The sequence below is a fragment of the Pseudomonas sp. MF08875 genome, assembly GCF_059862525.1.
In genome coordinates this window covers 1-49,232 of sequence record NZ_JCBCUW010000043.1, presented here as the reverse complement: position 1 = coordinate 49,232, position 49,232 = coordinate 1, and the positions used below count along the sequence as shown (strand labels likewise).

Here is a 49,232-nt window from a genome sequence, read left to right as displayed (position 1 = left end):
CAAACGCTTCGACTTCAAATGCCCGATCGAGGTGATGGGCGAAGTGATGCAAGAAGCCGTGGTGATGCGGCATGATGCTCCCGCTTCAATTCAATAACCGTGTTGCACTCAGATCCTGCAACCGCCACCCCTGTGGGAGCAACTGGCTTACCTCTACCATTCGTCACCGCGACTCAGTGCCGCCATCGCGAGCAGGCTCGCTCCCCCAGAGGAAAATGAAAATCCAGCCCACACCACAATTCACTTGTGGGAGCGGGCCTTGCCCGCGATGACGGCGGTACAGACAACCTCTGTGTACCGCCGTCAGCGTGAGGCTCAGTGCGGCGAGCGGAAGATCACGTCATCCGGATTGAAGTGACCCACCACTTGCTGCACGCCGCTGCCCGGCAGCGGCAGGTCGAGGATGTGGCCCTTGATCTTGCCCATCACGTGCATTTCGCAGGGTTTGCAGTCGAACTTCAGGGTCAGCACTTCATCGCCGTGCACCAACTGCATCGGCGCCACTTTGGTGCGCACCCCGGTGACACCCTTGGCCTGTTTGGGGCACAGGTTGAAGGAGAAACGCAGGCAGTGTTTGGTAATCATCACCGGCACTTCGCCGGTTTCCTCATGGGCCTCGAACGCCGCGTCGATCAACTTGACCCCGTGGCGGTGGTAGAACTCACGGGCCTTGTGGTTGTAGACGTTGGCCAGGAACGACAGGTGCGATTCCGGGTAAACCGGCGCCGGCGTGCTCTCGGCCTTGCGGCCACCGCGCGGGTGGGCCTGGACGCGTGCGGCGCTCAGGGCCTCGATCGCTTCGCGGCGCAAGGCCTTGAGCTGGGAGTTGGGGATGAAGAACGCCTGTGGCGCGTCGAGGCGGATGGCGGTGGCGTGGTATTCGGTGGTGCCCAGTTGGCCCAGCAGGTCGTGGAGTTGCTCCAGGGCCTGTTCCGGCTTGTTGGCCACGCCGAAGGGGCCATGCAGGGCGGCGCTGGCGCTGATGCCCTCCTCGCTGGTGGCAATCAGCTGCAGGCTGTCCTCGCGCAAACGGGCACTCCAGGCTATACCGATGCGGCGCTCGGCGGAGGTCTTGAGCAAGGCCTGCTGCCAGTTGTGGTCCAGGTTGCGGTTAAGCGGGTGGCTGGGCCGCAAGCGGTGCAGGCCCTCGGGCATTTCGTTGGGCTCGACGCGGTAGCGATAGCGCTTCTGGCCTTCTTCCTCGAACTCGCCTTTAGGTTCGGCGATATTGGCGCGAAAACCCACGACTTCACGCTTGACCAGCACATTCAGGCCGTCGCCGTTGGACAGAGGCTCAGAGGTCACCACCTGCATATCACGCTTGCCGACCTTCTCCACCACACCCACCGGCAGCCCGGTGAACGTGGGCGAATCGAAGGCGCCAATGTCGATCTTGCGCTCGCTGACGAAGTAATCGGTGCTGCCACGGTGGAAGGTCTTTTCCGGGTCCGGCAGGAAAAAGTGCACGGTGCGGCCGCTGGACGCCCGCGCCAGGTCCGGGCGGTCTTCGAGAATGCCGTCCAGGCGTTGGCGGTAGTAGGCGGTGATGTTTTTCACATAGCCCATGTCCTTGTAGCGCCCCTCGATCTTGAACGAGCGCACGCCAGCCTCCACCAACTCGCGCAGGTTGGCGCTCTGGTTGTTGTCTTTCATCGACAACAGGTGCTTTTCAAACGCCACCACCCGGCCCTGGTCGTCCTTGAGGGTGTAGGGCAAGCGGCAGGCCTGGGAGCAGTCGCCACGGTTGGCGCTGCGGCCATTCTGTGCGTGGGAAATATTGCACTGCCCGGAAAACGCCACGCACAGCGCGCCGTGGATGAAGAACTCGATCGCCGCGTCAGTCTCTTCGGCGATGGCGCGGATCTCTTGCAAATTGAGCTCGCGGGCCAGCACCAATTGGGAGAAGCCGGCCTGATCGAGGAACTTCGCCCGCTCCAGGGTGCGGATGTCGGTCTGGGTACTGGCATGCAGCTCGATGGGCGGGATATCCAGCTCCATCACCCCCAGGTCCTGAACGATCAACGCATCCACCCCCGCGTCGTACAACTGGTGGATCAGCTTGCGCGCTGGTTCCAATTCGTTGTCATGCAGGATGGTGTTGAGGGTGGTGAACACCCGGGCGTGGTAGCGCCGGGCGAACTCCACCAGGGCAGCGATATCGCTCACCTCGTTGCAGGCGTTGTGGCGGGCGCCAAAACTGGGGCCCCCAAGGTACACCGCGTCGGCGCCATGGAGGATGGCTTCGCGGGCGATCGCCACGTCACGGGCGGGGCTGAGCAGTTCCAGATGATGTTTGGGCAGGGACATATTTTTTTAGTCAGGCTTGTCACGGTCGAGGCGCGCATTGTAGCGGCGAAACGCCAGGGCGGCACGGTCTACCCATAGGGCAACACAATCAACCTTGGACGACCTCGAAAAACGACGACGTCAGGCGACTGGCACGACGCTCGGCCAGGCAATAGAGGTAAGTCTCGGTGTACACCGGGTCGCCCTCGAGGCGGACCATGCGGATGCGCGGGTCGGCGATAAACTCCGCCTCCGACACCGTGCCCAGGCCCATGCCTCGCACCACCGCTTCACGCAGGGCCTCACGGCTGCCGATTTCCATAGCCACCCGCGGCACCACCCCGGCAGCGGCCAAGGCCTGCTCCATCACCGCACGGGTGGTTGAACCGCGCTCGCGTTGCAGCAGGGGCTGGCCTTCCAGTTCCTGCAACGACACCTGGCCGCGCCGGGCCAGAGGGTGTTCGTGATGGACAAACAGCACCACAGCGTGGCGCGCGTAGAGCACCGAACTCAGCGCCGGATCATCATGGCGGCCGGCCAGCACCGCGATGTCGGTGGCGTAGTTTTTGAGATCCGCCAACACCTGGGCCGAGTTACCCACCCGGATCGACACCTCGATACGCGGGTAGCGCTGGCGGTAGCCATCGACCATCTCGATCACGTGGAACGGCCCCACGGCCCCCAACTTGAGCTGGCCACTGTCCAGGCGCCCCGAGTCGCGCAGCAGGTGCTGGGCCTCTAGGTCCAGCGCTTCCAGGGCCTGGGCAATGGGTAGCAACTGGCGCCCCACATCAGACAACTCGATACGCCGCCCACGACGGTGGAACAACTCCACGCCGTGCTGGTGCTCCAGGTGTTGCACCTGAGTGGTCAGCGTCGGCTGGCTCAGGCCCAGGGCACGCGCCCCGGCACTGAAACTGCCGTGACGCGCCACAGCGAGGAAGGCACGCAGCTTGGCGTTCGACATCCATAGACTCCATCAATAGTTAACCCAGCAAACCCATATTGAATTGATCCTATGACTGTCACGTGACACTCCTAGCCTGTGGTCACTGCCCACAACCTCCTGGAATGCCATGAAACCTGTCTCCCGTTTTTTGCGTGTCGTCAGCCTCGCCCTGTTGTCTCTGGGTGCGGCCAGCGTGGCGACTGCCAAGGATCAACTGACCATCGGCCTGATTCCCTCCGAGGATTCCCAGGCGATGATCGAATCCAGCAAGCAAGTGCTCAGTAGCCTGGAACAGCAACTGGGCATGCCGGTGGTGCCCTTTGTCGCCACGGATTACAACGGCATCATCGAAGCCTTACGCGCCGGCAAGCTCGACGTCGCCTACCTAGGCCCTTTCTCCTACGTGCTGGCGACCTCAGTGGCCGAGGTCGAGGCGTTCGCCGTGGCCGTGACCAAGAAAACCGGGCAAAGCGCCTACAAGAGCGTGATCCTGGCGCGCAAGGACAGTGGCATCCGTGAACTGGCCGACCTCAAGGGCCGAACCTTTGCCTTTGTGGACCCTAGCTCCGCGTCCGGGCACCTGTTTCCCAAGGCCGGGTTGGAGCAGGCCGGTTTTGTCCCTGCCGAACTGTTTTCCCGGGTGATTTTCTCTGGCTCCCATGACGCCAGCATCCTCGCCGTGGAGAACCGCAAGGTAGACGCCGCCGCCGTGGCCGACCGGATTTTCGCCAGCGCCGTGGCCAAAGGCGTGGTCAAGCAGGACGACTTCCAACAGGTGTGGAGTTCGCGGGCAATTCCCGAGTCGCCCATGGTCTGGCGCAAGGACCTGGACCCGGCCCTCAAACTCAAGGTCGCTGCTGCACTGGCAGCGATCAAGGACGTGCCGTGGGGCGACCAGGGTGTGCTCGACGGTTTCCAGCCCACCCACGATGGTGCCTATGACGTGGTTCGCGACACCGCCAAGGTGCTCGATCTCGATTTGCGGAGGATGAAATGATCCGCATCGGCCAACTGACCAAGCACTTCGGCAGCAACCCGGTGTTGCGCGGCATCGACCTGCAGGTGGATGCCGGCGAATTCGTGGTAGTGCTGGGCCAGTCCGGCGCCGGTAAGTCCACCTTGCTGCGCTGTATCAATCGCCTGGCCCGGGCCGACTCCGGCACCTTGCAGGTGGCGGGCATCGATGCGTTGGCCTGCGCCGACCCGCGCCTGCTGCGCCAACAGGTGGCAATGATCTTCCAGCACCACAACGTGGTGCCGCGCCTGAGCGTGTTGAAAAACGTACTGACCGGGCGCCTTGGCGCAGTCTCGACCCTGGCCTCGGTGCTGCATCTGTTTCGCCGCGAGGATATCGAGCTGGCCATGCAATGCCTGGCCCGGGTCGAACTGGACCACAAGGCCCACCAACGCACCGATGCGCTGTCCGGCGGGCAGATGCAGCGCGTGGGCATCGCCCGCGCCCTGGCCCAACGACCGAAGGTGATCCTCGCCGACGAACCGGTGGCCAGCCTGGACCCCAAGACGGCGCGCCTGGTGTTGCAGTACCTGCGCGATGCCAGTCGCGAACTGGGCATCACCGTGGTGTGTAACCTGCACCAGGTCGAATACGCCCGGGAGTTCGGCGACCGGATTGTCGGCCTGGCCCACGGCAGCCTGGTGTACGACGGCAGCCCCCAAGGCCTGGGCGAAGCCGATTTGCAACGCATCTATCCAGGCCAGCCTATGCAGCCTGCGGCGCCACTGCCTGCCATGACCTACTGCGCGAACTGAGGGGCTGAATATGAAACCGCACAACTATCTCTGGACCGTTGCGCTGCCCCAGGGCGCACGTGGCTGGCTGGGCACCGGCGCACTGGTGCTCGCGGTGGTGATGATCCTGCACTGGAGTGCCCGGGGCGCGCAGCTCAGCGTCGGGGAACTGGCTTCGGGCCTGCCGCAGATCGGTGACTTTCTCGCGCGCACCGTGCCACCGGACCTGAGCATCCTGCCCAGGTTGCTGGCCCCGGCGGTGGAAACCCTGCAAATCGCGATCTGGGGCACCTTGCTCGGCGTGTTGCTGGCCATTCCGCTGTCGTTCCTGGCGGCACGCAACCTGAGCCGTAATCGCCTGGTGTTCCATGCCACGCGGCAGTTTCTCAACTTCACCCGCAGCATCAACGAGTTGATCCTGGCGCTGATTTTCGTCTCCGCCGTCGGTCTTGGGCCTTTTCCCGGCGTATTGGCCCTGGCGTTGCACGGCCTGGGCATGCTCGGCAAATTTTTTGCCGAGAGCATCGAGGAAATCGACCAGGGCCCCATCGAGGCGCTCCAGGCCACCGGCGCGCGGCCCCTGCAAGTGATCGTGTTCGGCGTCTTGCCGCAAGTCATCACGGCGTGGATCGCCGTGGTGCTCTACCGTTTCGAGGTCAACCTGCGGTCGGCCACCGTGCTGGGCATGGTCGGTGCCGGCGGGCTGGGGTTTGAGCTGGTCAGCAGCCTCAAGTTGTTCAAATACCAGGAGACCGCCACCTGCATCCTCGTCATAACCGTAATGGTGATCCTCGCCGACGCGCTCTCTAGCCGGCTGCGTAACGCCATCCAGCGCGGTGGCAGCCATTGAACCGGCGTGCGCCGTTTCGGCCGGGCCGATTCAAGACTGCCAATGATCGATGTGAGCTGTTGTCGTCGGCCCCCGGCGATGGGGCCACTTGCACCAACAACAATAAAGGACCCGCCATGACCGCTCGATTCCACAACCCGGTTGATACCCGTTTCGGCTGGGGTAGCCTGCTGGAACTGGCCGACATCACCGCCCATCAACGCGTGGCCCTGGTGACCTTCCCCGAAGCCCGCGCCCTGGGCCTGGTGCAGCGCCTTGCGCAACTGCTGGGCGAACGCCTGGTGTACGTGATCGACGATGTGCAACCCAACCCGGACGTGGCGCAGTTGCGCGCCACCTATGAACGGTTCTGGCAGCAGGCGGGCGACTGCGACGTGGTCGTCGCCGTGGGCGGTGGCAGCGCCATCGATACCGCCAAAGCGCTGATTGTGGGTACCGAATCCGGTCATTTCGATGAACTGCTGGCCCTGTTGGCCAGCGGCCAGCCTTTTGTGCCGGCCCGTTGCAAAACCCTGATCGCGGTGCCCACCACCGCCGGCACCGGTAGCGAAGTAACACCCTGGGCGACCATTTGGGACGCCCGGAGCCAGAAAAAATACTCGCTGCACCTAGAGTGCACCTGGCCCCGCATCGCCATCATCGACCCGCAGTTGATGCTCACGGTGCCGGCCTCGGTCACAGTCTCCACCGGGCTCGACGCACTGTCCCACGCCCTGGAGTCGATCTGGAACGTCAACGCCAACCCAATCTCCGACACTTTTGCCGTGGCGGCCATCGAGGACATCCTCCAATGCCTGCCGTTACTACGCCATGACCTGGCCAACCAGGAACTGCGTTCGCGCATGGCCCTGGCGGCGCTCAAGGCCGGGCTGGCGTTCTCCAACACCAAAACCGCCCTGGCCCATTCCATTTCCTATGAAATGACCCTGCGCCATGGCCTGCCCCATGGCATCGCCTGTTCGTTCACCCTACCGCTGGTGCTCGGCCTGGCCTGGGGCCATGACGCGACCCGGGACCGCACCCTGCAACGGGTGTTCGGCCCGGACCTGGACCAGGCCCAGCGCCAGTTGCGTGAGTTTCTCCATGAACTGGGGGTCAAGACCGAATTCGCCGACTACGGCGTGACGGCCGCCGATTCCCAAGCCATGGTCACGTTCGCCCTACAAGGCGCGCGCGGCAAAAACTTCATCGGGCGCCTGGCCCGCAGCGAAACACCCCGGGGTGCGTGAGTTTGCGCTAGTTCGACACGGGCTCAAGGAAGATCAGTTGCAGCGGCACAGCCAGCAAGTCCTCTGCCAGGGCGGCAAAACGCTGGAAGTGGGGCATCGTAAAGTGCGCATCAAGGGCAGCCTGATTTTCGAACGCCTCACGCATATAGAAGGTGCCACGCTCATCGCGCAGCTCGAACAACACGTAGTCAAGGTTTCCCGGTTCAGCCCGTGTTGGCTCAACCAGTGCCAACAACGCCTCTCTAAGCGCCTCCTGCCGACCGGCCCTGGCCTTGAGCACGGCCAGGGATACCAGCGATTTATTGGATGAACTCATGAACACACCTCCCGCGAATCAACATTATTTGAACGATCACACGGGCATCATCCTCGTCTTCTTGCCAGGCAATAAAAACCCGCAGAATGCACCAACACTTTCAATCAAAAAATGAAAATGCTTCAGCCCATCCCAAACCGACGCTTTTAGGGCCACACAAAGATTTCGCCGCCTTGGAGCGACGTAAAGCTGGAGGAGGGAATTGCAGGGCAACGCCTGTTGCGGGAGGGAAAACCAAAAGGGCTTGCATGAGGTTTCTCATGCAAGCCCTTGATATTCATGGTGCCCGAAGCCGGAATCTAATTAAGGAACAAAACACCATTCTTTATTGACAAAAAGGCCAATTCTTAGATAAGGATGTACTAGTCGCTGTACTATTTTATTGGTGCTGGGATTATCCAATACAGAATCCGTCCTGAAATTTTACCACTTCCTCCCGGTGTCCTGCCGAACGAACACAATCCCCAAATGACACTCAAAAAACGTGACTACCCGTTCGCCCTGCCCTGCTGCAGGCAATTCGCAGTCACTTACACGAAACAGCCCAAAGCTGGTCAAGCTTCGTGGTGTAACTCTGGCTCATCATTTCCCGCCGCATCCCCCAATCAGGGTTACCCGGCACACTCGCGGATCGAAGCGTTCCCCTGCCCCAACGTTCATTGATCTGATCCAGCACGGCCATGACCCGCGTCGATTCTGCCGGCTGCGATATCGCAAACAGATCGTCGGTGTACTCTCCTGGCTGTCGAAGATCCATTAGCATCACCTCGGCTTTGCTGTAGTTGAAGCCCGGCCTAAAGATGCGATCAAGCGCACCCACTGCCGCCTTCGTCAGCAGGCGAACGTCATCAGTCGGGTAAGGCAGCTCTACCACTACCCCGTTCGCATACTTCGCCTCCTCCGGGTTGAACATCCCGGTACGGATGCAGATTCGAATCTTTTTACAAAGCGAACTCTGAGCCCTGAGCTTTTCCGATGCGCGCATCATGTAGGTGGCCACCGCCTCCTGGATTGGCGGCAGCTCTTTCAATCGCCTGCCGAACATCCGGCTACAGCAGATCTCCTGTTTCGGCGGATCGGGCTCATCCAGTTCCAGGCATGGCGTGCCAGCCAACTCTCGAGCAGTCTTCTCTATCACCACGCTGAATTTCTTACGCAGCATCCATGGGTCAGCCTTGGCCAAGTCCATCGCTGACTTGATGCCCAGGACATCGAGGTGCTGTTTCATCTTCCGACCGACACCCCATACTTCCGCAACGTCCGTATTACGCAACACCCAATCCCGCTTTGCCAGGTCGCAGATGTTGACCACGCCACCGGTTTGCGCCTGTAAACGTTTGGCCGTGTGGTTGGCTAGCTTGGCCAGGGTCTTGGTGTGGGCAATGCCGACGCCGACTGGAATGCCGGTACAGCGCAGTACCTGGGAGCGGATCTGCCTACCGAGGCCGTCCAGACCATCGATGCCAGTTAGATCGGCGAAGGCTTCATCGATGCTGTACACCTCAACAGCGGGCACCATCGCCTCGATCAGGGACATAACCCGTTCACTCATGTCGCCGTAAAGGGCATAGTTCGACGAGAACGGAACAATGCCGTGCTGCTTGAGTTTGTGTTTGATCTGGAAATACGGCTCGCCCATCTTGATGAATGGCTTCGCATCGTAGCTACGGGCGATGACACAGCCATCGTTGTTGCTCAGTACCACAATTGGTACCTTCGCCAGGTCGGGGCGAAAGACCCGCTCGCAACTGGCATAGAAGCTGTTGCAGTCGATCAACGCAAAGACCGGCTGCGGCTTAGACATGGCTGCGCACAGTACTGGTGATGACACCCCAAATTGACAGCTCATCACCCTCCATGACGTAACGTGCGGGATAGGCCGGGTTTTCCGAAAGCAGGATCACCTCGGCGCCCCTTTTGCATAGGCGCTTACAGATGGGTTCGTTGTTCAGCAGGGCGACAACAATATGCCCATGCGCCGGCTCGATGGCTCGATCAACAACCGCCAAGTCGCCCTCAAAAATACCGGCCCCCTGCATGCTGTCGCCTACTATCGAGACCAGGTAGACGTGCGGCGCTCGGATGTTCAAAACCTCGTCCAGTGAGATGTGCTGCTCAATGTGATCCGCTGCCGGCGACGGAAACCCCGCCGGAACGCGGAACGAACAAAGCGGCAGCTTGACGCCACCTTCCGCAATTGGACCTAGAATTGAATAGCTCATGACTCTGCCTTCTACAGATACTGTATTTATGTACAGTTAATTTGAAAGCGGGCTTGCGGTCAAATTTCTTGTAGGAAATTTCGACAGGCGGATTCGTTATGTGCGGACGTATTTCTCAGTACAGCGGTATTCATGACTTTGTCGCGGCACTCAGCATGCCCAATGCCCTGGCGAACTCAGTGGGTGAGTTGCCCCTGGAGCGATACAATGTGGCACCGTCCACTCAGGTAGCCCTGCTCCACGTGCAGGACGCATGCCTGCAAGCGGACATGGTGCGCTGGGGTTGGCGACCGCACTGGGCCAAAGACCGAGCCGCGCCTATCAACGCTCGCGCTGAGAAAGTTGCTCACGGGCCGTTCTTTCGGGCGGTCTGGCCACACCGCGCCATTACTCCCATCAACAACTGGTTTGAGTGGGTTGATGATGACAGCCCCAAGAAACAGCCCTATCTGATTCGTCGCCGCGATAGAGCCCCGGCCCTGTGTGCGACTATCGGTCAGTTCCCTGACGCCGACGAAGGCGCAGGTGAGCACGATGGGTTTGTCATCATTACCGCCGACAGCGCTGGGGGAATGGTCGACATACACGATCGGCGCCCGGTCGTGCTGTCGCCCGAGCTTGCCCGGGAATGGTTAGACCCGGCCACGACCAAAGAGCGTGCTGAACAGATCGTGTTGCACCAGGGCGAACCGACGGCGGCATTCGAGTGGTATCCGGTGGCCCACGCCATCGGGAATGTTCGCAACCAAGGCTCCCAACTGATCCTTCCCACGGGCAAGATCACTGGCGGCGATTACAAAGGCAACGGTTAAGGTATCAGGCCGCTGAGCGCTGCTCATGGAGGCGGGTTGCCTCTTGGAAGCCTACCCACTTGGCCTGCTGGTCCAGCCCCCGGCCGGCCAACACAATGCTGGCCAGCGCGTTCAGATCAACTTCCCCACGCGCCACTGCGGCAAGTACTTCAGAGGGGAAAACACTCATGTATTGGTCAGCCGTTTCCATCGATTTTGTCCTTCGTTTGCGTGACCACAGTAACGCTCTACCAAAATCACATAGCAAGCAGATCAGACCGGTATCCAGGATCATCAGAACAACCCTCCCAACGCCGCCGGCTCCCAGTTCATTATCACCAACTCACCACTGACCTCAGCCTTGCCCTGCCGCTGGTTGGTGCTGCTGTAGCGGATATCCACCGTCTCAAAATGAAACCCCGCAAACACCCGCCGAATGTCCGGGTGGTCGTTGATGCTGACCATCACCTTGCCTTTGCAGCGCCGCATGAAGTCGGCCATGCGTTCGTAGTTCTCGAACGGAAAGTCCACGCCATAGCCGGCCGTCTGCCAGTAAGGCGGGTCCATGTAGTGGAAGGTGTGGGGGCGGTCGTAGCGTTCGGCGCAGTCGAGCCAGGGCAGGTTTTCGACGTAGGTGCCGGACAGTCGCTGCCACGCGGCCGAGAGGTTTTCTTCGATGCGCAGCAGGTTGATGGCGGGGCCGGTGGTGGCGGTGCCGAAGGTCTGCCCGGTGACCTTGCCGGCGAAGGCATGGTGCTGCAGGTAGAAGAATCGGGCAGCGCGCTGGATGTCGGTGAGGGTTTCGGGGCGGGTCATCTTCTGCCACTCAAACACCTGGCGCGAGCTGAGCGCCCATTTGAATTGGCGCACGAACTCTTCGAGGTGGTTTTGCACGACGCGGTACAAGGTCACCAAGTCGCCGTTGATGTCGTTGAGGACTTCGACGGGCGCTGCCTGGGGCCGCATGAAGTAGAGCGCGGCACCGCCGGCAAAGACTTCGACGTAGCATTCGTGGGGTGGGAAGAGCGGAATGAGGCGGTCGGCCAGGCGGCGTTTGCCGCCCATCCAAGGGATGATAGGTGAAGACATGATAGGCAAGACCTTTACTGTATAAATAAACAGGTGCTAGGCTCGCGTCGCTTTGTGCACGAAGCGAGAGCCTTGGCTGGACTTGCAGGGACTATCTGCGGGGACGGCGGCCGGGCCGGATGTTGACGCATCCGTACCGGCCGCTCTTTTTTATTTCGCGGTTGAGACTGCTTTGGCGTAGGCCTGGCAGGCCGCCAGGGCGATCAGTCCTTGGTCGCCGTCGCCGGTGATGGCGACAATTCGTTGAGCATGCGCTGGGTCAAGTTGGGCTCGCGTTCTTCCATGAACCACGCTGCCGGTGCCGGCGGTGGCAGGCACCCCACAGCCACTAGCCTCGGCGGGGCTGTCGAGAAGGACTGACAACCTGAGATCTGCAGTAGCAAGGCGATCCCGCAGGCGCGACATATCTTTCTGTGCATGGCTGGACTCTCTGTAATGGGCGTCATCTTGAATACGAAGGCTTTCCTCAAGCGCTCGGCGCCTCCCCTGCTCGGCTTCCTGCCAATCGATCACAGACACGGCGGCCTGCTCGCGATCACGACCATAAGCCTCGGCCTGTTTAGCCAGCGCCTTGTTGTAGCTGTTGGCTTGCCAGGCCCAAGCCGCCCAGGCGCCGAGGCCGAGCCCAAGAACCAGGGCGACAGTCAAGCCGCGCAGGTTCAGGACGTTCAAAGCAGCACCTTCAACGCACGCTCATACAACGCTTCGCGGTCAGCCAAGCCGTTGGTGCCACCGTTGATGCGGCGGGTGATGGTGAGAAAGTCGCCCTTATCGGCCAGGGCATTGAGGGTCGCTCGATGCCAGAACCAACCTGCCGACATTGCCGCATACACCGGATGCTCGAGCAGCTCGGGGGTGTTAATCAGCCGGGCATCACCGAACAAGGCTTCGCTGCAGGCTTCATAGTTGGCCCGGCCGGTGATTTGAATCAGCCCCCTGCCCCGGTATTTTTGCCCGTCACCATCTACCTCGGGCGTATTGCCCAGCGCCTTGGCCAGCTTGCCGGTGTCGTACTTGGCCAGGTAAGTGTTGCCACCCAGCTCGCGCACCCACTGGAATTGCCCGGACTCATGGCCGATCTGGGCGATGAAGGCCGCGATACGCAGCCGGGTGACAATGCCGTACTTGGCCATGGCGGCGTTCAGAGCAGGAACAAAAACGCCGGCTTTAGCGCCGGCGTTGGGGAGTATCTGCAGCAGCTGCTGCGCAGTGATCGTCATGCGGGGTACCTCCAGTGATGGTGGGCTAGAGCTGCTCGATCCTGAGCGGCTTGGTCTCTTTCTTTTTCTTCTTGCCGGCGGCCTTCGCCTTGCCTTTTTTGCCGCCGTTACACTCAACCGAGGTCGTCCAGCCCGATTGGGTAAACGTCTGCTCGACCGATTCCGCCAGGTAGTCGCCATCGAGGCCGACCTTGAAGCCCTGGGCGATGATCGGGCGTTCGGCGAAAATGTCGGTGCGGCCAACCATTTCCAGCCGAACCCCAGCCGTTGAGCGGTTGAACGCGCTCAAGCGAGCCTTGGCGGCCTGTTCGGCAGCGGACTTGTTCGGGTAGATATGCCGGTCGGTGTGCACCGCTGGCAGCCCATCCGGGGCTTCGTCGTTGTCCAGGCTGACCACGGCCAACTTGCCGGTCTTCTTGTCCTGGTGCTTGGTGGCCACGGCCTTGTGGGTGTTGCGGTCGCCGAGGCGGAATTGCCAACGGCTGACGTCCTGGCGCGTGAGGGTGATAGCGCCAAACACCTTGCCGCTCGCGCTCTGGCCACCCTGGCGCGGCATGACGATCAACTTGCCGTCACCCACCTTGGCAGTGCAGTCATGTTGCTTGGCCAGGCGGGTGATGAAGTTGAAGTCGGATTCGTTGAGCTGGTCGGCCCGGGGCACTTTGGTGGACACCTGGCACACCGGCACCCAGCCGTTGCGCGTGGCCACATCGGCGACGATCTTGGACAGCGGCACGTTTTCCCAACTGCCGCTACGGGTGGTCTTGCCGCTGCCGCGCACGTCGCTGGCCTTGCCCCGGATCACGATGCTGTCCGGCGGGCCGGAGACTTCGACCTCATCCACCACATAGCGACCCATGCGCACCAGGGCGGCACCGTGGTAGCCGAGGAAGATCTCGATGCCGGCACCGCGCCGAGGCAGCCCGACAGCGCCGTCCCGGTCATCGATACGCAGCTCGAACTCGTCCGACTCCATGCCCGGTTTGTCGCGGGTTTGCAGCAGCAGGAGCCGATCATTGATAAGTGCAGTGATGTCCGCGCCATCGGCGACGATGCGAAAAGTGGGGGTCATGTTTTTCCCAAAAAGAAGGCCCGCACAGGGCGGGCCAAATACAGGTTGAAGCCACGCCCCGGATTAATCCCAGAGCATGACCCCCTCTTCCACCGGCGCCGGCAGATCCGGCAGGTGGATCAGCACGCCGGCACGGAACGGTTGCGCTTCATCGGCCAGCCCCGGGTTGGCGGCCAGTACGTTTTCGACCGTGCCGTTCAAGTGGCCGTAAAAGCCGTAGCACAGGGTGTCGAGCAGATCCCCGTCAGACGTTCTGCAGGTCATCGCCATAGCGCACAAACTCCAAGGTAAAGGCCTGTTTGCGGGGGATGCCGCCTTGCAGCAGCGCGCTCTGTTCTTCCTCGACGCTGGTCAGGCACCAACTGCCCAGCACCACGCCATAGCCGGTGGTCAGGCTCAGGGGCAGCAATTTGGCACCGAGGCTGCGCAGGGTGTCCGGCTGTTGCAGGCCGCCCTTGAAGCTGGGGAAGATCACGCCCTTGAGGGAAAGCTTTTCCTCGCCCAGGCCAATCGCCTGCTGCGCCGGCCGGCGCGACAGACGCTCCTGGGAGGCCCAGCGAAAGGCCGTTGAGCGGCGCAGTTCGTCGAAGGCTGCCGTGTCCAGGTTGAAGTAGAACGGCTGTGCCTTGGGGTCTTGCGGCTGGATAATCATCAAGTGCGGGAACGCCTTCACTGCCTCCGGTTGTGGCGTTGCCGGCGCGGCAAAGGAAGCGGTCGGGACGATGTTGGCCAGGGATGGACTGAGCTTGCCGGCGATCTTGTTGATCGCCGTCCCGGCCCGGGCAGCCTGCTCCTTGAGGACACCGATGCGCTCATCGATCTGCGCTACCGCCCGCGTGGCTTTGTTGTACGTCGCCACCACCTGGCCTACCTTGGCCTGGGCGGCATTCACCCCGCGCATCACCCGCTGGAGCTTTTCCCCCACGGCCGGCCCCACGAACGGAATCCCTTCCAGTTCGGAGGCGGCCCCTGTGATTTCGCTGATCGCGCCGTTGACCGGCCCCATCATCCCGTCCAGGTTGCGGCGCCCCGCTTCGCCGGCCGAGGCCAGGTATTTCAACCCGGACTGCAGTTGTTCCATATAGGCCATAGGCCCTCCTGTTTACGCATGGGGTTCGTCGTAGAGTTGACGGCTCGCTAGTTGCTGGGCGATGGCCCGTTGTTGCTGCTCGATGTAGGGCTGTAGCTCCCGAGCTAACTGCGCCGGGTCTTTCACATCGCCTTGCACGGTGACCTGCAACGGCGCGTGGATCTGCACACGCTGCTCGATCTTCGGTGCCTGCGGTTTCACCGGCGCAGTCAGCACCGGCCCAGCGCCCGGCGCCGGCCGGGGCTCAGGCGGTAACGCCATGGAGCGCACCACATCCCCCGGCCGGTGTTCGGCCTCGGGCAGCATGGCCTTGGCTGGGTCGAAGGCCGGGGCCAGCAGTTTGGGCACGACCGGCGGCGTCGGCACCCGGGCCAGGGATTTCTGCAACTGGGCCTGAACGTCGGCCGGCAGCATGCCTTTGGGCAGTGCCGGCACACCCGGCGGCGAGGTGGCCACCGGCGCCTGCACCACCACGGCCGGCGCGGCGATCCGTGGCGCGGCCACCGCGTTACCGGCGGGCGGCGCCACGGCCGAGGGCAAGGCCATCATCAACGGTGCAGGCGTACCAGCCTTGGACGGGTTCTTGAACGATTGCGCGATATCCCCCAGCACCGGCGGGATGTCCTTGCCGGCGTCGCGCATCATCAGCGGGCCAGCCACCGGGAGCGCCTTCGACGGCTCATCGCCGCCGAACATCGACTTACCCAGATAACCGCCCAAGGCATCGCCACCCATATTGCCGAGGTAAGCACCGATCATGCCGCCAACAATCGTGCCGATCACCGGTACCGCCGAACCAATGGCAGCCCCGGCCGCCGCACCGGCCAGGGTGCCCGCCAGGCCACCCGCCGCTTCGCCGTAGCCTTCGGCTTTCTCATCCCGGGTGGTGGCGTTGTCGTAGGTGTCTTTGGCCTTGATGCCGGCATCGATCACCGCGAACACCGCCGCGCCCTTGACGGCGTTTTTAGCCGACAGTGCCTGGCTGCTTACGCGGGCACCTTTGCCGCCCTTACCCACCTTTCCTGACTTGCCGCCGGCATCCATGCCGCCCTCCAAACCACCGCTGCCGCCCGCCGGCATATTGGTGACGATGACCCGTTGGGGAATGTTGGGGTTGCCCATCAACGTACCGCGACCGATGTTCAGCAAACCCTTGGCGATTTTCACGCTGCTGACCACCGTCTGAAACGCCACCACTGCCGCACCGGCAGCGGCCAAGCCCATCACCAGCCCCGGCGCCTTGTCCGACACCGAGCTGATGCCCCGGGCCACATAGGCCAATCCATCGGCCACCGCATCCGTCACCGGGCGCATGGCGTCGCCGATGGCGCGCATGGCTTCGTCCATGCCCTGGGCCATTTCGGCCCACTTCTGCGACGAGGTGTCCCGGCGCTCTGCCAAGTTCTTATCCAAGATTCCTGTAGCGCTGGCCGAGTCCTTTTTCAGCTTGTCGTACAGATCTTTGTTTTGCATGTACGCCGTCAAAGCTGCTTTAACCTGCATGTCTGCAAACAAATCACCCGTGCGCAGCGCCTCCTCCAAGGCGGTGATCATTTGTTTGGCTTTTTCCGGGTCGGTCTCCTTGCTGATCTTGGCCGTGGCGTCAGCCATGAGCTTGGCTTTTTTCGGATCGGTTGCCGAAATGTACCTCTGGGCCAAATCAAAGCTGGATTCCAGGGTGGATTTCTTGTTCTGCAGGCCCGTCTGCATGGATGCTTGATAGTCGATACCGACCTTTTTGTAGGCTTCGACCGTTTCGCTGGAGCCGATTTTGCCCATCCAGTTTTTCAGGTTATTGGCCGCTTCATCAGCACCACCCGCCGTCTTCATCTGCACCTGAAGCATCGAGCCCAACTGCGTCACCGCGTCCATACCGGTGATTTTCAGGCTGCCCATACTCGAGAGCAATTCGGGGAACCAACGCGCCATGTCGGCCGCTTCAAAACTACCGGCCTGCCCCTGATAAGCGATGGCTTCCAGGGCTTTTTGCATCACCGCCGGGTCGGAAATTTTCGCGTTCTGCCCGAGGGCGTTAATCATCTTGGCGGTTTCGCCGCCGTTGGCGCCCTGCCCGACCACAAACTTGGCCGCTGTCGGTGCGTATTCCAGCGCCTTGCTCAAGTCCATACCGGCACCGACCAGGGCGTTGACCACTTCGGCCACCTCGTTGCGCGCCATGCCAGAGTCTTTCGAGGTCTGGATGATGGTGCGCGACATCTGGGTTTCTTGGGGGGTGTTGGCAATCCCAGCCTTGATCGAGATGTCACGGACGATCGCGCCAAATTCGGCGCTGACCTTGGTCGGAATCGCCATCAGTGCCACACCGCCGGCAGCCTGGCCCAGGCTGCTTTTCAGGCCCTTGCGGCCTTCGTCGATTTGCTGGTGGCCCTTGACCTGCAGGTCGATGCCCCGTGCCGTTTGCCCCAGCTTTTGGTATTCCTTGTTGAGCTGGCTGATCTGCACGCCCTGTTTCTTCAGGCTGGTCAGGTTGTTTTCCAGCTTGGCCAGCAGGCCCGTGGCGCTGGCAGAGCCCGTGTCGTAGGCCTTCTGCCATTCCTTGCGCAGGCGGATGGTTTCGCCGATGGTGTTTTGCAGCACCTTGGCCCGGGTGCCGGTGGCACTGAGCTTTTGAATGCGGCTCTCGACATCCTTGAACGCCGCGCCCACGGTCGAGCTGACCGCGCCGCCGATCACCAGGCCAAGGGCTATTTTGTTGGCCATGTGCATGCCCCTCAATCATGTGGTTCAAGGGCGGCTCATTCCGTGAGCCACCACACCATTTCCGAAAACGGCATGGCCATGATCTCGGCGGCCGAGAAATTCAGCTCGACCGCCAAGCGTTTGGCCAGGGTTTTCATCAGCGAGGGACTACAGCCCGTCATCCTTAACCAGGCGAAAATAACCGGCCTGCAAGCGGTCGTAATCGAGCATCTTGATCGCCGAAAAATCCCGCTCACCGACCGACGTCAACGAGCAGAACATCGCCATCTCGCGATCTTCAGGATCACCATTGGCCGAGGCGCTCGCGGCGCGCATGTCACGCAGACACGGCGGGCGCATAAACAGCTTGTCGGTTTTCACGCCGTCCACTTCCAACGGGTACTTGAGCGTGACGGTGACGCCTTCGTCGGTGATTGCCATCCACTTGGGCACGGGCTTGGTTTGGGGTGCTTGGGTCATGGGTAGTGCTCCTTAAAGGCCCAGGTCGCGGCGGACCGAGGCGAGTTGATCGACACCGTTGATGACACGGACGCAGTTCACCGGATCGATTTCGTACATCAGGCTGCCAGCCACTTCGAGCTTGTAGTAACTGACGGCAATGGCGTACTTGAACTCGGCCGGCTCACCGGGTTTCCAGTCGCCAAAATCCAGTTCCTTGAGCATGCCGCGCAAGGTGGCGACCACACTGGTGGTGCGCGCCTTGTGCTCCTTGAAGGAGCCCCGGAACACCGCGTTGAAAGCAGATCCATCGGCCAGGCCGAAGTACTTCATGGCATCGCGGCGCACGCCCTTGGTGCTGAAGGACGCCTCCATCTTTTCCATGCCCTGGTCCATCTCGATGGCCATGTCCATGCCACCGGCGCGGTACTCATCGGTCTTGATCGCCAGTTTGGGCAGGGACAGGGTCGGCACATCGCCGGAGAAACTGACGCCATCGATGAACAGGTTCATCAGGTAGAGCGTTTGTGGAACCATGGGGTTGTCTCCTTAGACGGCTTCAATCACTTCGCCGAGGAAGTCATCAGTGACCTCGACGCGAAAGTTCGGGTTTTCAGCAGGCGGTACATCGGTAAAGCGAATGTTCCAGAACACCCGGCCCTGGGCCAGTTGGCTGGCGACGTTCAGCTCGTCGTCCGGGAACACCTCGAAATTAATCACGGCACCGAGGTTCTTCAGGTCACGCATGAAGGCGGCCAAGCCATTGGTCACGTCCGAGACATAGGTGCGGGTGATCGAGCGGTCGACCGCCCACTTGTGCCCGGCCAGGATCGCGTCCATCACCATGTCCTGCGTGCGCACCCGGGTGACGAATGCCCATTTGGGGTCGGCCGAACAGGTGCGGTTGCCCCACAGGCGGAAACCGTCATCGCGAATGATGGTGGTGATGCCCGCCTTGTTCAGCAGGTTGGCGCGGCAGGTGGGGTCGCCGTCGAGAAACTCCACGGGGCGGCCGGTACCGGTGATGCCGACGAACTCCTTGTTCGAGGGCGAGGCCCAGAAGCCGTATTCCGCATCCGTCCAGGCAAACAGCCCCGCGACCCAGGCCGAGGCCGGGGCGTCCACTGTCTCGCTAAGGCGGGTGTCCCAGGTCTTGACCCCGGGATCGGCCATGAACACGCGCTTGCTGCCAAAGTTTTCGCGGTACTCCAGGGCCGCTTCGTCGGTGGTGTTGGGGCCGTCGATAATCGCCATGGCCCGCAGCTTGCCGGCCAGGCCATCAAGCGCAGTACCGACCGCCAGGGTTGCGGAATGCTTCGGCGCGATCAGCAATCGTGGCTGGGCGTTGAACCGGCTCTTACCGTCCAGCAGCGCTTGCAGGCCGGTGCGGGTGCCATCGGCCAGCACACCGCCGATGATGGACGAGGTTTGCTGGGCGGGGTCGGCGACCTTGGCGACACCGCACGCCACGATCACCGCTTTGGCCCGAGCAAAGATCGCCTTGCAGGCGTGGGTGATGGGCGCGCCTTCGCCCCAGGCCGCCACCGCTTCGCTTTCGCGGGTAATCAGGCGCAGGTCGTTGGGCTTGGCAGTGGCCTCGCCTCCCACGTCAAAGGTGTCGCACAGGCCGATGATAGAAGACGAGGGCAGCGCGATGGGCCGCGCTCCGGTGTCGACGTTCGTCACCGTGACGCCGTGGAAAAAATCAGTTGCAGACATTTATCGATCTCCAGAAACGACAAAGCCCCGCATAAGCGAGGCCGTGGGTGGTGCGTGTGACTGAGGGAAACGCTACTACTCGGCGACCACGTCGTCTGAAGGGGCGACCTTGGCTGCCGCCTTCAGGGCCGCTAGCTCGGCCTCCTTGGCGGCTTTCTCGGCGGCCATGGCAGCGGCGATGCTGGTCAGGCTGAAGGCCTCGCCCCGCTTGTGCAGGTGCAGCACGCGGTACAGCTTCAACAGCAGCAGAAAGCCCGGCCATTGCAGCGCGTCCAGTTGCGCGAGGATCTGCGCATCCATGTGCTGACGGATAAAGCCAACCCGGTACCAGGCGTTTTCGGTGGCGATGGTTTCGTCGTATTCCGCCAGATCGCGGCCCTGATCGACCAGCGTATCGCCATCGATCACAACGCCATCAGCCTTGCCTTGGTAGAACTTCAGCGCCTTGACGCCCTCATGCACCGCCGCCATGCGCTCCAGATCAATGGGATAGGAAAGCCCCCCGGTAGCAATTGCACGCTCGATCAACGCCCGCTCTGCAGGTGTCAGGGCCAGTTCAGGCGGCGCCTGAAGTTCTTGCCCTTCCTCAGGCTCGGGCGCCACTTGCGCGGCGTTGTAGGCAGCCAGCAGCGCGTCGACGCTGGCATAACGGCCCCACAGGCCACTGATAAAAGTAAACAGGATCTGTACAACGATCATAAAGTTGCTCCCAGCGAAGTGGATTAAACGGGTTAAACCGGTTGTTCCGGCCATTCAACGCGGGCCGGAAAGCCCGCCTGTGTCTCGACCTGGCTCAACCGCACGCGGTAGATGCACCAGGCGTCATAGGCCGCTTGCTTGGCCGGCAGCGCGGCGAGCTGCTGCGCCGTCGCCAAGCTGTACGTGACCGCATCATTGAGCGTGGCCAACTCGGCCTGTAGCTCGCCGATGCGCACCGTGGCAGCGGCCGAGGCCTGCCCCACCTTGGCCTCGACCAGGGCATGCAGCATGGCGGCGGTGGGCTCCAGCACGTCGCCGAACTCACCCGCAACCGCCCGTTGGAACAGCTCGCGGCCGTGGGCCTCTGCATCGGCCGGCGAGGCGGTAAAGGGCACCTCACCAAACGTGGCCGAACCATCGTCAAACACCGCGAGCAGGTTCAGCGAGGTATGTTCCGGGTCGTTCCAGCGCGGCAGACGGGCGCTCAACACGGTCATTTGATTAAGCGGTGCGTCGCTGTAGAGGATGTCGGGCACAGCCGTTTCGACGGCTTCATTCACTTCGCCGTCAACTTCTAGTTCATTCATAGGGGTTACTCGCTACTTGTTGCGTTAGTTCACTCGCACATACAGCGTGCCGTTGGTTTTATAACCCCAACCCATGCACCGCCAGGTGCCCGTGGCAAAGCCACCACCCGATCCGGCGCTGGTATCGGCGTAGGTCAGCTGCGACCCCGCCAGCAGTTCGCCAGGGCCGACGCTGATCCCGGTGTTTTTCATAAAGGCATACGTGCCGACACCGCCCGCCGCCGCATTGGCCTGGGCGGTGATGGACTTGGCCCCGGCGTTGATATCCGACCACACCGTGCCCATGTCCACATTGTTGACCCAGGCGCGCATACCGGCCACGTCCCAGCCCAACACAATGTTGTGGCCGTTCTGAGTGACTTTGGTGCTGTCATAAACGGTGATGTTGCTTGTACCGTCGAACGGAACACCGTTGATGCTTCGCGCTGTCGCCAACTTGGTAGCAGAGCCCGCATTGCCACTGATATTGGCCAGGCCAGAAGCCAAGTTGACCACAAAGGGGCGAGCAGCACTGTAAGCGCCCAAGGGCGAGCCCGGCTCGGTCAGCATCAGGTACAAGCTGTTTCCGTCCTGCCGCCAAAACGAGCCGTAAGACCCACCCGCTATTCGATAGTTTTCGGAAACGGTACTGACGATTTGGCCGCTTACATTGCCGCCCGTGAGTGGAAGCGATGCCGCCTTGGCGCTGTCATGCAGTTCCAGCGCCGCACGCGCACTGGCGGCCGTGGTGCCCAGGGCCAGTTGATTGCCTTCGTTCCAAACGAGCTTATCGTAAACCCGCATTTCTTTCGTAGCCGACACCAGCGACAGCGCGGTACCAACACCCACGTCATACAAGCGCCAACCGGCCGATGCGACATCAGCCCAGAACGAACGGGTGGGAGTCACCCAGTGGACTTCTGGTGAGTCCTCACTGCCGTTCTGCAACATCAATCGGCTGTTGGTCGTCAAATTCCCTGTTAGCGCACCACCTGTCAGGGGTAGGGTTGCCTCTTTGGCGCTGTTATGAATCTCGAGGGCTGCTCGGGCTGTCGCAGCGGTTACACCCAGTTCAAGTTGATTTCCTTTATCCCAAACAAGACGTCCGTAAACTTTTGCACTCTTATCAACAAACGAAACATGGAACGCATCCCCTACGCCTCCCTGGTTTAGGCGCCAAGATTGCGCGGTGACATACGCACCGATTTGGTAGGTGGGTGTCTCCCAATACAATACAGGCGTAGTTTCAGTCCCGTTCTTGAAGTAAAACCGGCTGCTAGTCATAACAGGCCCAGACAGTGAGCCACCCGTCAACAGGAGAGACGCCTCCTTGGCACTATCGTGAAGTTCAAGCGCAGCACGGCCAGTTGCCGCGGTCATACCCAGCGCCAACTGGTTACCCTGATCCCACACCACCCGCCCGTATACACGGGCATTCTTGTCTATAAACGACAGCAGGAACACGTCCCCTGCCGCCCCAAGGTTCAAGTTCCAGCACGAATTACGCACATCCGCCTGGACTTGGTAGGTTGGTGTTTTCCAAACCACCCCGGGAGCGGACTCGGTGCCATTCTCCAACTGAACCTTGCTGTTGGAGAACAGCGGGCCGGTCAGGGTGCCGCCGATCAGGTCCAGCTTTAGGGTGATGGCGGCCGCCAGTTTCTTAAGGGTGTTCAGCGCGGCCGGTGCCCCATCCACCACCCCATCTACCGCCGTTTTGATCGCCGCATTCGTCTCGTTTTTGGTGAACGCATCCGTGATGCCCTGGCCGGCCAGGGTGGTCGGGTTCGACCCTCCCACCACCAACCCGCGCCGATCGATCGTTACCTGGCGGAACGTGCCGGGCATCACGCCGTTGGCCCCAGCGATCTGCTCAAACACCAGGGCCGTGGTGCCCAGCACGATGGGGCCGTTGCTGGTCAGCATCCACAGCGTATCCGCCAGGGTGGTGCCCTCTTCCACCGCCACCAACAGATTGGGCGTTACCTCGCCCGCGCTGTCCGCATCGGCGACACGTCGCCAGACACCGGCCGCCACCAGGTACAAGCCGTTGGTCTTGGCATCCGCCTGATTCTTCGCTAGCACCCGGTCATCGGCTCGCACCGCCACGCCGTCGATGGACTGCAAACCGCTGAGTACTACTGGGGCGGTGGTCGCCACCCGCACCGATTGCTTGGCATCGAGCTTGCCCAGCTCGTCCCGCAGGCGCAGGTCGACATACTCGCGGGTCGCCAACACCACCGAGGGATCGATCTTGAGCGAGATGTTCGCCGTACCATTGGTGATGATGTGCATCCGCACCACCTGGTTGCGACCCGAGCCCTGGGCCAGCAGCGGCTTGTAGCTGGGCGCGACGTTGGCCACCGCCGAGAACACGCCGTCCTTGTCTTCCAGCGCCAGTTCCCGCATCCACCAGCCACCGACATCCGGTGGCAGCACCACCTCGGCGATCAGGATATTGTCGTCGGTCGGGGACACCCGCAGGTTATTGATCGCTGCCCGGTGAACCGTATTGATCAGTTTGGTTTGCCCCGGGCTGGGCACCGGGTCGGTGCCGTTGGCATCGCCGATCAGCATCACGCTCGGTTCCCAAGGGATGCCCACCGAGTCGCAGTATGTTTTCTTGGCGGCGCCCAAGGCAGTCAGCATGCCGCCAAACAGGGTGTTTTTATCAACCATGTGGGTAAACGTCCAATTCGTCGATTAGGTAGTGGGCCACGCCGTCATAGCCTTGAATAAACACGTCCACGTCCGGGTTGAACCAGGGGTAGACATCGATGACGTCACCGTCATAAACGGCAAAACCGGCATAGGCATCGAGCTGGGTTTCGAGGACGATGTCCAAGCGCGTGAGGTGCCGGGACACGGGCTTGGCGTCGTCGATCAGGCGCTCCATTTCGGAGAACATGGCTTCGGTGATGCCGGTTTCCAGCACCCCGACCTTCAGCGCGAAAGTGCCCGGCACGCCCTCAGGCACCATCTGGTGCCACTCCAGGATCTCGATCAGGTAGCCCAACGGCTCGACCACCCGGCGCAGGGCGCCAATCGTTCCCTTGTGGGCATGGATGTAGAACGCCGAGCGAATCGCCGAACGCTTGACCTCTTCAGTCCAGCGGTGATCCCAGCGATCCACCGACCAGGCCCAGGCCAAGTGCAAGAGCAGGTGCGCCGGGCAAGTGTCCGCGTTGTAGAGGGTGCGCAAGGTCACCCGTGTTTTCTCGCTATTGGCGGCCTCAATGGCGCGCTCCAGCGGCGAGCTGTTGATCGGCAGCAAACTGCTCATATCAACCCCCAAGCGTGACGGTGAAGCCGGTACAGAACGCCGCCTGCGCCTTGGTCGGGGTGATGTCTTTCCAGCCGACCAGTTCAACCCGCGACACACCGGCCACATGCACCTGCGCATCGATGGCCGAGCGAGCGACCTCCAACCCCAACCGCTTGCGCGGATTGATCCAGGCGGCCAAGCGGCGCCGGGCCTCAGTCAAACTGGCGTCTGTCTCTGGACCCGCGCCCTTGCCATACAACACGGCATCGATCCGGTAACCCAGCACCTGGGCGCTTTGCACCGTGACCCGATCTCCCAGCGGCCGTACATCGTCGTCATCAAGCGCGGCCGCGACTTCGGCCAACAACTCAGGGCTGGCCTGACCTTCGCTCCCGGGCTCCTGGCTCAACACCGTGACCGTGACGCAGGCCGGTGATGGGCTTTCGGCAGTGGCATCCGCCACCAGGCCCGAGGCGTTGCGCGCGTGCAGGATGTAGCTGTTACGTGGCCCGGCCGTGGTCAGCCCCTCATAGGCCAGCTGGATACGCTCACGCAGGGCGTCGTGTGACTCGCGGACTTCCTCGACCGGCGGGAACGCCAGCGGGTCGGCCGGCTGAATCACCAGGCGCGTCAAGTTGACGTTGGCCGCCAGGTGATCCAGATCCGTGCCCGTGGCGTGGGCCAGCAACAACCCCTTGGCCGCGTCGTTGACGCGTGCCCGGTTGCCGACCTTTTCATAGGCGCCGACCTCGAGCAGCTTGACCACAGGATCGCTTTCCAGCGCCGCGCTCCAGTTGCCGCCCATGAACTGGCGGAACGTCTCCAGCCCTTCGGTGTAAACCTCTTCAAAGTCCAGCGGCTCCAGCAGGTCCGGCGCCGGCAACTCCGACAAATCCAGGGTACTCATGCCGACACCTCCAACAGTTCGCTGACACCGAGGTATTCACCGCGGATCTGGATATTGATTTGCCCACCGAGTGCCGACATCACGCGCACCTGCTCCAGTTGAATACGCGGCTCCCAACGGCCAATGGCCCGGGCCACCTCGGCCTGAACGGCACTTTTCCAACCCTCGTTGACGGGCAAGTCGACAAAGCGCCGCAGCTTGCTGCCGTACTCGGGCCGCATGCGGCGGCTGCCCAGTGGCGTGCCGAGAATGTCCTCGATGGACTGACGCAAATGCTCAAGGCCGGAAATGGGCCGGCCGGTATGGCGATCCATTCCGATCAGCATCTACATCACTCCTTGAGCAGTTCCAGCTCGCTATGGGCCTTGAGGTAGTTCACGGCCAGGGTGTCGGCTTTGGGCACCGCCACCCGGCCGCGCAGCACATGCAGCGTGCGGTGGTCGGGCAGAATCAGGGTGCGCGAGGTGAACACCGTGTCGCGGTAGGTGACCATCGGGTCGGCCGCCGGGGCCGCAGCAGGGGCTTGTTCAGCTTCGGGCAATTCAGTTTTGGGTGTGGTCATGGTTTCTCCAGGGCGAAAAAAAGCCCGCGCTGGGCGGGCTGTGAAATGGGTTGCTCTCAGTGTTTGTGGTTCGCGGTGTTGCCGCCGGCATCAATGATTTTCGCGCCGCCGGTGATGTTTCCCGCCACGCTCAACGGGCCGTTGATATTCACCGCCCCCGTCAGGTCGATGGCGGCCGCCTTGCCTGTAATCGCGCTGTCCGTCACCGACAGGCTCGATCCGCCGACACTCGCCCGCACTTCGCCGCTCGGCACCGTGATGGTGTAGGTCTTGGCCTTCCAGTCGTAAACCAGTGAACCGCCATCGTCGAAGCGCCAAACCTCCACATGGTCGCGGTTGTCGGGCTGGGCACCGGCATCGCCGTACAGGCCCGGCACAAACGTGCCCTGCGCCACGTCACCGCTCGGGCTAATCAACACGCCCTGCTCCCCCATCGACGGCGCCCGCCAATGCCGCGCCTTGCCGGCAGCCACGCTGTGCCAACGCACCCAGGCGCTGACCCACTCACCGTCCGACACCCGGCACACCGGCGGCGAGGCGGTCAGGTCGACCGCCACCACATAACAGCCCTTGATCGCACCGGCGATCATGCGGTCGTGCTGGGCACTGGCGTAGCTCATGCCGGGGGCTCCAGGGAATCCGGCGGGAAGTACTCGCCTTCATTGCCGGGGCCGGTGGTTGGGGTGAAGGCGAACACCAGGGTGCCGGGGGGTTGGTTGGGCCACGGCCATTGTTCAGTGCCGAGGTAGATCTGCTGAGTCCACTCCACCAACCAGACGGTGTAGCCATCCAGCTCCGGCTTGGTCCAGTCCTGCATGGCCTGAATAAAATCGGCGGGCTCGACCTCCAACCCCCAGGTTTGGTGCTTCAGTAACACCGCCAGTTGGCTCGCCAACTGCACCGCTTGGCGCTGGTGGTTTTCCCGCAGCACATCGACGACGATGCGCGCCTCAAACTTGCAGGCCAGTACCGTTTCGCCCGTGCCGATGTCCTGGCCCGGCTCAAAGTCAGCCAGCTCCAGAAATACGGCTGGCAGTGGAATACGATTTTCAATGTTCGGCCACGCCGCCACGGTTTCCACCCCGGGCAAATTGGCCTGCAGGTGTTGCTCGATGGTGCTGTAGAGCAGGTCCAGCGTAAAAGGCTCATCAGACACGGGCATTCCCCTTCAGATACTTCTGTATTTCAAAGTTCAGCTCCTGGCGCAGCACCACCAGCAACTGCTGATCGGCCTGTTTCACCCAGTGGTCGAAGTGCGGTCGCGCCTGCTCCAGCGAGACCTTGGCCTTGGCCAGGGGGTGACGATCACTGTGTTCAGCGATCCAACCGGAGCGGGGGCCACGCGCAGACGTGAGTTCGGAGTCGGGATAATCATCGGCAGAGAAGTGCTTGCTCGCCTTCCGGATCCAGATGTCTTTCTTGCTGCCGTAGACCTTTCCCAGGAATGCGCCCCTGTAGCGCCGCCCCTTCACCGACACACCCTGTCCGGTCTTTCGTGGCGGGCCGATGCGGCGTGCCTCGATGGCGTTGATACCGAACCAGAGCTTGCCGCTCATGCCACCACCGGCAACTGGATAACTGCGCAGACGCTGCCGCACTGCGCTGATAGCGATTTGCTCCTGACTACCGACTGCGCGGGCGATGCGGGTCATCAGCCACCCCAGGGTCTTGTTGATCGCACGGCGCTGCGCATTGGCCGCTGCCTTCGGCAACACCTTGGCCAGGTCTTGGAGGGCCTGGATGTGAACCGCTGACGGCTGCAAGGTAATCATGCCGCCGTCGGCAGAGAGCTTGGTGTAGCTGCCAACACTCATGCGCGTTTCCTCAGGATCAACGCCACTTGGCCGTCACCGCCTGGCTCAAGCTGCAGCAAGTCGTAATCACCACCGCCATCCAACGCCGGCAGATCGATGCTCACCAAAAGGCCCTTGCTCAATCCGTGGGATTCGCTGACGCGGATCTCAAAGCGCGGTTCCCGCAGGCCAGTGTTGAGCCCGCCCACCTTCGGCTGCATCCAGGGCGCGGAGAACATGCCGAGGACTGGCTCGGTTCGGCCCTCAATCCGGGCGCTGTCACCCAGGGTCTCGAACACCACCGCGTCAACCTCGGCGAGCAGATCGCGAAAGCCCACGGCTACAGCTCCAGCAGGATCTGTGCCCGTGGTCGTGTGCACAGGTGCAACGGGTTGGACTGGGCTTCGCCGGCCATGCCTTTGTTGAACGGCAGCGGCTCGATCATGCTGTAGTACGGAATGCCCTGGGTGTTGACCGTTTCCATGTAGTCGGCCGGGGCAAACACCGAGATGTACAGATCCGGCACACCTTCGGGCACCAGCAATGCCTTGTCGTCGTGCACAAAAGACACCCCGGCGACCTTGCCCCGGTAGCGTTCCCAGATGATGCCGCCGAACTCGAAGGACTCTCGGGCATCACCCCGCAGCGCCGCGGCTTGCTGACTGTTGAGGTAGGTTTCTTTGACCGACTTGTGGACGATCAACTTGTTCCAGAAGTTCTTACCGCAGAAGGCTCGCGAGCTGGTACTGGTCACGCTGCCCAGCGCATCCTCCTGCAGGTCCAGCGCTTCGCCACACATCACCCGCAGCTCGGTGTTTTCGTCGGCCAAGCGCATCGACAGTTTCTGACGCTTCACCCCAAAGGCCGCGTAGATGTCCAGCAAGGGGGTCTTGCCATCGGCGTCGAGGATCAAGCCGTTGAGCGCGCCCATGCGCTGGAATTCGTGGGTCGCATCCAACTGTCGGCGGGCTTTTGCCAGGCGGGCGTTGACCACGTCCTGCACGGCCTGCAACTCAGTGCGTGTGCCGAAGGCGCGAATGCCCTGGATTTCGTCGGCCTTGATGGTGAAGCGCTCCGGCAGGTGCACGGTGTTGAAGGGAATCATCTGGCGTTTGCTGGCCGCGACCACCAGGCCCGAGGTGCCGCGCTCGCCAGCCGGGACCAGGGCCAGGGTGTCGCCATCCTTTTCGATCTGCACGGTCAGGGTGGTGACACCCTCTTCGCGAAACAAACCGAGGCCGCTGATGCGCCCCGGCAGGTAGGGTTGTTCATTGATTGCAGCGGTAAGCGAAGTGACGGCAAACGCTTCGTCGTCAAAAATGCCGATATCGGCCATGTGGGCACTCTCCAGAAATGAAAAATCCCGCACTCGGCGGGACTGATTAACGGGGGTAGAACGTCCTAGCGGACGATCAGGAAGTGAGCGGCCAGGGCCTTTTCAGCGGCCAGATCGAGGCCGGTCAAGTGGGCTTCGCTGACCTCGGCCAAACGCACCACGGCGCGGCCACGACGCACCACATCCGATTCGCCCAGCGGGCCGTAAAGGATCGCCACTGCGTTTTCGCTGCCGTCTTCAGCGGTGGGGCTGTACGGTGCGAACTCGCCCGAGAGCGCCACCAAGCCGAGGATCTGACCCGGTTGCAACGCCGGGCCGGCGGCTACGTTGATGGCCTCACGGGAAATATTGCCCGCGCCTTCAGAGAGCAGGAACTCGCCTGCGTGCATCGATTCGACTTTGATGGTCATGGTCTTGCTCCTTTCGTGCTTGCAGATTGGGCAGCCTGACGCGCAGCCCAAATCGAGGTGGGGTCGGGTTGTTTGGCCTGCACCTTCGGTGCGGGGTCATCATTCAATGGCAAGCTGTTATCGATCTCGAAGCCCTTGGCGCTACCGACGATCTTGTCGAACAGCCGCGCCCGCACGGCCGGTGCATCCAGGCCCGCCGTCACGTACTCGGCGCTGAACTCGGGCAGACGGGCCGCCACGCACAGGTCATGCACAGCCTTGGCCCGGGTCAGCGCGGCCTGGACAATGGCCTCGCTTTCCAGCTTGGTCGAACTGAGCAGCGGCCCCACCAGGTTGCTGATGCCGGCCTCGGTGCAACGCTGGGTAATCATCAAGGCCAGCCGGGACGAGTCGACCACGGGTGGCGTTGCAGGTGGATCAATGGGCTCGTCGTCAGGATCTGCCTCAGGCACTTCGTTGAGTTGAGCCAGCAGATCCGCCGGGGCATGCTGGTAACGCTGCATAACCCCGCCCTGCCCCAGGCACGCCTTGACCTTGACGCCGTCGCCCACTTCATCCGCCAACCCCAATTCCACCGCTTCATTGGCGGTCAGCCAGGTTTCGGCATCGACCAAACGCCGCAGCTCGGCCTCATCGATGTCGGTGGCCTTCGACTTGTAAGCCGCGATGATTGCCTCAACGGTCTGGTCGAGCGCATCAGCGACCTTGCGAAAGTCCTCGGCATCGCCAGAGGCGTAAGTCCAGGGGTTGTGGATCATCATCATGGCGTTGCCCGCGATCACCACCCGGTGCGCGCCGCACACCGCCACACTGGCCGCGCTGGCTGCCAGGGCATCAATACGGCCAGTGCAGCGTTCGCCCAGGCGCCGCAGGGCGTTGTGCATCGCCAAGCCGTCAAACAGGTCGCCGCCGATGCTGTTGAAGGCCGCGATCACTGGCGACACGCCGTCATCCATGGCCCTTAGATCCTGCACAAACTGGTTGGCGGTCACGCCCCAGGTGCCGATCTCGCCGTAGACAAACACCTCAATCACACGCTCGGTGGCTTCACCGCTGGCCTGCACGGTGTACCAGCTTTCGTCTTTGACTTTCACCCGTTCGCCGGCACGGTTGTAAATGCGCGGTCGCGCTTTTTTGCTCATGGTTGCTCCTTGTCGTCGTTGTCTTCGACGGCATCAAGGGTGTTGTAGTTGAGGCCCAATGCGGTGGCGCGCGCCAGATCGGCAGCGTTTTCCAGATCGACCGTTTCGGCGTCGTAGCCAGTACGCAAGACCATCTCGCTGCGCGACGAAAACCCGGCCTGCACTTCCATCCGCCGCGCCTGCACGTCCTGTACCGGCTGGATGTAGGCCCAACCTTGTGGCACCCAGCGCGTGCGCAGGTAATGGCGGCGCTTCTGCGCGTAGTCGTCCAGCACCAGGGCGCCCGACAACACCGCCATGTCCATCCACGCGGCCCGTACCGGGCGGCAGAGTTGATGCACGTACAAGCTAAATTGCAGTTGCTCCAGACGGCGCCGGAACTCGTTGAGCACCACCCGCAGCGCTCGGTCGTTGATCCCGCGCATGTCGCCGGTGAGGATTTCGTAAGGCGTGCCCGATCCCGCTGCTGCAGCCATCAACTGCTGACGCATGAAGTCCGGGTAGTTGTTGCCGGCGTCTGGCGGTTTGGAAAACTCAACCTCTTCGCCCGCGCCAAGTTCCTGCATGGTGCCGGGTTCGAGCGCGACCATGGGAGTGAAACCATCACGGTCCAGATCAAGCAATTGACCGGTTACCGGATCGCGTGGAACCGGTCCCGATTCCGGTGCCGGGCGCTTGATGAAACCGGCAAACAGGTTGGCCACCTCCTGACGGAACAACACCGCGTCGTCGTAGTTGTCCAAACTGCGCAGCCGTTTGAGCACCGGTGACAATCGCGGCACACCGCGCAGTTGTCCTGGCTCCACCGGCTCGAAGATGTGCAGCACCTGCGCAGCCGGGACGCGCACTAGCTGGTTGTAGCCGGCGTTCAATGAGGCCGAGTCACGCGGGTGCGACAGGTACATCCAATACGCTACCCGCTTGCCGCCGGGCGTGAACTCGATGCCGGCGCGGATGATGTTGCCGTTCTTGGTGCTCTCGAATTTGTCGTGCGGCACGAACTCCGGCGCCAGAATCTGCAACTGCAGCGGAACCGCCAAGCCTTCGTCCAGACTGCGAGGACGCAAACGAACAAAGCATTCACCCGATGTTTCCACCGTGCGCGCCACCAGCGCCTGCTGGCCGTAAAAGTCGGTGCGGTCATCGGCGTCTGACTCATCCACCCAATCGCACCACAACTCCTGCTGTAGCTTGCGTACCGCATCGTCTTCGATCATTGGCCGAGGCGTGATGCCGGTGCCGATCAGGTTGCTGACACGCTTGTCGATGACGTTGAAGGCATAAGGGTCATTGCGCACCGCCGCCCGCGAACGGGCGCGTAGGTTACGCAAGGCCGGGGTGTTGATGCTGTTGATGCCGTTGTCCGACGCCTCCCAGCCCGCAGAGCGCCGGCCCTCCCCGGCGCCCTCGTAGCTGGCCTTGATGTTGGACGGCAGCACAAATCCGTTACGGGTCAGCGTCGGAAAATGGCGGGCCATCAGACCCCCTTCCCTGCGTGGTACAGACGGACCACGCGCGAACGTGGACCGGTGGCGCTGGCCAGCGACGAGCGTATCTCTTCGCGCGCCTTGAGCAGCTCATCGACCGTGCGGTATTCCACGGTACGGTCGGTGTAGCGCACAGTTTTTTCACCGCGAGCAATGGCCGCCTCAACCGCGTCGAGGTGCTTTTTCGTAAATGACATATCAGCGTCTCTTCAGGTAGCCACTGGTGGAACTGCGGCGTTGTGGGGGAGCGGTTGTCGGACGTGATTTCACGGCTGATTGCGGCGCCTGTGGTGCTGCCGGTGTTACGACTGGCCGGCTGAGCCGTTCGCTCTGAACGGGTTGACCACTATCGCCCGAAGCCGCCTGGTTGATCGCCTGCCGAATCCGCGCCCAATCGTGATCTTGGTAGCGATTGATGCCGAGGTAATGGGCCATGGCCAGGTTGTACACCAACAGATCGAGCGCTTCGTTGCGCTCGGACTTACCCTTGGTCCATTCGATGCGTTTATGCCCCCTGACGTAACGGGTGACTTTGCGCTCAGCCACGCACTGGGCGAAAAAGTCATCCGGCAGGTCGTTGGCAAAGTGCAGCGCTCCCGGGCCGGTGTCGAATGCATAGCGGTTGTAGATCCAGTCCTTCGCCGTGTCGGTACCAACAATCCATAGCTCGGCGCCATGCCGTTCAGTCAGGCCCTTCCATGTCACGTCGACCATCGAAGGCCGCTGCGCGATCACCGGCCGGCCCCGCTTGCTCGCCCCCTTGATGGCGAACACGCTGCGCCAGCGGCGCATACGACAGAACTGATAGACCTCATCCGTATGGTTACCACCGGAGTCGACCGCAGCAGCCATGATCATCAGCTCAGCACCACAAGGGTGTCGGTAACGGGCCTTGAGTAACTCATCCAGAGCCGCCCAGGTGCGCTCATCTGCGGGGTCGCCGGAGATCACTTGAAAGTCGACTACCCAGCGTTCCATGCCGGCACCCCAACCCATCACCATCAGTTCCAAGCGGTTGGCTTGGGTGTCAACAGAAGCGGTCAGCATCAACACGCCGTCGGGCATTGAGCCAAGGCCGTAGCTTTCCAGCCGCGCCCGATCCCTCAGCACATCGGCCTTGGTTTGCTCCTGAGCGCTATCCCAGACCTTGGCCAGACGGGTGTTATAAAACACCTGCATGGGTTCCAGATCGCCTTTGGCCTGAGCCTTTTTAGCCTTCTCGAATTGCTTGGCCAACGAGGCCCAACCGGTCCAGCCGGGCGGTGAGTACAACGCATTCAAGTTAAAACCAATGGTTTCGCCATCGCCTTGGGTGTGTGCTCGCCACTCCCCTTTCGCCAGCATCTCGCCCTTATAGCGCTCCTCGATCAGTACGTCGCAGTCGGGGCCGGCACATTGGTAATGCACAACCTGATAATCCGCCGAGTAATGCAAACGCTCCCACTCCAGAACCTGCATGTGTTCACAGGTTGGGCACGGCACGTAGTAGTAACGCTGATCACTGACCTCAAACAGATCAGCGATCCGTGACGCCCCCCTGATCGTCGGCGAACTGGAAAAATAAAATTTGGCGTTACGGCCGAAAGTACTGCCGCGAGTCTCGGCCAGTTCGACCGGGTCGCCCTCTTCGCCCACGTCCACGCTCCAGCGATCAACCTCGTCGCCATAGATGTAGCGTGCGGAAAGCTCCGCCAGGTTGGCCGCAGAACCGGCAGTGGTGATGTACAGCGAACCACCCTCGAACTCCTTCGTGTCCATGGTGTTGCGCGCATCTCGCGAGCGGTTAGACGCCACGCGCTCACGCAGAACCGGCGTTGCCTTGATGGTTTTACTAATCCGCGACGATACCCGCTTGGCCAACCCCAGACTGGGCAACAACGTGAGGATGTTGGACGGGGCCATATGGATCAGCCCGCCGATCCAGTTCAAGGCGATCTGCGTCTTCATTAATTGCGAAGCCACCATGGTCACCACGCGCTTGCACGGATGGGCTGGTGACAGACAGCGCATCGGCTCACGCGCATAAGGGGTACGCGAAGTGTGGTATTGACCAGGTTCGGCCGCACCCGTGTCGCGCGGGATACGCATGTACTCGTCGGCCCACTGATCAATCCAGACATCTGGCTCTGGTCGCTGCCCACGGAAATACGCTTCGCGGTACACCGTCGCACCGTTCGGCATTTCTAAGGACATAGCTTTAGCTCGGGGTAATGGCGTGTTCTAGATCTGCTGCAGACAGCCGCTCAGCATCTACCAGTGTTTGTCGCAAAGCCGCCGTCAGACGTTTCTCGATTTGCCATGGATCAGACATCGAGGCCAGTTCAGGCGCTAGCTGTGGAGCCATTCCAAGCAAAAGATCACGCAGTAAGCGACCGGCGTTATAGGCCGCATCTTCGACCGCTTTGCGCTCTACCAAGGTCCCTTGGGCTTTAAGGAAGTTGTTTTTTTCCTGAAGCGACAGGTAGTGCTCACGAAGAGCGCGTGACTTTTGAAAGTCGGGCGCCTGATCAGAGGGGTCATCTATAAAGTCTGCGATGACTATTTCCAGTGGTGGCTGCTCACCCCGCTTCGTGCGACCGCGCTCATGTCGAGCGGCGACGCCGACCTTGCTCGGGTCGCTCGTCTTGGCCAAAAGCCGCTCGCTGGCATCCATATCAATCTGCCCGGCAGCATTCAGAACCAGTCGCTGACTCTTGACCAGCTTGCCAACGTACTGCCTGGACCACCCCTTCAGCTCGCAGTACTCCTTGCGAGTTACAAAAGCCATGCGGCCTCCATCGTCGTGGCTTGTCAGCCTTGTCAACTAACCCGGCTTAGTTGACAAGCCTTCTGACCATTGAGCAGGAGCTGCTGTTCGAGAAACTGAACAGGCATAGAAAGGCCTACAACCCAATAGAACCGGGGGACCTCACTAAAAAACACTGTTTGGATCACGCGAACTCTGTCGCTCAAAACACAGAATTTCTTGTCAACCTGTCAACCGCTGTCAACTAACTTTCCAGGCCCGTGGCTAACGCTTTCCCGCGGGTTTCCTGCCCCGTATCTTTTGAAAGTCCCCAGGGTCCCCGGCGTTTTTTCGGCCCCCCATAATCGTGCCACCCCGAAAATCGAGGCCGTCCGGGTCGACACAGCGGGCATAGAAAGCAAAGTGCTACCATCAGATAGTCCTTCCTCAGCAGAAGGCATGCCGAGGAAGGACGCCTCATCAATCACGAAGGGTAAAAGATGGCTAAATATCAAATTGCTCATGTCCGCCAAAGCGGCCAAGACATGATCATCTTTCCGCTGACGTCTTCGTTCGGCTCTCAGTCGAACACGTCTCAACAAGAGATCATGGACTCGCTCCAACAAGCAGCTTGGGGTGCAGACCTAGCTGGACACGTCGCAGTCATCTGGCAGTCCGGGAATCGCGTTCACTTCCGCGCCCCAACTGCCTGGCATTCGTTCTTCAAGTCCCCGGACATCTGGGAATGGGTGATGACTAACATCAACAAGCAACTGACGATCTAACATTTCTGCGAGAGCTGCGGAGTTATCAGCTGCAACATCAGTACCCATGATCGGGCAATTCTGTTCCGCACGAGCCTGTAACAAAGCTGATTCCAGCGCAGCAATGATCTTCTCCAGCGTTCCATCCCGGCGGTAAGACAGACTTGTGAGACCGCCGGTTTCTGTCTTGACCCACAGTACTTCTGAGCTTTTCTCAAAAACATGTACCTTCATGGTTCGGTCTCCTTTTACGCAAACTCACGCAACGCCTCCTGCAGGCGCTTGGCTTTGACAATGGCTTCCGCATTACTTTCGCGCTCAGCCTCAACCGACAGGGCCACCTCTTCGATACGGCCAGCCAGCGCCTTCATGCGCTTACTGAACTCATCGGACAGACTGACCACTTCGCCCGACAAAGTCGCCAAAACGTCCAGCGCACCCTCAGATTTTTTGCTAGATACAACGGGCTGCTTCACTACCTGGGGCACGACTTGATCCTTCTTGGCTTTGGGACGTACTGCGTCACGCTGAAAACTTCCGCCTACTGGCTCCCTGATAAGCCCGGCATCTTTGAGCTCACCGAGTGCACGTCGAACGGCATAGGCCGACGCGCTACTGGCGCCAGCTGCCAAGACTGCGCCTTGTATATTGCGAGCGGTCCAGCATGATTGGATGGGTACATAACCGAAGACTTTTTGAGCAATAGAGGATTGCCCAGCAAGCACCTGATGCCGTCTGGATTCATTCATATCTAGAAACCTGCTGAACGAGTGGCTGGGAAAGATCTAATCAGAGTGATTTGATTGGGAGGGCGCGTCGCAGAGACCCGCCTTCTTCGCCAGCCAACGGGCATACAATCCACTTGCCACGTCGGCGCCGAGGCAAGCCACAACGCTACCAATAGCGGCGGCGGTCATCAGACTGCCACCCAATACAGTGGCGAGCATGACCGTCGCGAGACCAAACACCGCCGAGGCACCGAAACGCAACAGCACTCGCTTGACCAAAACTGGCACTGCCATCCCTGCTGCATCGGCGCGCCACATTTCTCCGGTTAACCCTGCAAGTGCTACCAGAATCAACAACCAGGTAGGAAGGTTGGCCAGCGACTGCTGCACCTCCTGTTCAGTCGACATGCGATGCCTCCTCGGCAATAAGAAGAAGTGCCCTACGAACAAGGGCATGACTGGCAGTCCAAGGGAGGAGCCGACAGCAATAAACAAAAAAGCCCCGGCAAATGCCGAGGCTCGATGAACTGTAGAAAGCAAAAAGCCCGGCACTTGGGCCGGGCTTTTTGGGTCAGTCCTCTAAACGCGCAGGAATGACAGGATGGGATAAATACTGACGGAACGATGGAACACTGTCAACGCCTGTTTAAGCAGCGTCAGAAATAATCAGACCCTCGAAGTCGAAAATCTCACCCGCAATACAAAGCGCCTCGTCCACCAGGGTATCTAGGGCGCCGTAGATATTGCGCCTCCACTCACGACGCGTGGATTCAGGGCGCCCTTCAACATCCCAGGTGTTCATGTCGTAGAAGCTCTTGGGCAGGATGACCATTGACGCGGCGCGCGACTCAAGGCGCTTCTTCGCGGCGCGCTCGGCAGCAACGGCTGAGGCGATCATCGAATCGCGGCGCCAGTCAGGCGTATCAACCGGGATGGTGACTGTCACCGTCTGCGGGCCTTTCTGGTCGGCACCCTTCAGCTTAGGAACTGCCCAGGCCGTGACAGCCTTGAAAACGAAAAGCGCCGGCGCCGGAGACTGGATGCGCGCACGCAGGTCGGCGATGGCCTGGACCTTCTTGCCTTTGTCGGTGCTGTATTTAGCCACCAGGGCATCCATGTGGCGCTTCTCAAGTCCATGATGCAGTCGTGCAGCAACCCAGCAATCAGCCTGGGCGCGGTCAATCGACTCACCCGGGGCAGCGCCGAACAGCGAGCGCAGGTCGCGCTGCTGCTCTTCGTGCGGGCTGTACAGCTTCTGCCAGGCCTGCTTGCTGGTGTTGTCGATGGATTCAGCGGCGAGGGCCGAAACGACGCCGCCAAGTACGCTTTGATAGATCATCGGTCAGTCCCCTGTGTAGTTGGTGCCGCCGGCGCCGCGGCGATTGTTCTGGTTGTACTGCCTGGATTCAGCTCTCGTCGGAACCATTTCCCCCATGAAACCAAGCATGGTGTTTGCCCGGTGCAGCATGAGCCCCAATTGAGTGACTAGGACCTCGAGCGGCAGAGCATCGCCAGTTTCGGCAGACACCCAACCTGATGCGCTGCACTGGGGGCAAGGCAATTCGTGGAAGACACCTTTAACCACTGCTCTGCCCTTGCAGGCGGCGCACTGTGCGACCGTGATCTGCTGAGCCTTGAAGGCGGGGCCATGCTGCTTTTTCATCATTTTTAAACCTCGCCCTTAACAAATTGTGGTTCCGGCTCGCAGGCCCCGCCGTTCAAGGCGTCTACGAGGTTTTGCGAATCTTCATATCTAACGCCTGTCTGCCCGTGAATCGCCTTGAAGCCGCGCTCATCTAACCAGTTGTGCCACTTCACCAGGGCCAGGCGGCGCTGCTCCTTGGCCTGGGTGTTGATGTAGGTGGAGGCGATCTTGCCCAGCGAGTGGTTGAGCAGCATCTCGCCGATGTGCCCGTCGACGCCCAGGTCAGTCCAGGCGGTGCGGGCCACCTTGCGCAGGTCATGGCTGGTCCAGGCGCCCTGCCCCAGGCGCACGAACACAGCGCTGGCCTGGTTATCGCTCAAGGCCCTCCCGCGGCGTGATGGGAACAGGTAGGCCCCCTCGTAGCCACGGGCGATCTGGCAGGCTCGGTAGCGAAGCAGCAATGCGCACACTTGGTCAGTCAGCGGCACCCGCAGCTCAGTCTTGGTCTTGGTGTGCTCGGCCGGCAGGAACCACTCGCGCTCTGGCAACGCAATATCGGCCCACCGGGACTGCCGGGTTTCACCGATGCGGGTGCCATGGCAAAGCATCATCAGGGCCAGCATGGCGTCACCCGGCGCACTCTCGAAGCGATCCGCCAGCAGGCTCACCAGGTCCTGCAACTGCACGTCACGCAACCGCGCCGGCTTGGGCAGGATCCGCGCCGTGGTGAAATTGACGAACTTCATTTCCGCCATCGGGTTGACCGGGATCAGGTCCAGCTTGCGGGCCTGACGGAAAGCCACCGCGAGCAGCCGGTACAGCTGCTGCACGTAGGACAGCGACAGTTCGGCCTGGGCTGGCCACATCAGCAGCTTGTCGAGTGTCTGGGCGCTCACGTCGCGCAGCAGCAGATCGTCCAAGCGCGGCTTGAGCTGGCAACTGATGGCCGACTTGCCCGCAGCCCGGCGCTTATCGGACAGCGCACGCGACTTGGCCATGCGATCACCGAACCAATCAAGCAGTTCACCCACGGTAAACCAGCCCGAAACACTGGCCGCGCCGTCGGCAGCGACCCGCAGGCGCACCGCCGGCAGTGCAGCGATCACCTGCTTGGTGTTCAGGTCGGGAAAGCCCCCGATGCGGTGCCATTGGCGCTTGTTGAGCAGGTACCAGGAGCCGCGCGTGCGGTTCTTGGCGAAACGGAAGTGCAGCGCCGGGTGACCGGCGTCCCGCAGGTCGCGCACATGTTCAAGCTTGGCATTGCGGGCAATCTCGGCATCCGACAGCTTCACCGTCAGGGTTTTGATTTGGGTGCTCAAGCGCTCACCTTTCCTTCTTTGATCAAAATGGCCTGAGTCCGCAAGACGGCCTCGGCGTGGTAGAGGCGGATCTCGTCGTAACTCATGCCCAGGGTGTTTCGGTTGGTGCGTCCATCGCTCAGGCTGTGGCAGTACTCGCAGGCCCAGGCCCCAATCAGGTCTGGAGGCTTCATGCCCGTTCCGCAAATCCCCGCCAGGCGGTAATGGGCCAACACAACGGTTTCGGCGTCGCCTGGGCAACCTGGCAGGCGGACCTGGCAATCTCGCCCGCGCGCGGCCCTAGCCAGCTTGGTCTGGCGAGTCATGGGGCAACCCTCTGGACGGTACGCAAATCAATCACTTGGTACGTGTCAGGCCACATCCCGGAGCCGTATCGAGCAGCCATGTTGCGGTCAGCGAAAAGCGCCATGGCGTGGTCTGGGGTGTCGCCTAGGTCGAACTTGAACGAGCAACAAAAGACCGCGTATGGGTACAGGTGAGGGTCGGGTGTTGCCAGGAGGCGATCAACCACGGGAACCTCCCGCGAGCTGGGCTCGTAGCTCGGCAATCGCACCCCGCCCCACCTCCGGAGTGATTCGGCCGTCCACCTTGGCGGGCAGTGCCTTGGGCATTGCCTGAAGCGGCAATCCATCGAGCAGGCGGCGAATGGTGATCGTGTAGTTCCGGTCGAACAGCTTGAGGCTCAGCGCCGCATCGAGTTTGTTCAGGCTTTCAAAGCCGCACTCTTTGGCTGTATGCCATACCGCGTCATGCGACCACCTGCCCTGCCCCGCCATGCCTGGATGGGCATTGCGCACGGCCTCACGGTGGGCGGCTACCAGTGACGGCAGGCCCAGCATTTCGGGCGTCGGCTTGCACCACTCGATGAACTGCCCAGGGCTTGGGATGAAGTCGGAAACCTGCTTGCGTGCCTTGAACATGCCGAACTCAATCTGCCCCTGTGTGCGGATGCCTTCGTCGAGGAATGCCTGCATCCACTGGACCTTGGCGGCGCGGTAGGTCTCCTTGTCCGGCCATGCCTGCCGCCAGGCCGAACGAATCAGGCGCAGCTCGGTGAATAGGTCGTTGATAGCGACCGCCATCTGGCGCCGGCCTTCGTCCTGGGGCGCCTGGATCTCATCTTTCGGGATGAACTCACCGGCTGCGGGGTTGGCCCAAAGGCCCTGGGTAACGGCGGATACTTGCTTCATCACGATTGCACCCCGTTCTGCCAGTCGGTGTCGTCGTCATCGAAGTCCGATGCCGGTGCCGGCTTCTGACGTATCGGCGTGACGTTGGTGGCGGCAGCGCGGGCCTTATCGTTGTTCACCCACTTGACCAGCATGCTCACCCACTCAGCCTGAGTGTTGACCTGGTGCTGTGGCTCGTAGTGTCCTGTGAATGCGACCCGCACTTCCTCGGTGAACAGGTCAAGCGACAGGCCACGATGAAAGGCGTAGGTTTTCAAGAGCTTTTCGTCCGGCTCCCAGTCGAGGGTCATCTCGCTGGGCATGCGAGGGTCGACCGGCTCAGGCGCAGAGAGAGGGTTTTGATCTTCTCTTCTCTTCTCTTCTCTAGCTAACGCATTAGTAACGCTGTCAGCGTTACTTTTACCGCTACTCGCCTTGTGATTAGCGGCCCGCTTTGCACCAAGAGACCTATTTTTAGCCGTCTTGCCGTTGTGTCGGTCAAAGTGCGGGAGGCTGATCACACCATCGACCTCGATCATCCAACCAACTGATTTCATGTGTTCGCAGAAACCAGTAACGCCAACGAGACGATCCAGTAACTTTTTACTAACGCTCGGAGCGTTACCTTTTTCGGTTTGCTGATCGAACCAGCCCCACACGCGCATCAGTTTGCCGATGACAGCATCCAGATCGATATCGGCCAGATCGGCAATCTGGCAAACCTCGGGCTTATCCAGGGTGGTGAGTTCGAATTTTATCCAGTCGCCGGCCATTACAAAGCCTCCTGAAGGACTGTTGCAAGATGGGTGATGCCTTTGCGGGTGACCATGACCTGCTCGACTACCTTGAGATCTTCCTCGGCGCCGTTGCCTACCTTGACCAGCTTGTGCTCGAGCAGACCCGCGGTGAGGCGGGGTTGGTACGCAGACCAGGCCGAGAACGCGGCGCGGCGGTATATCCAGCGGTTGTCGCTGAGCCACTTGAAGAGTTTGAGAGGGCCTATGCCGAGTTGCTTGGCAGCCGTGGTGATGCAGATCGAGCCGTGGGTACCGGACAGGCGCTCCAGGGCTTGAACCTTGGGCGCCTGCTGCTGGATGACCAGGTGCAGAGAGGCGTTCTGCTTGGCCTGATCGGCGGCGAGCTGGAGAGCTTCGGCGAAGTTGGTAGGCAGCGACATGGAGTGTCGCGACACCTTTTCTAGATCCTGCAATCGTGTCACGACACGATGACGAAGAGGGATGCTGTAGCCGGTCAACAAGGTCTCGGTCAGAACGCGATCTAAACGAACCTCCGAGGTGCGGCCGCGCTCGTCCGTATATCGAACTGCCTGGCTCAGATCTGAGCCAACCTTTTCGAGCGACTCAAGCATCACATTCACATCCCTAAGGACGTTCTTGTGCTGTTTGCCGGTGAGCTCAGCAATCTCCCGGCTCGACATGTTGACGGTATTGCTTGGAGCAACAATCGTGTTCATAATGGCCCCACAGTGTTTTACAGTTGTTGAAAGGACCGCCCTGCCAGGCGGTTTTTTTATGCCTGCGATTCAGGCGACTTTTATTGATACCTTCAGCTGCGCCAGCGCCTCTTCGGCGTGAGCGATCTCTTTCAAGATCCGGGCGCGCTCTACCTGGTTAACGCGACCATCAACCATCGCGGCATGGGTCTCGACGGTTACTTCGGCGAACTCCAGAGTTGCACGACCTAGCGCCTCATGAATGCCGAGAGCTGCTGGCTGGTCCTTTTTAAAGACCGAGTAACCGAACTCGCCAGCCAGTGCGGCCAGTGGGCGCATGTCTTGCGTGTGCAGGAGCAGTGCATACAGGTGCTTCACGTTGAACCAGGCGCCGTCGTAGTTCGCATTGGCGCGCTGAAGCAGGCTCACGGGCGGCATATTCATCAGCGTGGCCAGTTGCTTGGTGTTGGCTTCATCAACCACGGTGTCGCAGGCCTTCAGAAAATCGTGCATCCGTAAAACCTCAATCTTGTTTATGTGGCTGCGCGCCATCACGCATTGCAAAATGTTTCTCGCAGGCAGGTGCTCACGCCGCGCCGCGAAGCACCTTGTGAGCAAGGTCGATGAGGTCAGGCCGTAAACCAGCGATGGTGATCTCGCCGTCCGATGCGTCTTGAAGGCGCTCGGCGAGCTCGGCAGATGCTTTCCGATGACCGCCTGCAAGCTGCCAAAGGTGTCCGACGGTGGTCTTCGCAGCTTCAGCAACTAGCTGACGCCGGTCGGCTGTTGCGCTGGCAAGCCAATCGCGCAAGTGGTCATTCATAGGGATTCTCCTGAAACGTAGGAGAAATTTAGCTTAGGGCTAATATCAGAGCAAGGAATATTTAGCCGTGGGCACATTTAGCATTGAGCTAAAGAGTGGCATTCTTGCTAGCATGGATATCTATGCGATTCGCAAGCGCCAATTGATCAAGTTGATCGGCGATCAAAAAAAAGGCGCCTGCGCCGAGCGCTGGGGGATGGCGCCTGCGCACTTGAGCCAAATCCTTTCGGAAAAGACTGCCAAGAATTTGGGCGATGACGTTGCTCGCCGGATTGAGCTGGTTGAGAAGTTGCCAAGAGGGTGGTTTGACTCTCTACCGGCCGACGAGGAGTTGGAAAGCCCTGATCCGAAAGACATCACTACCGCGCCAGCCACCGAATCAAGTTCGTCCGCTGCTGACCAAGTAAAGCGAATGCTTGGAAAGGTGAAGGGTCTTTCAATTGAAGCGCGAGATCGAATTGTCGCCGCTGCCGAAGAGCCAGACGATGGTCTCCCCCATCCCCTCTCGGGGAACCTAGCAAGCCTACGCCCAACCAATGACGAGATCGTCATTCCTCAGTACGACATTCGAGCTGCTATGGGCCATGGCCAGGTACCGCCTGACTATACGGAGGTTGTCCGCAATCTGGTGGTGCGCGAAGAAATCTTGCGCGAGAAAGGCATCACCTATACGTCGAAGACATCTCTAGGGATGATCAACGGATGGGGTCAGAGCATGGAAGGCACTATTAATGACAAGGATTTGGTCATTGTTGATAAGGGCGTAAGGGATTTCATCGGAGAAGGGATCTACGTTTTGACCTGGCATCACGAGCTTTATATCAAGCGAATGATGCGCCTCGACGAGGAACATTACCGGCTGATTTCTGATAATCCACACTATGAAAACCAGACAGCCAGGATCGATGATGTAACCATTCATGCGAAGGTGCTGCTGATCTGGAACGCCAGAAAAGCCTGACAGTTCGAAGCATGTCAAAGCCCGCTACTTCAGCGGGCTTTTTTGTGCCCGTCAGAAAGGCGCTGGCTCTTCCACCACATCGAATTCTTCGTGAGCCTCTGCGCGCGGGTCTTCATCCGCTGGAGCTTCCCATCGGAGCGTAACTGAATCGTCGTCGTTGAAGGTCATCTCGATAGTATCCACATCGGCGAGCACACCCATAACCTCCTCCCATTCCCTGTCTCCATCGGTGTCGAGCCGATGGATCGTCGCCCACTTCCGATCCTGGGCAGTTGGGTGATTGATCATGTTCGAAATTCTAAGTGTCAGGCGCTCAACGCCAGACATTGGCTTTGGCTCTTGCGGTTTTTTCTTCTGCGGGCTTGCCATCAGCTACTCCTTTATTACTGTATGCATATACAGCTTTCTAGAATATTAGCTTGATGCTAATGCCCGCGTAAAGACCGACGGCGAATTACCTTTCACAACTTCCTCACGCCACGGAATCTCACCCAGAGCTAAATTATTTAGCTCTGGGCTATTGACTGATCTTTAGCCTGTAGCTAAATTTAGCTCAACGCCAGCGAACAGGGCGTCAGAGAAAACTAGCTCACCGCTCTTTAACAGTCAGCGCAACAAACAACAGACCGCATTGCCTCTACCGGCGACCGGCGAGCAGACAGGCCCGAAAGCCTGCCAACGACAGGAACAACCTGGACGGCTGCCCGATGGTGAAACGCCAGAACCGTGTATGCCCAGTAGGCACGAATGATCCGGCAAGCAATGCGCCCCGCCCCTTCCGGCGGTAATAGGAGGGAAAGCATCACTTCTGCACCTTGGCGACAGGGTGCAGCGGGATGTAATCCAACCAAGAGGAATCACCATGTTAGGCAAATTGTTCGGCAAGAAATCCGGCCAGGCCCGTGCGGCAGTAGCAAAGCTGGCAAACCGCGATCTGATGGAAGCGGTGGTCTACGGCTCGATCTACGTTGCCGCAGCCGATGGCGATCTGGAGGACAGCGAGCTGTCCAAGGTCGAAACCATCCTCAGTAACAACCCGGCGCTTCAAGGCTTCGGTGCAGAGCTGTCCAACACCATCGACCGCGCCAAGACCGACTTCAAGTCGGGCGCTCGTATCCTGCGCCAGAACGCGGAGAAAGAACTTGGCGACCTGGCTCACTCCCCGGCTGAGGCGCTCACCGTTCTCAACGTCATGCTGACCGTGGCCGAGGCTGACGGCGAGATCGAACCTGCCGAAATGACTGCGTTAGAACGCAGCGCCAAGCTGTTGGGCCTGAACCTGAAAGACCACCTGTAACCATGCTGGGCAGGCTCAGCAACAAGGCCCGCTCCCTAGCAGCCTACGGGCTCGCCGGCGGGGTGGTGTTCATCGACTCGGCGAGCCGCATCCTCTCAATGGTCGGCGACCTGGTACTGGTCGCTCTGCTGCTGGTGGTGCTGATGGCCGGCAAACAGAAACCGTAGGCATCACTTCTGCCCATTCAGTGAGTGGGCAGCGGGATGACAACCACTTGGAAACTAATTGCATGGCCAAGTCATTCAAACAAATGATCAAGGACGGCGATCTGCGACGTGCCGATGCGATGAAGGCGCGCTTGGAAGATCTCCATGAGGAACCTGGTTTCAACCTTCGAGCTGAAGGCGAGGATCTGGAAGAGAGCATTGATGCACTGGCCGAATTCATCTTTGTCGGCGGCCAGATTCCGGCACTGGAAGTTCGACCCCGCGCAGAAGGTGGGATGTGGGTGGTCGACGGTCACCGTCGACGCCGCGCTTTCCTAAAGCTCGATCAGGCGGGACGGCTGCCACGAATTCCGAGCAAGGATGATCCGGCACGGCTGGAAGCCTGGATTCCAATTGTTGCCTTCGAAGGTAACGACGCAGAACGCGTTGCCAGGGTCATCACCAGTCAGGAAGGGAAGAAGCTCTCCCCTCTTGAGCTAGCCGACGGTTACAAGCGTCTCACAGCGTTTGGTTGGGCGCCGGATCAGATTGCGAAGAAAATCGGGAAGACTCGCCAGCATGTTGAACAGGTGATGACCCTGGGCAACGCCAATACAGACGTTCAGCAATTAGTTGCGTCTGGCCAAGTTTCCGCGACAACCGCAGTACAGATCGTGCGTCAGCACGGGGAAGAAGCTGGAAAGGTTCTCGGTGGCGAGCTACAGAAAGCCAGAGCCACAGGTAAATCAAAGGTAACCGCTGGATCAATGCGGGGCCCGACAGTCCCACGTCAAAAGCTGGAGGCGATCAGGGTGGTGGCCAAAGCACTGATGGACGCCCTGCCCGTCGGCTGCCTGGAAGCTTCAGCCCCCACCGTCACCCTGCCAACCAAGCTGGTTGAAAGGCTGCATGCCGCCATCAGAGCTGTCGATCACACCGCAATTTGATTGCACTACCAAACAACCAGCGCCACGTCAGCCTGACGTTAACTGCCCGAGCACCTGGTACTCCCCAGCACCAGGCCGCATCGGAGTGTGATCTGTTTGCCCTGCAATGGGTGGGCCCAGCAATGGGAAGCCGGAGCGGAGGAATATGGGAGGCGCAAGCCAGTAAGTCGGGCAGCCCAGACCGAACGATAGATCACACCCCGATGCGGACGACCAATACCGCTTTGCGGCCACCTGCATCAAAACCAAACCGGAGAATCACATGCTCCTACTGTTCCTGATCGGCGCAGCACTCTGCCATGCGCGGCCAGAACCGCAATCTGAAAGCGGCCTGCCAACCGATCCTTTGCACGCTCACAGCGAGCGCTGGCGATGTAGCGGCGGGGTCGAGGCGTTCTGGCGCTGACGGTCCCGCCAAAAATCCAAACCACTGCATCGGTGAAAGGCCCGAACGTCCAACGGGCCTTTCTTTTGCGCGCCTTTATCCGTCAGCACCCTCCCCTGGGCCCACCGGCACCCGCCAGGCGTTCCGGGTGCTGACGAATACACGCAACCCACACCGAGGATCAGACATGCATCCATCATTTCAAGAACGCATCGACGAACTCGGTGTGCTGCTGCAACAAACCAACGCCGCGCGTGCAGCGTTCTTCGGTCGCACTGATCGACCGATGCCGCAAAAACCGGTGCGCTATCAGGTAACAGGCGAAAGCGTCGGCATGTTCCAGATCGTCGACCTCACCACTGGCAAGACTCGCGCCTTCCGCGAGGACTATAAAGCCGCTCACGACCTCGCAATGCAGTTCGAAGCAGCGGCCAAGCGTGCCTCGCTGATCGCCCAAGAGAACGACGTCAAGTTCGCTGACACCCCATGAGACGCATCAACAAGATCACCGCCGCGCGGCGCCGGCCTACATGGCTGGCAATCCCGGCAAGTGGAATCGAAGAGGAAGACTATGGCCGAGGAAGATCAACAGCCGACGGCGGAAGCCTTAAAGCAGCGCCGCAAGCGCGAGAAGGAAGCATTGAGAAACGCTGCATTGGGCGTCGAGAAATTTACGATTGAGGTCGCCGGAGTGTTCAAGACCGACCTCAAGCGGCTGATGATGCAACACGGCCTCAACAACCAGCAAGAGGTGCACCAGACCCTGCTGCGCAACGTGATCGCCGCCGACTTCGAAACGCAGGCCTGGATGCTTAGGAGTGTCACGACACCTTATGAGCCAAGTAAAAAGGTGTCGCAAGAATTTTATGAGAAAAGCATAGCTGAGATTGCCGCCGACCCGGGTGACTCGATCATCAGCCCTTCGCCGTGAAGCCAAGAACTCTGCGAAGAACGGCGACCAACAGACTATATTCGATCATATCCTGGTTGCGGTCGAACAAAAGCTCTCCATCTTCAGAATAGACAGAGCCATTCGTCGACACTAAGAAACTTCCAATTTCGCTCTCATTGTCGATCAAGACATCCCGCACGGTTATCGCGGCACGAAGATAGACACTTTGGTTACTGATAAGAAGGCTTGATCTGATGTTGAATTTCCGTCCAATCACTCTTCCTGACACTCGAGATTCTTCACGCTCTAATTCGAACGAAACCTCCCCGCCGAATTCTTTTGGCGAAAAGTTTATCCACGTCTCCACGAATTCAAGGTAGCGGTCAGTTGCTTGCTTATAGCTGTGCGCAGTCCTTGAAATCAGGGTTTTGAACTCATCCGTGTCATATTCAAAATCCGATTTTTTCATATTCAAACTCCCTCTCTCATTCTGGCCCCATGCCGGTCACCCGTATTACCCCAACTCAAACTAAATTGCCACCACCGGTCACGGAGGGCGGCGCCTGACTGGAGATAATCCATGAGCAACTACATGTACAAGACCACAGCCCCCGCCGTGGTTGACGCGGTAATCGCCTGGGATGCCAAGCGTGCAGCCTGGAATACACAGCGCGCCAAGCTGGGCCAGGTGTTCGGCGGCGAGACTTCACCAATGCGTTCAGGCAGCCGCAGCTACGTTGGTGGCGTGAAGCTCAGTGCAAGCCGTGATCTGGATGTGCACTGGTGCCGCCCTGACCAGTATGGCTACCGCGCGCTCCGCTCCAGCGCCAAGCCAGCCAAAGGCACCTCGAAAGAAGATCGCGCCGCGCAGGTCGTCGAGCATGAACGCTTGAGCGCGCTGTGGAAGGAGCATTGCCCCGAAAGCATCGACATGGATGAGGCATGGCAGGCTATTGGCCTGACCCCATGTGCGCTGTGGATGTGCGGCGGAGTGTTCTTCGAACTGGATGGAGTCGTGTATCTGAACCTCGGCCTCAGGCTTGAAAATGGAAACGAGAACATCGAGTGCGCCGCCGAGATCCTCGGCAGCGAGTTTGAAGCAGCTCGTCAGCAGGTTTTGGGCCAGCGCAACGCGGCCTAATATCTGTCAGCCATTGCCGCGCTCATACCAAGTTGATGCTTTCTCAAGAGCCAACTTTTCTGCGTGTTCGATACTTTCGAAAGGTCCATGGATCGTCCCGATAACTTTGTCGCCGTCGTCATTCACGGTCACATAGATCGAAACTGGGATGGGGTCATTGTCTTCGCCCCAGGTTGGCTGGGCCATCACCTGCTTTCCTTTTCCTCTGCCGTTTTCGATTGTGAGGATGTTGGTCCATGGGCGATCCACTAGCGGTTTCATAACTTCTCCTTGATCCGGCTCCATGCCGGTCACCCGTAATACCCCATATCAAGGAATCACGCCAGCCGGCGAGGCAGGCGCACGCTTGGATATAAACCCGCTAGTACACCCTGCCGACAGGCCCCTTGCTCTCATTGATGGCCTCTGCAAGTTTCTCCAGGGCAGCCCTGCGCTCCCCGAATATTTCTTCCAAAAGGAATTCGGTCATCTCCAGCGCATGAAGCGCAGTTCCGGGCTGTATCTCAGCACTTGGATGGCTACCATGATTTCCTAACCAGCGGATCGCGCTAAAGAGAGCCCTCACAGATTTCTGGTCCTCAGGCAAATGCTGGATTCGCTTGCCAAAAGAGATGAATGACTCACCATCTTTCTCTGGAATCCCCAGGTAGGTCAAAATACTTTCTGCGGCTATTCGAATTTGGTTACAGCATGAAGATGGGCTTGAAAAGTATAGACTGCTTGCCACATTTAACGCTGCTGCAACTTCCTTATGCGTCTTGGCCGGGTAATCAATTAATCTCAGCGGTGGCTGAAAGTAAGCGGGCCTGAATTCATAGAATAAGCGCAACGCTTGAAACGAGAGGCAGAGAGCCAGCCACCGGTAGAATCCAGGCTCTCACACCGAAGGATTCAAGCGCAGATGACTACGCATTACCGGCAGCTGACTC

63 protein-coding genes are annotated in these 49,232 nt (G+C 60.5%); 13 read left to right on the top strand and 50 right to left on the bottom strand.

Annotated features, from left to right (window positions below):
- Window positions 1–315 precede the first annotated feature (315 nt).
- A complete protein-coding gene (locus tag AC19YT_RS21965; protein ID WP_500611008.1) occupies window positions 316–2,307 on the bottom strand; it encodes a peptidase U32 family protein in 1,992 nt (663 codons plus the stop codon).
- Window positions 2,308–2,395: 88 nt separating this feature from the next.
- Window positions 2,396–3,253 carry a LysR substrate-binding domain-containing protein gene (locus tag AC19YT_RS21960; RefSeq protein ID WP_500611007.1) on the bottom strand — a complete coding sequence of 286 codons (858 nt, stop codon included), beginning with the start codon at window positions 3,251–3,253 and terminating at the stop codon, window positions 2,396–2,398.
- A gap of 109 nt (window positions 3,254–3,362) precedes the next feature.
- On the opposite strand from AC19YT_RS21960, the gene AC19YT_RS21955 reads away from it, so the two are divergent.
- The 4 genes from AC19YT_RS21955 to psrA all read left to right on the top strand — a co-directional run bounded on the left by AC19YT_RS21955 (window position 3,363) and on the right by psrA (window position 7,063).
- Window positions 3,363–4,232 carry a phosphate/phosphite/phosphonate ABC transporter substrate-binding protein gene (locus tag AC19YT_RS21955; RefSeq protein ID WP_500598095.1) on the top strand — a complete coding sequence of 290 codons (870 nt, stop codon included), beginning with the start codon at window positions 3,363–3,365 and terminating at the stop codon, window positions 4,230–4,232.
- Window positions 4,229–5,005: a phosphonate ABC transporter ATP-binding protein gene (gene phnC / locus AC19YT_RS21950; RefSeq protein WP_500598097.1), complete on the top strand. Its 777-nt coding sequence runs from the start codon at window positions 4,229–4,231 to the stop codon at window positions 5,003–5,005. The genes AC19YT_RS21955 and phnC overlap by 4 nt, the downstream gene beginning before the upstream one ends.
- Before the next feature lie 10 nt (window positions 5,006–5,015).
- Window positions 5,016–5,834 (top strand): phosphonate ABC transporter, permease protein PhnE, encoded by an 819-nt coding sequence (phnE, locus tag AC19YT_RS21945; protein ID WP_500611006.1) that lies wholly within the window; start codon window positions 5,016–5,018, stop codon window positions 5,832–5,834.
- 116 nt (window positions 5,835–5,950) lie between these two features.
- Entirely contained in the window at window positions 5,951–7,063 is a 1,113-nt protein-coding gene (psrA, locus tag AC19YT_RS21940) for an iron-containing alcohol dehydrogenase PsrA (RefSeq protein ID WP_500611005.1), read from the top strand.
- Window positions 7,064–7,070: 7 nt separating this feature from the next.
- On the opposite strand, the gene AC19YT_RS21935 is transcribed toward psrA, so the two are convergent.
- The 3 genes from AC19YT_RS21935 to AC19YT_RS21925 all read right to left on the bottom strand — a co-directional run bounded on the left by AC19YT_RS21935 (window position 7,071) and on the right by AC19YT_RS21925 (window position 9,601).
- On the bottom strand, window positions 7,071–7,379 hold the full coding sequence (locus AC19YT_RS21935) for a putative quinol monooxygenase (RefSeq protein WP_500611004.1): 309 nt from the start codon (window positions 7,377–7,379) through the stop codon (window positions 7,071–7,073).
- A gap of 526 nt (window positions 7,380–7,905) precedes the next feature.
- Complete coding sequence (gene umuC / locus AC19YT_RS21930) at window positions 7,906–9,183, bottom strand: translesion error-prone DNA polymerase V subunit UmuC (protein ID WP_500611003.1); 1,278 nt, start codon at window positions 9,181–9,183, stop codon at window positions 7,906–7,908.
- The gene (locus AC19YT_RS21925) at window positions 9,176–9,601 is read right to left on the bottom strand and encodes a LexA family protein (RefSeq protein WP_500611002.1); all 426 of its coding nucleotides are present in this window, start codon (window positions 9,599–9,601) and stop codon (window positions 9,176–9,178) included. The genes umuC and AC19YT_RS21925 overlap by 8 nt, the downstream gene beginning before the upstream one ends.
- Before the next feature lie 98 nt (window positions 9,602–9,699).
- On the opposite strand from AC19YT_RS21925, the gene AC19YT_RS21920 reads away from it, so the two are divergent.
- The gene (locus AC19YT_RS21920; protein ID WP_500611001.1) at window positions 9,700–10,413 is read left to right on the top strand and encodes an SOS response-associated peptidase; all 714 of its coding nucleotides are present in this window, start codon (window positions 9,700–9,702) and stop codon (window positions 10,411–10,413) included.
- Between the two features lie 4 nt (window positions 10,414–10,417).
- On the opposite strand, the gene AC19YT_RS21915 is transcribed toward AC19YT_RS21920, so the two are convergent.
- The 41 genes from AC19YT_RS21915 to AC19YT_RS21715 all read right to left on the bottom strand — a co-directional run bounded on the left by AC19YT_RS21915 (window position 10,418) and on the right by AC19YT_RS21715 (window position 42,534).
- Window positions 10,418–10,687: a hypothetical protein gene (locus tag AC19YT_RS21915; RefSeq protein ID WP_500611000.1), complete on the bottom strand. Its 270-nt coding sequence runs from the start codon at window positions 10,685–10,687 to the stop codon at window positions 10,418–10,420.
- Complete coding sequence (locus tag AC19YT_RS21910; RefSeq protein ID WP_500610999.1) at window positions 10,687–11,481, bottom strand: DNA adenine methylase; 795 nt, start codon at window positions 11,479–11,481, stop codon at window positions 10,687–10,689. Before AC19YT_RS21910 ends, AC19YT_RS21915 begins: the two co-directional genes overlap by 1 nt.
- A gap of 150 nt (window positions 11,482–11,631) precedes the next feature.
- Window positions 11,632–12,153: a lysis system spanin subunit gene (locus AC19YT_RS21905; RefSeq protein ID WP_500610998.1), complete on the bottom strand. Its 522-nt coding sequence runs from the start codon at window positions 12,151–12,153 to the stop codon at window positions 11,632–11,634.
- A complete protein-coding gene (locus AC19YT_RS21900) occupies window positions 12,150–12,701 on the bottom strand; it encodes a glycoside hydrolase family 19 protein (RefSeq protein WP_500610997.1) in 552 nt (183 codons plus the stop codon). The genes AC19YT_RS21905 and AC19YT_RS21900 overlap by 4 nt, the downstream gene beginning before the upstream one ends.
- Window positions 12,702–12,726: 25 nt before the next feature.
- Complete coding sequence (locus tag AC19YT_RS21895; RefSeq protein WP_500610996.1) at window positions 12,727–13,773, bottom strand: phage late control D family protein; 1,047 nt, start codon at window positions 13,771–13,773, stop codon at window positions 12,727–12,729.
- Between the two features lie 63 nt (window positions 13,774–13,836).
- Window positions 13,837–14,043: a tail protein X gene (locus tag AC19YT_RS21890; protein ID WP_500610995.1), complete on the bottom strand. Its 207-nt coding sequence runs from the start codon at window positions 14,041–14,043 to the stop codon at window positions 13,837–13,839.
- A complete protein-coding gene (locus AC19YT_RS21885) occupies window positions 14,018–14,863 on the bottom strand; it encodes a phage tail protein (RefSeq protein ID WP_500610994.1) in 846 nt (281 codons plus the stop codon). The genes AC19YT_RS21890 and AC19YT_RS21885 overlap by 26 nt, the downstream gene beginning before the upstream one ends.
- Window positions 14,864–14,875: 12 nt before the next feature.
- Window positions 14,876–17,584, bottom strand: coding sequence for a phage tail tape measure protein (locus tag AC19YT_RS21880; protein ID WP_500610993.1), 2,709 nt, complete (start codon window positions 17,582–17,584; stop codon window positions 14,876–14,878).
- 147 nt (window positions 17,585–17,731) lie between these two features.
- Window positions 17,732–18,043, bottom strand: a complete 312-nt coding sequence (locus AC19YT_RS21875; protein ID WP_500610992.1) for a phage tail assembly protein — start codon at window positions 18,041–18,043, stop codon at window positions 17,732–17,734.
- A 12-nt stretch (window positions 18,044–18,055) separates the two neighbouring features.
- Window positions 18,056–18,559, bottom strand: a complete 504-nt coding sequence (locus tag AC19YT_RS21870; RefSeq protein WP_500610991.1) for a phage major tail tube protein — start codon at window positions 18,557–18,559, stop codon at window positions 18,056–18,058.
- 12 nt (window positions 18,560–18,571) lie between these two features.
- Entirely contained in the window at window positions 18,572–19,741 is a 1,170-nt protein-coding gene (locus tag AC19YT_RS21865) for a phage tail sheath subtilisin-like domain-containing protein (protein WP_500610990.1), read from the bottom strand.
- A 75-nt stretch (window positions 19,742–19,816) separates the two neighbouring features.
- Complete coding sequence (locus AC19YT_RS21860; RefSeq protein WP_500610989.1) at window positions 19,817–20,440, bottom strand: hypothetical protein; 624 nt, start codon at window positions 20,438–20,440, stop codon at window positions 19,817–19,819.
- Between the two features lie 32 nt (window positions 20,441–20,472).
- On the bottom strand, window positions 20,473–21,027 hold the full coding sequence (locus tag AC19YT_RS21855; RefSeq protein ID WP_500610988.1) for a phage tail assembly chaperone: 555 nt from the start codon (window positions 21,025–21,027) through the stop codon (window positions 20,473–20,475).
- 24 nt (window positions 21,028–21,051) lie between these two features.
- On the bottom strand, window positions 21,052–23,685 hold the full coding sequence (locus AC19YT_RS21850) for a phage tail protein (protein ID WP_500610987.1): 2,634 nt from the start codon (window positions 23,683–23,685) through the stop codon (window positions 21,052–21,054).
- Complete coding sequence (locus AC19YT_RS21845; RefSeq protein WP_500610986.1) at window positions 23,678–24,289, bottom strand: phage tail protein I; 612 nt, start codon at window positions 24,287–24,289, stop codon at window positions 23,678–23,680. Before AC19YT_RS21845 ends, AC19YT_RS21850 begins: the two co-directional genes overlap by 8 nt.
- A gap of 1 nt (window position 24,290) precedes the next feature.
- Window positions 24,291–25,178, bottom strand: a complete 888-nt coding sequence (locus AC19YT_RS21840) for a baseplate assembly protein (protein ID WP_500610985.1) — start codon at window positions 25,176–25,178, stop codon at window positions 24,291–24,293.
- Complete coding sequence (locus AC19YT_RS21835) at window positions 25,175–25,501, bottom strand: GPW/gp25 family protein (RefSeq protein WP_500611011.1); 327 nt, start codon at window positions 25,499–25,501, stop codon at window positions 25,175–25,177. The genes AC19YT_RS21840 and AC19YT_RS21835 overlap by 4 nt, the downstream gene beginning before the upstream one ends.
- Window positions 25,502–25,509: 8 nt before the next feature.
- Window positions 25,510–25,740, bottom strand: a complete 231-nt coding sequence (locus tag AC19YT_RS21830; protein ID WP_500610984.1) for a hypothetical protein — start codon at window positions 25,738–25,740, stop codon at window positions 25,510–25,512.
- Window positions 25,741–25,796: 56 nt separating this feature from the next.
- A complete protein-coding gene (locus AC19YT_RS21825) occupies window positions 25,797–26,360 on the bottom strand; it encodes a phage baseplate assembly protein V (RefSeq protein ID WP_500610983.1) in 564 nt (187 codons plus the stop codon).
- Window positions 26,357–26,896 carry a hypothetical protein gene (locus tag AC19YT_RS21820; protein WP_500610982.1) on the bottom strand — a complete coding sequence of 180 codons (540 nt, stop codon included), beginning with the start codon at window positions 26,894–26,896 and terminating at the stop codon, window positions 26,357–26,359. Before AC19YT_RS21820 ends, AC19YT_RS21825 begins: the two co-directional genes overlap by 4 nt.
- Complete coding sequence (locus AC19YT_RS21815; RefSeq protein ID WP_500610981.1) at window positions 26,889–27,554, bottom strand: hypothetical protein; 666 nt, start codon at window positions 27,552–27,554, stop codon at window positions 26,889–26,891. Before AC19YT_RS21815 ends, AC19YT_RS21820 begins: the two co-directional genes overlap by 8 nt.
- On the bottom strand, window positions 27,551–27,871 hold the full coding sequence (locus AC19YT_RS21810) for a head-tail joining protein (protein ID WP_500610980.1): 321 nt from the start codon (window positions 27,869–27,871) through the stop codon (window positions 27,551–27,553). Before AC19YT_RS21810 ends, AC19YT_RS21815 begins: the two co-directional genes overlap by 4 nt.
- Window positions 27,872–27,873: 2 nt before the next feature.
- Window positions 27,874–28,869 (bottom strand): major capsid protein, encoded by a 996-nt coding sequence (locus AC19YT_RS21805; RefSeq protein WP_500610979.1) that lies wholly within the window; start codon window positions 28,867–28,869, stop codon window positions 27,874–27,876.
- Window positions 28,870–28,934: 65 nt separating this feature from the next.
- On the bottom strand, window positions 28,935–29,279 hold the full coding sequence (locus AC19YT_RS21800) for a head decoration protein (RefSeq protein WP_500610978.1): 345 nt from the start codon (window positions 29,277–29,279) through the stop codon (window positions 28,935–28,937).
- Window positions 29,276–30,421: a head maturation protease, ClpP-related gene (locus AC19YT_RS21795; RefSeq protein WP_500610977.1), complete on the bottom strand. Its 1,146-nt coding sequence runs from the start codon at window positions 30,419–30,421 to the stop codon at window positions 29,276–29,278. The genes AC19YT_RS21800 and AC19YT_RS21795 overlap by 4 nt, the downstream gene beginning before the upstream one ends.
- Window positions 30,418–31,899 carry a phage portal protein gene (locus AC19YT_RS21790; RefSeq protein ID WP_500610976.1) on the bottom strand — a complete coding sequence of 494 codons (1,482 nt, stop codon included), beginning with the start codon at window positions 31,897–31,899 and terminating at the stop codon, window positions 30,418–30,420. The genes AC19YT_RS21795 and AC19YT_RS21790 overlap by 4 nt, the downstream gene beginning before the upstream one ends.
- A complete protein-coding gene (locus AC19YT_RS21785; RefSeq protein ID WP_401216879.1) occupies window positions 31,899–32,105 on the bottom strand; it encodes a phage head-tail joining protein in 207 nt (68 codons plus the stop codon). The genes AC19YT_RS21790 and AC19YT_RS21785 overlap by 1 nt, the downstream gene beginning before the upstream one ends.
- Window position 32,106: 1 nt before the next feature.
- A complete protein-coding gene (locus AC19YT_RS21780) occupies window positions 32,107–34,101 on the bottom strand; it encodes a phage terminase large subunit family protein (protein WP_500610975.1) in 1,995 nt (664 codons plus the stop codon).
- A 4-nt stretch (window positions 34,102–34,105) separates the two neighbouring features.
- Complete coding sequence (locus tag AC19YT_RS21775; protein ID WP_500610974.1) at window positions 34,106–34,675, bottom strand: terminase small subunit; 570 nt, start codon at window positions 34,673–34,675, stop codon at window positions 34,106–34,108.
- 602 nt (window positions 34,676–35,277) lie between these two features.
- Window positions 35,278–35,631: a hypothetical protein gene (locus AC19YT_RS21770; RefSeq protein ID WP_176464929.1), complete on the bottom strand. Its 354-nt coding sequence runs from the start codon at window positions 35,629–35,631 to the stop codon at window positions 35,278–35,280.
- A 14-nt stretch (window positions 35,632–35,645) separates the two neighbouring features.
- A complete protein-coding gene (locus AC19YT_RS21765; protein ID WP_500610973.1) occupies window positions 35,646–36,146 on the bottom strand; it encodes a hypothetical protein in 501 nt (166 codons plus the stop codon).
- Window positions 36,147–36,182: 36 nt separating this feature from the next.
- Window positions 36,183–36,533: a phage holin family protein gene (locus AC19YT_RS21760; RefSeq protein WP_095040467.1), complete on the bottom strand. Its 351-nt coding sequence runs from the start codon at window positions 36,531–36,533 to the stop codon at window positions 36,183–36,185.
- A 238-nt stretch (window positions 36,534–36,771) separates the two neighbouring features.
- Window positions 36,772–37,464, bottom strand: a complete 693-nt coding sequence (locus tag AC19YT_RS21755) for a hypothetical protein (protein ID WP_500610972.1) — start codon at window positions 37,462–37,464, stop codon at window positions 36,772–36,774.
- Window positions 37,465–37,467: 3 nt separating this feature from the next.
- Window positions 37,468–37,788, bottom strand: coding sequence for a hypothetical protein (locus tag AC19YT_RS21750; protein WP_500611010.1), 321 nt, complete (start codon window positions 37,786–37,788; stop codon window positions 37,468–37,470).
- A 5-nt stretch (window positions 37,789–37,793) separates the two neighbouring features.
- Window positions 37,794–39,089, bottom strand: coding sequence for a tyrosine-type recombinase/integrase (locus AC19YT_RS21745; protein ID WP_500610971.1), 1,296 nt, complete (start codon window positions 39,087–39,089; stop codon window positions 37,794–37,796).
- Entirely contained in the window at window positions 39,086–39,394 is a 309-nt protein-coding gene (locus AC19YT_RS21740) for a DUF1364 domain-containing protein (RefSeq protein WP_500610970.1), read from the bottom strand. The genes AC19YT_RS21745 and AC19YT_RS21740 overlap by 4 nt, the downstream gene beginning before the upstream one ends.
- Before the next feature lie 198 nt (window positions 39,395–39,592).
- Window positions 39,593–40,279: a replication protein P gene (locus AC19YT_RS21735; protein ID WP_500610969.1), complete on the bottom strand. Its 687-nt coding sequence runs from the start codon at window positions 40,277–40,279 to the stop codon at window positions 39,593–39,595.
- Window positions 40,279–41,031, bottom strand: coding sequence for a DnaT-like ssDNA-binding domain-containing protein (locus tag AC19YT_RS21730; protein ID WP_500610968.1), 753 nt, complete (start codon window positions 41,029–41,031; stop codon window positions 40,279–40,281). Before AC19YT_RS21730 ends, AC19YT_RS21735 begins: the two co-directional genes overlap by 1 nt.
- Window positions 41,031–41,732 carry a phage antirepressor KilAC domain-containing protein gene (locus AC19YT_RS21725; RefSeq protein ID WP_500610967.1) on the bottom strand — a complete coding sequence of 234 codons (702 nt, stop codon included), beginning with the start codon at window positions 41,730–41,732 and terminating at the stop codon, window positions 41,031–41,033. The genes AC19YT_RS21730 and AC19YT_RS21725 overlap by 1 nt, the downstream gene beginning before the upstream one ends.
- Window positions 41,733–41,801: 69 nt before the next feature.
- On the bottom strand, window positions 41,802–42,224 hold the full coding sequence (locus AC19YT_RS21720) for a phage regulatory CII family protein (RefSeq protein ID WP_500610966.1): 423 nt from the start codon (window positions 42,222–42,224) through the stop codon (window positions 41,802–41,804).
- 73 nt (window positions 42,225–42,297) lie between these two features.
- Entirely contained in the window at window positions 42,298–42,534 is a 237-nt protein-coding gene (locus AC19YT_RS21715) for a helix-turn-helix domain-containing protein (protein ID WP_500610965.1), read from the bottom strand.
- Between the two features lie 112 nt (window positions 42,535–42,646).
- Here AC19YT_RS21715 and AC19YT_RS21710 point away from each other — a divergent pair, with 112 nt between their 5' ends.
- Window positions 42,647–43,495: a S24 family peptidase gene (locus AC19YT_RS21710; protein ID WP_500611009.1), complete on the top strand. Its 849-nt coding sequence runs from the start codon at window positions 42,647–42,649 to the stop codon at window positions 43,493–43,495.
- A 51-nt stretch (window positions 43,496–43,546) separates the two neighbouring features.
- On the opposite strand, the gene AC19YT_RS21705 is transcribed toward AC19YT_RS21710, so the two are convergent.
- Window positions 43,547–43,864 (bottom strand): DUF1654 domain-containing protein, encoded by a 318-nt coding sequence (locus tag AC19YT_RS21705; protein ID WP_500610964.1) that lies wholly within the window; start codon window positions 43,862–43,864, stop codon window positions 43,547–43,549.
- Between the two features lie 493 nt (window positions 43,865–44,357).
- On the opposite strand from AC19YT_RS21705, the gene AC19YT_RS21700 reads away from it, so the two are divergent.
- The 6 genes from AC19YT_RS21700 (at window position 44,358) to AC19YT_RS21675 (ending at window position 47,201) form a co-directional block, all read left to right on the top strand.
- On the top strand, window positions 44,358–44,792 hold the full coding sequence (locus AC19YT_RS21700) for a tellurite resistance TerB family protein (protein WP_500610963.1): 435 nt from the start codon (window positions 44,358–44,360) through the stop codon (window positions 44,790–44,792).
- Window positions 44,793–44,794: 2 nt separating this feature from the next.
- Window positions 44,795–44,959, top strand: coding sequence for a DUF3927 family protein (locus tag AC19YT_RS21695; protein WP_500610962.1), 165 nt, complete (start codon window positions 44,795–44,797; stop codon window positions 44,957–44,959).
- Between the two features lie 62 nt (window positions 44,960–45,021).
- A complete protein-coding gene (locus tag AC19YT_RS21690; RefSeq protein WP_500610961.1) occupies window positions 45,022–45,885 on the top strand; it encodes a ParB/RepB/Spo0J family partition protein in 864 nt (287 codons plus the stop codon).
- Between the two features lie 262 nt (window positions 45,886–46,147).
- Entirely contained in the window at window positions 46,148–46,291 is a 144-nt protein-coding gene (locus tag AC19YT_RS21685) for a hypothetical protein (protein WP_500610960.1), read from the top strand.
- 166 nt (window positions 46,292–46,457) lie between these two features.
- The gene (locus tag AC19YT_RS21680; RefSeq protein ID WP_500610959.1) at window positions 46,458–46,760 is read left to right on the top strand and encodes a hypothetical protein; all 303 of its coding nucleotides are present in this window, start codon (window positions 46,458–46,460) and stop codon (window positions 46,758–46,760) included.
- Window positions 46,761–46,841: 81 nt separating this feature from the next.
- The gene (locus AC19YT_RS21675; protein WP_500610958.1) at window positions 46,842–47,201 is read left to right on the top strand and encodes a hypothetical protein; all 360 of its coding nucleotides are present in this window, start codon (window positions 46,842–46,844) and stop codon (window positions 47,199–47,201) included.
- On the opposite strand, the gene AC19YT_RS21670 is transcribed toward AC19YT_RS21675, so the two are convergent.
- Window positions 47,185–47,631 (bottom strand): hypothetical protein, encoded by a 447-nt coding sequence (locus AC19YT_RS21670; RefSeq protein ID WP_500610957.1) that lies wholly within the window; start codon window positions 47,629–47,631, stop codon window positions 47,185–47,187. The genes AC19YT_RS21675 and AC19YT_RS21670 overlap by 17 nt on opposite strands.
- A 111-nt stretch (window positions 47,632–47,742) precedes the next feature.
- Between AC19YT_RS21670 and AC19YT_RS21665 the strand changes: the two genes are divergently transcribed.
- On the top strand, window positions 47,743–48,303 hold the full coding sequence (locus tag AC19YT_RS21665; RefSeq protein ID WP_500610956.1) for a Mu-Gp12 family protein: 561 nt from the start codon (window positions 47,743–47,745) through the stop codon (window positions 48,301–48,303).
- Window positions 48,304–48,309: 6 nt separating this feature from the next.
- Here AC19YT_RS21665 and AC19YT_RS21660 read toward each other — a convergent pair whose 3' ends face one another.
- Window positions 48,310–48,564, bottom strand: coding sequence for a hypothetical protein (locus AC19YT_RS21660; RefSeq protein ID WP_500610955.1), 255 nt, complete (start codon window positions 48,562–48,564; stop codon window positions 48,310–48,312).
- Window positions 48,565–48,664: 100 nt separating this feature from the next.
- Window positions 48,665–49,132, bottom strand: a complete 468-nt coding sequence (locus tag AC19YT_RS21655; RefSeq protein WP_500610954.1) for a DUF4145 domain-containing protein — start codon at window positions 49,130–49,132, stop codon at window positions 48,665–48,667.
- Between the last annotated feature and the right edge of the window lie 100 nt (window positions 49,133–49,232).

What these genes read in the sequence shown, in the direction of transcription:
- AC19YT_RS21965 (WP_500611008.1), bottom strand. Translation starts at nt 2,307, where the DNA reads ATGTCCCTGCCCAAACATCATCTGGAACTGCTCAGCCCCGCCCGTGAC.
- AC19YT_RS21960 (WP_500611007.1), bottom strand. Translation starts at nt 3,253, where the DNA reads ATGTCGAACGCCAAGCTGCGTGCCTTCCTCGCTGTGGCGCGTCACGGC.
- AC19YT_RS21955 (WP_500598095.1), top strand. Translation starts at nt 3,363, where the DNA reads ATGAAACCTGTCTCCCGTTTTTTGCGTGTCGTCAGCCTCGCCCTGTTG.
- phnC (WP_500598097.1), top strand. Translation starts at nt 4,229, where the DNA reads ATGATCCGCATCGGCCAACTGACCAAGCACTTCGGCAGCAACCCGGTG.
- phnE (WP_500611006.1), top strand. Translation starts at nt 5,016, where the DNA reads ATGAAACCGCACAACTATCTCTGGACCGTTGCGCTGCCCCAGGGCGCA.
- psrA (WP_500611005.1), top strand. Translation starts at nt 5,951, where the DNA reads ATGACCGCTCGATTCCACAACCCGGTTGATACCCGTTTCGGCTGGGGT.
- AC19YT_RS21935 (WP_500611004.1), bottom strand. Translation starts at nt 7,379, where the DNA reads ATGAGTTCATCCAATAAATCGCTGGTATCCCTGGCCGTGCTCAAGGCC.
- umuC (WP_500611003.1), bottom strand. Translation starts at nt 9,183, where the DNA reads ATGTCTAAGCCGCAGCCGGTCTTTGCGTTGATCGACTGCAACAGCTTC.
- AC19YT_RS21925 (WP_500611002.1), bottom strand. Translation starts at nt 9,601, where the DNA reads ATGAGCTATTCAATTCTAGGTCCAATTGCGGAAGGTGGCGTCAAGCTG.
- AC19YT_RS21920 (WP_500611001.1), top strand. Translation starts at nt 9,700, where the DNA reads ATGTGCGGACGTATTTCTCAGTACAGCGGTATTCATGACTTTGTCGCG.
- AC19YT_RS21915 (WP_500611000.1), bottom strand. Translation starts at nt 10,687, where the DNA reads ATGATCCTGGATACCGGTCTGATCTGCTTGCTATGTGATTTTGGTAGA.
- AC19YT_RS21910 (WP_500610999.1), bottom strand. Translation starts at nt 11,481, where the DNA reads ATGTCTTCACCTATCATCCCTTGGATGGGCGGCAAACGCCGCCTGGCC.
- AC19YT_RS21900 (WP_500610997.1), bottom strand. Translation starts at nt 12,701, where the DNA reads ATGACGATCACTGCGCAGCAGCTGCTGCAGATACTCCCCAACGCCGGC.
- AC19YT_RS21895 (WP_500610996.1), bottom strand. Translation starts at nt 13,773, where the DNA reads ATGACCCCCACTTTTCGCATCGTCGCCGATGGCGCGGACATCACTGCA.
- AC19YT_RS21890 (WP_500610995.1), bottom strand. Translation starts at nt 14,043, where the DNA reads ATGGCGATGACCTGCAGAACGTCTGACGGGGATCTGCTCGACACCCTG.
- AC19YT_RS21885 (WP_500610994.1), bottom strand. Translation starts at nt 14,863, where the DNA reads ATGGCCTATATGGAACAACTGCAGTCCGGGTTGAAATACCTGGCCTCG.
- AC19YT_RS21880 (WP_500610993.1), bottom strand. Translation starts at nt 17,584, where the DNA reads ATGGCCAACAAAATAGCCCTTGGCCTGGTGATCGGCGGCGCGGTCAGC.
- AC19YT_RS21875 (WP_500610992.1), bottom strand. Translation starts at nt 18,043, where the DNA reads ATGACCCAAGCACCCCAAACCAAGCCCGTGCCCAAGTGGATGGCAATC.
- AC19YT_RS21870 (WP_500610991.1), bottom strand. Translation starts at nt 18,559, where the DNA reads ATGGTTCCACAAACGCTCTACCTGATGAACCTGTTCATCGATGGCGTC.
- AC19YT_RS21865 (WP_500610990.1), bottom strand. Translation starts at nt 19,741, where the DNA reads ATGTCTGCAACTGATTTTTTCCACGGCGTCACGGTGACGAACGTCGAC.
- AC19YT_RS21860 (WP_500610989.1), bottom strand. Translation starts at nt 20,440, where the DNA reads ATGATCGTTGTACAGATCCTGTTTACTTTTATCAGTGGCCTGTGGGGC.
- AC19YT_RS21855 (WP_500610988.1), bottom strand. Translation starts at nt 21,027, where the DNA reads ATGAATGAACTAGAAGTTGACGGCGAAGTGAATGAAGCCGTCGAAACG.
- AC19YT_RS21850 (WP_500610987.1), bottom strand. Translation starts at nt 23,685, where the DNA reads ATGGTTGATAAAAACACCCTGTTTGGCGGCATGCTGACTGCCTTGGGC.
- AC19YT_RS21845 (WP_500610986.1), bottom strand. Translation starts at nt 24,289, where the DNA reads ATGAGCAGTTTGCTGCCGATCAACAGCTCGCCGCTGGAGCGCGCCATT.
- AC19YT_RS21840 (WP_500610985.1), bottom strand. Translation starts at nt 25,178, where the DNA reads ATGAGTACCCTGGATTTGTCGGAGTTGCCGGCGCCGGACCTGCTGGAG.
- AC19YT_RS21830 (WP_500610984.1), bottom strand. Translation starts at nt 25,740, where the DNA reads ATGACCACACCCAAAACTGAATTGCCCGAAGCTGAACAAGCCCCTGCT.
- AC19YT_RS21825 (WP_500610983.1), bottom strand. Translation starts at nt 26,360, where the DNA reads ATGAGCTACGCCAGTGCCCAGCACGACCGCATGATCGCCGGTGCGATC.
- AC19YT_RS21815 (WP_500610981.1), bottom strand. Translation starts at nt 27,554, where the DNA reads ATGAGTGTTGGCAGCTACACCAAGCTCTCTGCCGACGGCGGCATGATT.
- AC19YT_RS21805 (WP_500610979.1), bottom strand. Translation starts at nt 28,869, where the DNA reads ATGGCCGATATCGGCATTTTTGACGACGAAGCGTTTGCCGTCACTTCG.
- AC19YT_RS21800 (WP_500610978.1), bottom strand. Translation starts at nt 29,279, where the DNA reads ATGACCATCAAAGTCGAATCGATGCACGCAGGCGAGTTCCTGCTCTCT.
- AC19YT_RS21795 (WP_500610977.1), bottom strand. Translation starts at nt 30,421, where the DNA reads ATGAGCAAAAAAGCGCGACCGCGCATTTACAACCGTGCCGGCGAACGG.
- AC19YT_RS21790 (WP_500610976.1), bottom strand. Translation starts at nt 31,899, where the DNA reads ATGGCCCGCCATTTTCCGACGCTGACCCGTAACGGATTTGTGCTGCCG.
- AC19YT_RS21785 (WP_401216879.1), bottom strand. Translation starts at nt 32,105, where the DNA reads ATGTCATTTACGAAAAAGCACCTCGACGCGGTTGAGGCGGCCATTGCT.
- AC19YT_RS21780 (WP_500610975.1), bottom strand. Translation starts at nt 34,101, where the DNA reads ATGTCCTTAGAAATGCCGAACGGTGCGACGGTGTACCGCGAAGCGTAT.
- AC19YT_RS21775 (WP_500610974.1), bottom strand. Translation starts at nt 34,675, where the DNA reads ATGGCTTTTGTAACTCGCAAGGAGTACTGCGAGCTGAAGGGGTGGTCC.
- AC19YT_RS21770 (WP_176464929.1), bottom strand. Translation starts at nt 35,631, where the DNA reads ATGAAGGTACATGTTTTTGAGAAAAGCTCAGAAGTACTGTGGGTCAAG.
- AC19YT_RS21765 (WP_500610973.1), bottom strand. Translation starts at nt 36,146, where the DNA reads ATGAATGAATCCAGACGGCATCAGGTGCTTGCTGGGCAATCCTCTATT.
- AC19YT_RS21760 (WP_095040467.1), bottom strand. Translation starts at nt 36,533, where the DNA reads ATGTCGACTGAACAGGAGGTGCAGCAGTCGCTGGCCAACCTTCCTACC.
- AC19YT_RS21755 (WP_500610972.1), bottom strand. Translation starts at nt 37,464, where the DNA reads ATGATCTATCAAAGCGTACTTGGCGGCGTCGTTTCGGCCCTCGCCGCT.
- AC19YT_RS21750 (WP_500611010.1), bottom strand. Translation starts at nt 37,788, where the DNA reads ATGAAAAAGCAGCATGGCCCCGCCTTCAAGGCTCAGCAGATCACGGTC.
- AC19YT_RS21740 (WP_500610970.1), bottom strand. Translation starts at nt 39,394, where the DNA reads ATGACTCGCCAGACCAAGCTGGCTAGGGCCGCGCGCGGGCGAGATTGC.
- AC19YT_RS21735 (WP_500610969.1), bottom strand. Translation starts at nt 40,279, where the DNA reads ATGAAGCAAGTATCCGCCGTTACCCAGGGCCTTTGGGCCAACCCCGCA.
- AC19YT_RS21730 (WP_500610968.1), bottom strand. Translation starts at nt 41,031, where the DNA reads ATGGCCGGCGACTGGATAAAATTCGAACTCACCACCCTGGATAAGCCC.
- AC19YT_RS21725 (WP_500610967.1), bottom strand. Translation starts at nt 41,732, where the DNA reads ATGAACACGATTGTTGCTCCAAGCAATACCGTCAACATGTCGAGCCGG.
- AC19YT_RS21720 (WP_500610966.1), bottom strand. Translation starts at nt 42,224, where the DNA reads ATGCACGATTTTCTGAAGGCCTGCGACACCGTGGTTGATGAAGCCAAC.
- AC19YT_RS21715 (WP_500610965.1), bottom strand. Translation starts at nt 42,534, where the DNA reads ATGAATGACCACTTGCGCGATTGGCTTGCCAGCGCAACAGCCGACCGG.
- AC19YT_RS21710 (WP_500611009.1), top strand. Translation starts at nt 42,647, where the DNA reads ATGGATATCTATGCGATTCGCAAGCGCCAATTGATCAAGTTGATCGGC.
- AC19YT_RS21705 (WP_500610964.1), bottom strand. Translation starts at nt 43,864, where the DNA reads ATGGCAAGCCCGCAGAAGAAAAAACCGCAAGAGCCAAAGCCAATGTCT.
- AC19YT_RS21700 (WP_500610963.1), top strand. Translation starts at nt 44,358, where the DNA reads ATGTTAGGCAAATTGTTCGGCAAGAAATCCGGCCAGGCCCGTGCGGCA.
- AC19YT_RS21695 (WP_500610962.1), top strand. Translation starts at nt 44,795, where the DNA reads ATGCTGGGCAGGCTCAGCAACAAGGCCCGCTCCCTAGCAGCCTACGGG.
- AC19YT_RS21690 (WP_500610961.1), top strand. Translation starts at nt 45,022, where the DNA reads ATGGCCAAGTCATTCAAACAAATGATCAAGGACGGCGATCTGCGACGT.
- AC19YT_RS21685 (WP_500610960.1), top strand. Translation starts at nt 46,148, where the DNA reads ATGCTCCTACTGTTCCTGATCGGCGCAGCACTCTGCCATGCGCGGCCA.
- AC19YT_RS21680 (WP_500610959.1), top strand. Translation starts at nt 46,458, where the DNA reads ATGCATCCATCATTTCAAGAACGCATCGACGAACTCGGTGTGCTGCTG.
- AC19YT_RS21675 (WP_500610958.1), top strand. Translation starts at nt 46,842, where the DNA reads ATGGCCGAGGAAGATCAACAGCCGACGGCGGAAGCCTTAAAGCAGCGC.
- AC19YT_RS21670 (WP_500610957.1), bottom strand. Translation starts at nt 47,631, where the DNA reads ATGAAAAAATCGGATTTTGAATATGACACGGATGAGTTCAAAACCCTG.
- AC19YT_RS21665 (WP_500610956.1), top strand. Translation starts at nt 47,743, where the DNA reads ATGAGCAACTACATGTACAAGACCACAGCCCCCGCCGTGGTTGACGCG.
- AC19YT_RS21660 (WP_500610955.1), bottom strand. Translation starts at nt 48,564, where the DNA reads ATGAAACCGCTAGTGGATCGCCCATGGACCAACATCCTCACAATCGAA.